Origin of the sequence: Agromyces sp. 3263, assembly GCF_031456545.1 — a bacterium.
Taxonomy (GTDB): Bacteria; Actinomycetota; Actinomycetes; order Actinomycetales; family Microbacteriaceae; genus Agromyces.
This window is the reverse complement of sequence record NZ_JAVDUV010000001.1, coordinates 1,709,649-1,765,192: the sequence shown is the minus strand read 5'-3', so window position 1 is coordinate 1,765,192 and position 55,544 is coordinate 1,709,649. Positions and strand designations below refer to the sequence as shown.

55 protein-coding genes and 1 tRNA gene (2 of these 56 cut by a window edge) are annotated in these 55,544 nt (G+C 71.3%); 18 read left to right on the top strand and 38 right to left on the bottom strand.

From position 1 onward, the window contains the following. The 6 genes in view from J2X63_RS08075 to fdxA are tightly spaced (at most 46 nt apart) and all read left to right on the top strand, a layout consistent with a single transcriptional unit that may run on beyond the window. Positions 1 to 1,066: the 3' portion of an ABC transporter substrate-binding protein gene (locus tag J2X63_RS08075; protein ID WP_309975922.1), read on the top strand. It extends 59 nt beyond the left edge of the window; 1,066 of the gene's 1,125 nt are visible here — the last part of the coding sequence; the start codon falls outside the window, past its left edge; it ends in the stop codon at positions 1,064 to 1,066. Positions 1,067 to 1,075: 9 nt separating this feature from the next. Further along, a complete protein-coding gene (locus J2X63_RS08070; RefSeq protein WP_309975920.1) occupies positions 1,076 to 1,819 on the top strand; it encodes an ABC transporter ATP-binding protein in 744 nt (247 codons plus the stop codon). Then, on the top strand, positions 1,809 to 2,741 hold the full coding sequence (locus J2X63_RS08065; protein ID WP_309975918.1) for an ABC transporter permease: 933 nt from the start codon (positions 1,809 to 1,811) through the stop codon (positions 2,739 to 2,741). Before J2X63_RS08070 ends, J2X63_RS08065 begins: the two co-directional genes overlap by 11 nt. Further along, complete coding sequence (gene cobA, locus J2X63_RS08060) at positions 2,738 to 3,514, top strand: uroporphyrinogen-III C-methyltransferase (protein ID WP_309975915.1); 777 nt, start codon at positions 2,738 to 2,740, stop codon at positions 3,512 to 3,514. Before J2X63_RS08065 ends, cobA begins: the two co-directional genes overlap by 4 nt. A gap of 46 nt (positions 3,515 to 3,560) precedes the next feature. After that, positions 3,561 to 4,994: an FAD-dependent oxidoreductase gene (locus J2X63_RS08055; protein WP_309975913.1), complete on the top strand. Its 1,434-nt coding sequence runs from the start codon at positions 3,561 to 3,563 to the stop codon at positions 4,992 to 4,994. Continuing rightward, positions 4,991 to 5,317: a ferredoxin gene (fdxA, locus tag J2X63_RS08050; RefSeq protein WP_309975911.1), complete on the top strand. Its 327-nt coding sequence runs from the start codon at positions 4,991 to 4,993 to the stop codon at positions 5,315 to 5,317. The genes J2X63_RS08055 and fdxA overlap by 4 nt, the downstream gene beginning before the upstream one ends. A 159-nt stretch (positions 5,318 to 5,476) precedes the next feature. On the opposite strand, the gene dcd is transcribed toward fdxA, so the two are convergent. Continuing rightward, positions 5,477 to 6,082, bottom strand: a complete 606-nt coding sequence (gene dcd, locus J2X63_RS08045; protein ID WP_309975910.1) for a dCTP deaminase — start codon at positions 6,080 to 6,082, stop codon at positions 5,477 to 5,479. A 78-nt stretch (positions 6,083 to 6,160) separates the two neighbouring features. Between dcd and J2X63_RS08040 the strand changes: the two genes are divergently transcribed. Then, positions 6,161 to 6,231 (top strand) — tRNA-Gly (locus J2X63_RS08040). A gap of 93 nt (positions 6,232 to 6,324) precedes the next feature. On the opposite strand, the gene J2X63_RS08035 is transcribed toward J2X63_RS08040, so the two are convergent. Continuing rightward, a complete protein-coding gene (locus tag J2X63_RS08035) occupies positions 6,325 to 6,516 on the bottom strand; it encodes a hypothetical protein (RefSeq protein WP_309975907.1) in 192 nt (63 codons plus the stop codon). Between the two features lie 98 nt (positions 6,517 to 6,614). On the opposite strand from J2X63_RS08035, the gene J2X63_RS08030 reads away from it, so the two are divergent. Next, positions 6,615 to 6,992, top strand: a complete 378-nt coding sequence (locus J2X63_RS08030; RefSeq protein WP_309975905.1) for a PPOX class F420-dependent oxidoreductase — start codon at positions 6,615 to 6,617, stop codon at positions 6,990 to 6,992. Here the strand turns inward: J2X63_RS08030 and J2X63_RS08025 are convergent, their stop codons facing one another. The 4 genes from J2X63_RS08025 to J2X63_RS08010 all read right to left on the bottom strand — a co-directional run bounded on the left by J2X63_RS08025 (position 6,993) and on the right by J2X63_RS08010 (position 11,884). Then, complete coding sequence (locus J2X63_RS08025) at positions 6,993 to 7,802, bottom strand: phosphatase PAP2 family protein (protein ID WP_309975903.1); 810 nt, start codon at positions 7,800 to 7,802, stop codon at positions 6,993 to 6,995. A 5-nt stretch (positions 7,803 to 7,807) separates the two neighbouring features. Then, positions 7,808 to 8,578: a phosphatase PAP2 family protein gene (locus J2X63_RS08020; RefSeq protein WP_309975901.1), complete on the bottom strand. Its 771-nt coding sequence runs from the start codon at positions 8,576 to 8,578 to the stop codon at positions 7,808 to 7,810. A gap of 199 nt (positions 8,579 to 8,777) precedes the next feature. After that, positions 8,778 to 10,415 carry an amino acid permease gene (locus J2X63_RS08015; protein ID WP_309975899.1) on the bottom strand — a complete coding sequence of 546 codons (1,638 nt, stop codon included), beginning with the start codon at positions 10,413 to 10,415 and terminating at the stop codon, positions 8,778 to 8,780. Between the two features lie 11 nt (positions 10,416 to 10,426). Further along, on the bottom strand, positions 10,427 to 11,884 hold the full coding sequence (locus J2X63_RS08010; RefSeq protein ID WP_309975897.1) for a glutamate decarboxylase: 1,458 nt from the start codon (positions 11,882 to 11,884) through the stop codon (positions 10,427 to 10,429). A 219-nt stretch (positions 11,885 to 12,103) separates the two neighbouring features. Here J2X63_RS08010 and J2X63_RS08005 point away from each other — a divergent pair, with 219 nt between their 5' ends. Continuing rightward, on the top strand, positions 12,104 to 13,942 hold the full coding sequence (locus J2X63_RS08005; protein ID WP_309975895.1) for a glycosyltransferase: 1,839 nt from the start codon (positions 12,104 to 12,106) through the stop codon (positions 13,940 to 13,942). On the opposite strand, the gene J2X63_RS08000 is transcribed toward J2X63_RS08005, so the two are convergent. The 4 genes from J2X63_RS08000 to J2X63_RS07985 form a co-directional block, all read right to left on the bottom strand. Then, entirely contained in the window at positions 13,939 to 15,405 is a 1,467-nt protein-coding gene (locus tag J2X63_RS08000) for a DUF2252 domain-containing protein (RefSeq protein ID WP_309975893.1), read from the bottom strand. The genes J2X63_RS08005 and J2X63_RS08000 overlap by 4 nt on opposite strands. Further along, positions 15,402 to 17,039, bottom strand: a complete 1,638-nt coding sequence (locus tag J2X63_RS07995) for an MFS transporter (RefSeq protein ID WP_309975890.1) — start codon at positions 17,037 to 17,039, stop codon at positions 15,402 to 15,404. The genes J2X63_RS08000 and J2X63_RS07995 overlap by 4 nt, the downstream gene beginning before the upstream one ends. A 100-nt stretch (positions 17,040 to 17,139) precedes the next feature. Then, positions 17,140 to 17,706 carry a dihydrofolate reductase family protein gene (locus J2X63_RS07990; RefSeq protein WP_309975888.1) on the bottom strand — a complete coding sequence of 189 codons (567 nt, stop codon included), beginning with the start codon at positions 17,704 to 17,706 and terminating at the stop codon, positions 17,140 to 17,142. A gap of 15 nt (positions 17,707 to 17,721) precedes the next feature. Then, entirely contained in the window at positions 17,722 to 19,008 is a 1,287-nt protein-coding gene (locus tag J2X63_RS07985; RefSeq protein ID WP_309975886.1) for a serine hydrolase domain-containing protein, read from the bottom strand. 194 nt (positions 19,009 to 19,202) lie between these two features. On the opposite strand from J2X63_RS07985, the gene J2X63_RS07980 reads away from it, so the two are divergent. Beyond that, entirely contained in the window at positions 19,203 to 19,610 is a 408-nt protein-coding gene (locus J2X63_RS07980) for a DUF4383 domain-containing protein (RefSeq protein WP_309975884.1), read from the top strand. An 11-nt stretch (positions 19,611 to 19,621) separates the two neighbouring features. Continuing rightward, a complete protein-coding gene (locus tag J2X63_RS07975) occupies positions 19,622 to 20,197 on the top strand; it encodes a hypothetical protein (protein WP_309975882.1) in 576 nt (191 codons plus the stop codon). Positions 20,198 to 20,433: 236 nt separating this feature from the next. Here the strand turns inward: J2X63_RS07975 and J2X63_RS07970 are convergent, their stop codons facing one another. Next, complete coding sequence (locus tag J2X63_RS07970) at positions 20,434 to 21,768, bottom strand: AAA family ATPase (RefSeq protein ID WP_309975880.1); 1,335 nt, start codon at positions 21,766 to 21,768, stop codon at positions 20,434 to 20,436. Positions 21,769 to 21,954: 186 nt separating this feature from the next. On the opposite strand from J2X63_RS07970, the gene J2X63_RS07965 reads away from it, so the two are divergent. Then, positions 21,955 to 23,001 (top strand): hypothetical protein, encoded by a 1,047-nt coding sequence (locus J2X63_RS07965; protein ID WP_309975878.1) that lies wholly within the window; start codon positions 21,955 to 21,957, stop codon positions 22,999 to 23,001. 34 nt (positions 23,002 to 23,035) lie between these two features. On the opposite strand, the gene J2X63_RS07960 is transcribed toward J2X63_RS07965, so the two are convergent. The 5 genes from J2X63_RS07960 to rpmB all read right to left on the bottom strand — a co-directional run bounded on the left by J2X63_RS07960 (position 23,036) and on the right by rpmB (position 26,451). Beyond that, positions 23,036 to 25,012 carry a cytochrome c oxidase assembly protein gene (locus J2X63_RS07960; RefSeq protein ID WP_309975875.1) on the bottom strand — a complete coding sequence of 659 codons (1,977 nt, stop codon included), beginning with the start codon at positions 25,010 to 25,012 and terminating at the stop codon, positions 23,036 to 23,038. A 142-nt stretch (positions 25,013 to 25,154) separates the two neighbouring features. Next, the gene (locus J2X63_RS07955) at positions 25,155 to 25,442 is read right to left on the bottom strand and encodes an HU family DNA-binding protein (protein ID WP_309975872.1); all 288 of its coding nucleotides are present in this window, start codon (positions 25,440 to 25,442) and stop codon (positions 25,155 to 25,157) included. Positions 25,443 to 25,738: 296 nt separating this feature from the next. Beyond that, positions 25,739 to 26,044 carry a 30S ribosomal protein S14 gene (gene rpsN, locus J2X63_RS07950; RefSeq protein ID WP_159601729.1) on the bottom strand — a complete coding sequence of 102 codons (306 nt, stop codon included), beginning with the start codon at positions 26,042 to 26,044 and terminating at the stop codon, positions 25,739 to 25,741. A 3-nt stretch (positions 26,045 to 26,047) separates the two neighbouring features. Next, positions 26,048 to 26,215: a 50S ribosomal protein L33 gene (rpmG, locus tag J2X63_RS07945; RefSeq protein ID WP_021760158.1), complete on the bottom strand. Its 168-nt coding sequence runs from the start codon at positions 26,213 to 26,215 to the stop codon at positions 26,048 to 26,050. After that, complete coding sequence (rpmB, locus tag J2X63_RS07940) at positions 26,215 to 26,451, bottom strand: 50S ribosomal protein L28 (RefSeq protein ID WP_056727420.1); 237 nt, start codon at positions 26,449 to 26,451, stop codon at positions 26,215 to 26,217. Before rpmB ends, rpmG begins: the two co-directional genes overlap by 1 nt. Before the next feature lie 234 nt (positions 26,452 to 26,685). On the opposite strand from rpmB, the gene J2X63_RS07935 reads away from it, so the two are divergent. Next, positions 26,686 to 27,078, top strand: coding sequence for an MmcQ/YjbR family DNA-binding protein (locus J2X63_RS07935; RefSeq protein WP_309975849.1), 393 nt, complete (start codon positions 26,686 to 26,688; stop codon positions 27,076 to 27,078). Between the two features lie 96 nt (positions 27,079 to 27,174). After that, the gene (locus J2X63_RS07930; protein WP_309975847.1) at positions 27,175 to 30,063 is read left to right on the top strand and encodes a hypothetical protein; all 2,889 of its coding nucleotides are present in this window, start codon (positions 27,175 to 27,177) and stop codon (positions 30,061 to 30,063) included. A gap of 42 nt (positions 30,064 to 30,105) precedes the next feature. Here the strand turns inward: J2X63_RS07930 and J2X63_RS07925 are convergent, their stop codons facing one another. Genes J2X63_RS07925 through J2X63_RS07900 form a run of 6 tightly spaced genes read right to left on the bottom strand, consistent with a single transcriptional unit; the run spans position 30,106 to position 34,939 of the window. Further along, positions 30,106 to 30,828 carry a hypothetical protein gene (locus tag J2X63_RS07925; protein WP_309975845.1) on the bottom strand — a complete coding sequence of 241 codons (723 nt, stop codon included), beginning with the start codon at positions 30,826 to 30,828 and terminating at the stop codon, positions 30,106 to 30,108. Positions 30,829 to 30,850: 22 nt separating this feature from the next. Continuing rightward, positions 30,851 to 31,249 (bottom strand): transcriptional repressor, encoded by a 399-nt coding sequence (locus J2X63_RS07920; RefSeq protein WP_309975844.1) that lies wholly within the window; start codon positions 31,247 to 31,249, stop codon positions 30,851 to 30,853. After that, positions 31,246 to 32,088 (bottom strand): metal ABC transporter permease, encoded by an 843-nt coding sequence (locus J2X63_RS07915; protein WP_309975842.1) that lies wholly within the window; start codon positions 32,086 to 32,088, stop codon positions 31,246 to 31,248. The genes J2X63_RS07920 and J2X63_RS07915 overlap by 4 nt, the downstream gene beginning before the upstream one ends. Then, entirely contained in the window at positions 32,088 to 33,014 is a 927-nt protein-coding gene (locus J2X63_RS07910) for a metal ABC transporter permease (protein WP_309975839.1), read from the bottom strand. The genes J2X63_RS07915 and J2X63_RS07910 overlap by 1 nt, the downstream gene beginning before the upstream one ends. A 58-nt stretch (positions 33,015 to 33,072) precedes the next feature. Then, positions 33,073 to 33,840: a metal ABC transporter ATP-binding protein gene (locus J2X63_RS07905; protein ID WP_309975837.1), complete on the bottom strand. Its 768-nt coding sequence runs from the start codon at positions 33,838 to 33,840 to the stop codon at positions 33,073 to 33,075. Positions 33,841 to 33,844: 4 nt separating this feature from the next. After that, positions 33,845 to 34,939, bottom strand: a complete 1,095-nt coding sequence (locus J2X63_RS07900; protein WP_309975833.1) for a metal ABC transporter substrate-binding protein — start codon at positions 34,937 to 34,939, stop codon at positions 33,845 to 33,847. Between the two features lie 151 nt (positions 34,940 to 35,090). Here J2X63_RS07900 and J2X63_RS07895 point away from each other — a divergent pair, with 151 nt between their 5' ends. Further along, the gene (locus J2X63_RS07895; protein ID WP_309975830.1) at positions 35,091 to 35,576 is read left to right on the top strand and encodes a GNAT family N-acetyltransferase; all 486 of its coding nucleotides are present in this window, start codon (positions 35,091 to 35,093) and stop codon (positions 35,574 to 35,576) included. Between the two features lie 6 nt (positions 35,577 to 35,582). On the opposite strand, the gene J2X63_RS07890 is transcribed toward J2X63_RS07895, so the two are convergent. The 4 genes from J2X63_RS07890 to J2X63_RS07875 form a co-directional block, all read right to left on the bottom strand. Next, a complete protein-coding gene (locus J2X63_RS07890; RefSeq protein ID WP_309975829.1) occupies positions 35,583 to 37,022 on the bottom strand; it encodes a dihydrolipoamide acetyltransferase family protein in 1,440 nt (479 codons plus the stop codon). A gap of 54 nt (positions 37,023 to 37,076) precedes the next feature. Next, the gene (locus J2X63_RS07885) at positions 37,077 to 38,060 is read right to left on the bottom strand and encodes an alpha-ketoacid dehydrogenase subunit beta (protein ID WP_309977860.1); all 984 of its coding nucleotides are present in this window, start codon (positions 38,058 to 38,060) and stop codon (positions 37,077 to 37,079) included. A gap of 131 nt (positions 38,061 to 38,191) precedes the next feature. Then, the gene (locus tag J2X63_RS07880; protein ID WP_309975827.1) at positions 38,192 to 39,325 is read right to left on the bottom strand and encodes a thiamine pyrophosphate-dependent dehydrogenase E1 component subunit alpha; all 1,134 of its coding nucleotides are present in this window, start codon (positions 39,323 to 39,325) and stop codon (positions 38,192 to 38,194) included. Between the two features lie 16 nt (positions 39,326 to 39,341). Then, entirely contained in the window at positions 39,342 to 40,433 is a 1,092-nt protein-coding gene (locus tag J2X63_RS07875) for a histidinol-phosphate transaminase (protein ID WP_309977859.1), read from the bottom strand. A 93-nt stretch (positions 40,434 to 40,526) separates the two neighbouring features. Between J2X63_RS07875 and J2X63_RS07870 the strand changes: the two genes are divergently transcribed. Next, positions 40,527 to 40,910, top strand: coding sequence for a phage holin family protein (locus J2X63_RS07870; RefSeq protein ID WP_309975825.1), 384 nt, complete (start codon positions 40,527 to 40,529; stop codon positions 40,908 to 40,910). Here J2X63_RS07870 and J2X63_RS07865 read toward each other — a convergent pair. The 3 genes from J2X63_RS07865 to J2X63_RS07855 form a co-directional block, all read right to left on the bottom strand. Continuing rightward, the gene (locus tag J2X63_RS07865; RefSeq protein WP_309975823.1) at positions 40,885 to 42,390 is read right to left on the bottom strand and encodes a hypothetical protein; all 1,506 of its coding nucleotides are present in this window, start codon (positions 42,388 to 42,390) and stop codon (positions 40,885 to 40,887) included. The genes J2X63_RS07870 and J2X63_RS07865 overlap by 26 nt on opposite strands. A 62-nt stretch (positions 42,391 to 42,452) precedes the next feature. Then, entirely contained in the window at positions 42,453 to 42,770 is a 318-nt protein-coding gene (locus J2X63_RS07860; RefSeq protein ID WP_309975821.1) for a hypothetical protein, read from the bottom strand. Between the two features lie 120 nt (positions 42,771 to 42,890). Further along, positions 42,891 to 43,784, bottom strand: a complete 894-nt coding sequence (locus tag J2X63_RS07855) for an aminoglycoside phosphotransferase family protein (RefSeq protein WP_309975819.1) — start codon at positions 43,782 to 43,784, stop codon at positions 42,891 to 42,893. Positions 43,785 to 43,880: 96 nt separating this feature from the next. Between J2X63_RS07855 and J2X63_RS07850 the strand changes: the two genes are divergently transcribed. Continuing rightward, the gene (locus tag J2X63_RS07850; protein ID WP_309975817.1) at positions 43,881 to 44,408 is read left to right on the top strand and encodes a low molecular weight protein-tyrosine-phosphatase; all 528 of its coding nucleotides are present in this window, start codon (positions 43,881 to 43,883) and stop codon (positions 44,406 to 44,408) included. Further along, positions 44,405 to 45,784: an adenylosuccinate lyase gene (gene purB / locus J2X63_RS07845; RefSeq protein WP_309975815.1), complete on the top strand. Its 1,380-nt coding sequence runs from the start codon at positions 44,405 to 44,407 to the stop codon at positions 45,782 to 45,784. Before J2X63_RS07850 ends, purB begins: the two co-directional genes overlap by 4 nt. A gap of 21 nt (positions 45,785 to 45,805) precedes the next feature. Here the strand turns inward: purB and J2X63_RS07840 are convergent, their stop codons facing one another. From J2X63_RS07840 to J2X63_RS07800, 9 genes are all read right to left on the bottom strand, one after another. After that, the gene (locus J2X63_RS07840) at positions 45,806 to 46,153 is read right to left on the bottom strand and encodes a hypothetical protein (protein ID WP_309975812.1); all 348 of its coding nucleotides are present in this window, start codon (positions 46,151 to 46,153) and stop codon (positions 45,806 to 45,808) included. Beyond that, positions 46,150 to 46,734, bottom strand: a complete 585-nt coding sequence (locus tag J2X63_RS07835; protein WP_309975811.1) for a DUF308 domain-containing protein — start codon at positions 46,732 to 46,734, stop codon at positions 46,150 to 46,152. The genes J2X63_RS07840 and J2X63_RS07835 overlap by 4 nt, the downstream gene beginning before the upstream one ends. A gap of 189 nt (positions 46,735 to 46,923) precedes the next feature. Beyond that, positions 46,924 to 49,299, bottom strand: a complete 2,376-nt coding sequence (locus tag J2X63_RS07830) for a bifunctional UDP-sugar hydrolase/5'-nucleotidase (RefSeq protein WP_309975809.1) — start codon at positions 49,297 to 49,299, stop codon at positions 46,924 to 46,926. A gap of 255 nt (positions 49,300 to 49,554) precedes the next feature. Beyond that, a complete protein-coding gene (locus J2X63_RS07825) occupies positions 49,555 to 50,928 on the bottom strand; it encodes an NAD(P)(+) transhydrogenase (Re/Si-specific) subunit beta (RefSeq protein ID WP_309975807.1) in 1,374 nt (457 codons plus the stop codon). Next, entirely contained in the window at positions 50,925 to 51,215 is a 291-nt protein-coding gene (locus tag J2X63_RS07820) for an NAD(P) transhydrogenase subunit alpha (protein ID WP_159605404.1), read from the bottom strand. The genes J2X63_RS07825 and J2X63_RS07820 overlap by 4 nt, the downstream gene beginning before the upstream one ends. Continuing rightward, the gene (locus tag J2X63_RS07815; protein ID WP_309975803.1) at positions 51,215 to 52,375 is read right to left on the bottom strand and encodes a Re/Si-specific NAD(P)(+) transhydrogenase subunit alpha; all 1,161 of its coding nucleotides are present in this window, start codon (positions 52,373 to 52,375) and stop codon (positions 51,215 to 51,217) included. Before J2X63_RS07815 ends, J2X63_RS07820 begins: the two co-directional genes overlap by 1 nt. A 139-nt stretch (positions 52,376 to 52,514) precedes the next feature. Next, positions 52,515 to 53,225, bottom strand: coding sequence for a hypothetical protein (locus J2X63_RS07810; protein ID WP_309975800.1), 711 nt, complete (start codon positions 53,223 to 53,225; stop codon positions 52,515 to 52,517). 260 nt (positions 53,226 to 53,485) lie between these two features. Beyond that, positions 53,486 to 54,766, bottom strand: a complete 1,281-nt coding sequence (locus tag J2X63_RS07805) for a hypothetical protein (protein WP_309975798.1) — start codon at positions 54,764 to 54,766, stop codon at positions 53,486 to 53,488. Next, positions 54,763 to 55,544: the 3' portion of a sugar ABC transporter substrate-binding protein gene (locus J2X63_RS07800; protein WP_309975796.1), read on the bottom strand. It continues 514 nt past the right edge of the window; the window shows 782 of its 1,296 coding nt (coding positions 515–1,296); its start codon lies off the right edge, out of view — the gene reads right to left on this strand; the stop codon is at positions 54,763 to 54,765. Before J2X63_RS07800 ends, J2X63_RS07805 begins: the two co-directional genes overlap by 4 nt.

The following is a 55,544-nucleotide window of genomic DNA, read 5'->3' as shown; positions in this document are numbered from 1 at the left end:
GGCCGCCATCGTCACCACGGCGGTGCTCGCGCTCAGCGGCTGCGCTCCGCAGTCGGCCGGTGCCGCCGGGCAGACCGCCGCGGCATCCGCCACCACCGAACCCGCCGAGGAGCTGCGCCTCGGCTACTTCGCGAACGTCACCCACGCACCCGCGCTCGTGGGCCTGCAGGAGGGCCTGTTCGCCGACGCGCTCGGCGAGACGAAGCTGACGACGCAGGTGTTCAACGCCGGCCCCGCCGCCATCGAGGCCCTCTCGGCGGGCGCCATCGACGCGACCTACATCGGCCCGAACCCGTCGATCAACACGTTCATCCAATCGGGCGGGGAGTCGGCGCACATCGTCGCCGGCGCGGCCACCGGCGGAGCGGCGCTCGTCGTGCGCGAGGGCATCGACTCGGCGAAGGACCTCGAGGGCACCACCCTCGCGTCGCCGCAGCTCGGCAACACGCAGGACGTGGCACTGCGCTCGTGGCTCGCCGACGAGGGCTACACCACCGACACCACCGGCGGCGGCGACGTGCACATCACGCCCACCGAGAACGCGCAGACCCTGACCCTCTTCCAGCAGGGCGGCCTCGACGGCGCCTGGCTGCCCGAGCCGTGGGTGTCCCGCCTGCTCGCCGACGGCGGCCGTGGCGCGCACGTGCTCGTCGACGAGGCCGACCTCTGGGACGACGGCGCGTTCCCCACGACCGTGCTGCTCGTGCGCGCGGACTTCCTCGAGGAGCACCCCGAGACCGTGAAGGCGCTGCTCGAGGGCCACGTGGCATCCGTCGCCTGGCTCGACGAGCACGCCGACGAGGCGCCCGCGGTGATCAACGCCGCGCTCGAGGCCGACACCGGCAAGACGCTCGACGAGGCGGTCATCACCCGGGCGCTCGAGCACGTGACGTTCGGGGTCGACCCGCACGCAGAGACCTTCGAGACGCTCGTCGAGAACGGCCTCGAGGCGGGAACGCAGAAGGACGGCTCGATCGACGGGCTGTTCGACCTGCGCCTCCTCAACGAGCTGCTCGAAGCCGACGACGCCGAGCCGGTCTCCGCCGGCGGCCTCGGCGAGGAGTAGGAGCCACCCATGAGCGGGCAGACGGCCATCCGCATCGACCGGCTGGGCAAGCGCTTCGGCGCCGGCCCGCTGGTGCTCGACGACGTGAACCTGTCGATCGAGTCGGGCGAGTTCGTCTGTCTGCTCGGCGCCTCGGGCTGCGGCAAGTCCACGCTGCTCAACCTCATCGCGGGGCTGGACGCGCCGACCAGCGGGTCGATCGACGTGCCCGCCGAGGGCGCCGCGGTGATGTTCCAGGATTCGGCGCTCATGCCGTGGCTGACCGCCCGGCAGAACGTCGAGCTCGCGCTGCGCCTCCGTGGCGTGCCGCGCAGCGCCCGCCGGGGCGAGGCACTCGAGCTGCTCGACGTCGTCAACCTCGCGGATGCCGCGGAGAAGCGGCCGCACGAGCTGTCGGGCGGCATGCGCCAGCGTGTGGCCCTCGCCCGCGCGCTCGCGCAGGACCGGCCCGTGCTCCTCATGGACGAGCCGTTCGCCGCCCTCGACGCCATCACGCGCGACCTGCTGCACGAGGAGCTCGAGCGTGTGTGGCGCCGGACCGGCCGCACGATCGTGTTCGTCACGCACAACGTGCGCGAGGCCGCCCGCCTCGGCCAGCGCGTCGTCCTCCTGTCGAGTCGTCCCGGCCGCGTCGCCGGCGAGTGGCGCATCGCCGAGACCGCCGGCCGGCGCATCGAGTCGCCCGAGGTCGCGGCACTCTCGATCGAGATCACCGAGCAGCTCCGGAAGGAGATCCGCCGAAATGCCGCATGACGCCACCCTCCTCGACGAGCGCGCGCCCGAGGCATCCGCTCACGATGCCCGCGACCGCCACGACGACCTGCGCAGCCTCGAGGCCGGCCTCGACCGCCTGCAGACCTCGCCCGAGCGCGCCCAGAGCGGCTGGCGCCGCTTCACCACGAGCGTGCTGCCGCCCATCCTCTTCGTGGTCGCCCTCATCGCCGCCTGGCAGCTCTACGTGGTCATCGCCCAGCCGCGCCCCGACATCGTGCCCGGCCCCGTCGACGTGTTCAACGCGATGCTCGCGGGCTGGGAGTCGGGTCGCCTGCAGCTCGCCGTGATCACGAGCCTCGAGCGCGGCGTCGTCGGCTTCCTCATCGCCGTCATCGTCGGCACGCCCCTCGGGCTGCTCCTCGCCGAGGTGAAGCCGCTGCGCCGCGCGATCGGCCCCATCATCTCGGGCCTGCAGGTGCTGCCGTCGGTCGCGTGGGTGCCGGCCGCGATCCTCTGGTTCGGGCTGACGGATGCCACGGTGTACTTCGTCGTGCTCATGGGCGCGGTGCCCTCCATCGTCAACGGCCTCATCGCGGGCGTGGAGCAGGTGCCGCCCCAGCTCCGCCGCGTGGGCACGGTGCTCGGCGCCAACCGCACGCGGCTCGCCACCCTCGTGGTACTCCCGGCGGCGCTGCCCGGCTACGTCGCCGGCCTCAAGCAGGGCTGGGCGTTCTCGTGGCGGTCGCTCATGGCGGCCGAGATCATCGCCGTCGGCGGCACGATCGGCTTCGGCCTCGGCTCGATGCTGCAGCAGAGTCGCGAGCTCGCCGACATCGGCGGCGTGCTCGCGACGGTGCTCGTGATCCTGTTCATCGGCATCCTCATCGAGCTCGTCTTCTTCGCCCCCCTCGAGCGACGGATGCTGCGGCGCCGGGGCCTGCTCCAGGGAGGCACACGATGACCGCGGACACCGTCACCGGCCACGTCACGCTCGTGGGGGCCGGACCGGGCGACGCGGGACTCCTCACCCTCCGCGGCCTCCGCGCGCTCGAGGCGGCCGACGTGATCGTGGCCGACCGGCTCGGGGCGCGCGGCGTGCTCGACGGCCTGGCCGCCGAGGGCGTCGAGCTTCGCGCCGAGGTCGTCGACGTCGGCAAGCTGCCCGGTCATCACGCCGTGCCGCAGGACGCGATCAACGCGCTGCTCGTCACCCTCGCACGCGACGGCAAGCGCGTCGTGCGGCTCAAGGGCGGCGACCCGTTCATCTTCGGCCGCGGCGGCGAGGAGGTCGCGTTCTGCCGCGACGCCGGCGTCGACGTCGACGTCGTGCCGGGCATCACCAGCGCCATCTCGGTGCCGGCGATCGCGGGCATCCCGCTCACCCATCGCGGCCTCGCAACGACGTTCACCGTCGTCACCGGCCACGACCAGATCCAGTCGCTCGGCGGCGGCCGCGACCACACCGTGGTGCTCCTCATGGGCATCGGCACGCTCGCGAACTCCGCGATCACGCTCGCCCGCGGCGAGCGCGGCGCCGACTGCCCCGTCGCGATCATCGAAGACGGCTACGGGCCGCGCCAGCGGGTCACGGTCGGCACGCTCGGCTCGATCGCACTGCAGGCGGCGCGCCGCGGCATCCGCTCGCCCGCGGTCGTCGTGGTGGGCGACGTCGTGACGTTGAGCCCCTACGCCCCCGCGGCGATCGGTGACCACGCCGGCGTTCGCGCACTCTGACCCTCGACACCGACCTCCCGGTCCCCCACCGAAAGGCCCTACTGCCATGCCCCGTCACCTCCGCGTCGCGATCGTCGGCGCCGGCCCCGCCGGCATCTACGCCGGCAACATCCTGAACCGCCAGGTCACCGAGGCGGGCGGCGAGGTCGCGATCGACCTGTTCGAGTCGCTCCCGGCGCCCTACGGGCTGATCCGCTACGGCGTCGCGCCCGACCACCCGCGCATCAAGGGCATCGTCAACTCGCTGCACGAGATGCTCGACGCGGGCACCATCCGGCTCATCGGCAACGTCGAGGTCGGCCGCGACGTCACGGTCGACGAGCTGCGCGACCACTACGACGCCGTGGTCTTCGCGACCGGCGCCCTGAAGGACGCTCCGCTCGACATCCCGGGCATCGACCTCCCCGGCTCGTACGGCGCCGCCGACGTGGTCGCCTGGTACGATGGCCACCCCGACGTGCCGCGCGAGTGGCCCCTCGACGCTGAGCAGATCGCCGTGATCGGCAACGGCAACGTCGCCCTCGATGTCGCGCGCGTGCTGGCGAAGCATCCGAAGGACCTGCTGTCGACGGATGTCCCCGCGAACGTCGTCGCCGGCCTCGAGGCGTCGCCCGTCACCGACGTGCACGTCTTCGGCCGCCGCGGCCCCACGCACGTGAAGTTCACGCCGATCGAGCTGCGCGAGCTCGGCGAGGTGCCCGACGTCGACGTGATCGTGTACGACGACGACTTCGAGCGCGCCGCCGGCGACCCGCACGCCGACCAGCTGCTCGCGTCGAACAACCAGGTCAAGGTCATGACTCGCACGCTGAACGGCTGGCGCAAGCCCGCCGACTGGGTGCCCACCGCGTCGCGACGGCTGCACCTGCACTTCCTGCACGCGCCCGTCGAGGTGCTCGGCACCGACCGGGTGGAGGGCGTGCGCTTCGAGCGCACCCGCCCGGTGGGCGACGGCTCGGTCGAGGGCACGGGTGAGTTCGTCGACGTGCCCGTGCAGGCGGTGTACCGAGCGGTCGGCTACGCGAGCTCGCCGCTGCCGGGCGTGCCGTTCGACGAGCGCAAGGCCGTCATCCCCAACGACGGCGGCCGGGTGACGGATGCCGCGGGCGAGCCGATCCCCGGCGTCTACGCGACCGGCTGGATCAAGCGCGGCCCCGTGGGACTCATCGGGCACACGAAGGGCGATGCCCTCGAGACCATCACGAACCTGCTGTCGGATGCCGCGGCGGGCGCGCTGCCCGAGCCGGTCGTGTCGGCGGGGCCAGGCGGCGACGAGGTGTTCGAGCTGCTCGAGGCCCGCGGCATCCGATTCACGACCTGGGCCGGATGGCTCGAGCTCGACGCGCACGAGCGCGGCCTCGGCGAGGCGTGGGAGCCGACCGATGCCGCGCATGCCGAGATCGTGCGCGAGCGCGTGAAGGTCGTGCCGCGCGACGAACAGGTGCAGATCTCGCGCGCCGGCGCGCTGGTGGGCTCGTGACCTACGTCATCGCGCTGCCCTGCGTGGATGTGAAGGACCGCGCCTGCATCGACGAGTGCCCCGTCGACTGCATCTACGAGGGTGAACGCTCGCTCTACATCCACCCCGACGAGTGCGTCGACTGCGGCGCCTGCGAACCCGTGTGCCCCGTCGAGGCGATCTACTACGAAGACGACCTCCCCGACGTCTGGGCGGACTACTACAAGGCCAACGTCGAGTTCTTCGACGAGATCGGCTCGCCGGGCGGGGCGGCGAAGGTCGGCGCGCTCGACTTCGATCACCCGCTCGTGGCGGCGCTGCCGCCCCAGGTCGCCGCGCACTGATCCCGACGCGGGCGCGCCGCGGCCGCCGCCGCGCTGGGACCGCGCATCGACTGGTCACGATCGGCTGCTTCGGATCACGCAAGCCGGCTGTTTGCGACCACTCGATGTGATGGGGCGGCGCGGCGCGGCGCGGCCGCGCGGCATCCGGCCGGCGTGCCCTCAGTGGCCGGCGGACCCCGCGTCGGTCGCGCCGACATCCGTGCGGTGGAAGTTCTGGAAGGAGCGCGACGCCGTCGGTCCGCGCTGCCCCTGGTACCGCGAGCTGTACTCGGCCGAGCCATAGGGGCGCTCGCTCGGCGACGACAGCCGGAAGAAGCACATCTGGCCGATCTTCATGCCGGGCCAGAGCTTGATCGGCAGGGTGGCGACGTTCGAGAGCTCGAGGGTGACATGCCCTGTGAACCCGGGGTCGATGAAGCCCGCCGTGGAGTGCGTGAGCAGCCCGAGCCGGCCGAGCGAGCTCTTGCCCTCGAGCCGGGCGGCGATGTCGTCGGGCAGGGTGACGGCCTCGTACGTCGACGCGAGCACGAATTCCCCCGGATGCAGGATGAACGGCTCGTCGGGACGGACCTCGATGAGGTGCGTGAGCTCGGGCTGGTCTTCGGCCGGATCGATGAACGGGTACTTGTGGTTGTCGAACAGCCGGAAGTACCGGTCGAGCCGCACGTCGATCGACGACGGCTGGATCATCGCTGGTTCGTAGGGCTCCAGCCCGATGCGCTCGCGGTCGAGTTCGGCCCTGATGTCACGATCCGAGAGAAGCACGCTGACAGCGTAGCAACGCTTGCTAGGATGGCTTCCGTTGCACCGTCACCCGCGGAAACGGGCGGGCGGATGCCGCACGCGGATGTAGTTCAATGGTAGAACTTCAGCTTCCCAAGCTGATAGCGCGGGTTCGATTCCCGTCATCCGCTCCGTGAAGGTCCGGCACGACGCCCCGCTGCGAATGCCTGGGTCGGTTGGCGTCGCTCAGCGCATCGAACGCCGCCACCGCCGGCAGCCTCGGGTCAGGTGCCGAGCACGTGGAACACGTCGTAGACCATGAACGCCGGCCACACGAGGCCCTGGAAGATCGCGCCCACGTACTCCCAGAAGCCATCGGCCTGCTGCCAGAAGTAGACCCACGCGCCGAAGATCCCGAGACTGTAGAACGCTCCGCCGCCCGCGAGGCAGCCTGCGTTCGTGCTTCTGTCGGTCATCACGCACCCCCTGCCGAGCAGGCTACGCCAATGGCGCCGGATGCCGCTCGCCGAACTCCTCGAGCGCGAGACCGACTCGGTGTGCCTACGATGGCGGCATGGCCGACGAGCTCTCCCGCATCGGCGCGGAGACGTACATGCTGCTCACGACGTTCCGCAAGGACGGCACGCCCGTGTCGACGCCGGTGTGGGTCGCCGATGCCGACGGCGAGCTCCTCGTGTGGACGGAGCGGAAGACCGGCAAGGTCAAGCGCATCCGCCGCGACGGGCGGGTCACCATCGCGCCATGCAGCTTCCGGGGCAAGCCCCGCGGCGCCCCGGTGGACGCGCACGCGCGCCTCCTCACCGACGAGGGCATCGGCCGCACGCAGGCGGCGATCGAGCGCAAGTACGGCTGGCTCGGCCGCGTGCTCACTCGTGGTGCGGCGCGCCTGAACGGCCCCGAGTCGGTGATCGGCATCGCGATCACCCGGTGATCAGCCGCCCCTCGACGCCGAGTCCTCAGGCGAGCGATCGGGCGCGCCCGCGGGTGCCGATGCAGCCTCGGAGGGGTGCCGCGCCCGCACCCAGATAGGCGGGTGCGGCATCCGATGTTCTCGGTAGAGCTTGTTGGCGAACGGCGCCCAGATGATCACCGCGACCCCGACGCCGACGAGCAGGCCGCCGATCGTGTCGGAGATCCAGTGGGCGCCGAGGTAGGTGCGACTGAGCATCATGAGCAGCGTGTAGATCGCGCCGGTCACCCAGACCCAGGTGCGCAGGAAGATGAGGCCCAGGGCGGCCGCCGTCACCGCCGCATTGGCGCTGTGCCCCGACGGGAACGAGCCGAAGTCGGGTTGCACCAGGATCTCCTCGGGGCGCGGCCGGGCCACCATGACCTTGATCACCCGCGTCACGGTCGCGCTCGCGATGGTGGCCGCGAGGTAGTACGCGGCGCCCCACGGCCTGCGGAACAGCAGCAGCCCGCCGATGATCACGGCCGGCACCGCGAACGTCGAGAGGAGCCCGCCCCCGATGGCGTTGAACACGAGCGCGGGCGTCGTCAGCCAGTCGGCGCGGTTCGCGGCGAGCCCCGACATGTACTCGACCTCGAAGCCGAAGGGCTTGTCGCGTTCGCGGTAGAAGATGACGAAGGCGAGCACCACGACGAGCGCGAGCGCCACGCCGCCCGACACCACAGGCCAGAACCGAGCGACCTTCACCGGAGCCGGCGCGGTGGAGGCCGGATCGAGCGCGTGCGGTTCGCGGTCGACCGGGTCGGCGTCCGCCTGCGCGTGCTCGTCCATGGCGCTCACTCCTCCTGGTCCGCCTCCGACGCATCCACCTCGGCCGGAGTGCCGACGCGCACGGTGCGCCAGGTGTCGACGGCGATGACGATGCCGAGCACCACGAGCGACAGCGCGATGGAGGCGAGCGCGTCGGTCGCCCAGTGGTAGCCGAGGTAGATCCGGCAGGCCGCGGTCAGCAGCACGATGACGGATGCCCCGATGAACGCGAGCACCATGATGACGGGCCTGCGGTGCCGCGAGAAGACGAGGTAGGTCGTGATGAAGAGGAAGTCGGCCACGCCCATCACGTGACCCGACGGGAACGAGGAGGTGTGGTCGATCTCGAGCATCATGTCGCCGACGGGCGGACGCTCGCGGGAGATGATCGGCGCGAGCACCTGCACGATGATGACGCCGAGGAGCATGCCGCCGGCGAGCAGCAGCGGCCGCCACGCGTGCTTCGCGAGGATGCCCCAGGCCACCGTCGTGACGAGGATGATGATCGGCATCGCGATCGGCCCGAACACGGTGGCGAGCACGATCATCACCGTCGTGAGCCAGTCGGCGTGGGTGCCGTCGAGCCAGTGCTCGATCGGCTTGTCGACGGTCGAGATGTCGTCGGCCTCGAGCACGGAGTCGAAGATGAAGAGGAACGCGGCGAGTCCGACGACGATCAGCACGATCGCGACGATGTAGAGGTTGCGCTTGGCGGATGCCGGGACGACGCGCTCCTCGACGATGAACCGCTCGTGGAAGCGCCGCAACCGGCCGGGTCGCTCCGTCGTCTCCGTCATCGTGAGGCCTCTCCGCCGACGCCCGCGGGGGAGGTCGGGTTCGGCCTCTCCACAGTAGGGCCAGTCGCCGTCGCCGGGTAGCACGGCCCGGAGCATTGCACGAGCGGTCCGAACCTGCTAGCGGCCGCGTTGTCGCCGCACGCGACAGGGTCGTGGCGCCGATGCACGCGCCACGACCCCTCGTTCGTCGCCGGTCGGACTACCCGGTCGTCGCCGTGGGGCGCCCGCCCGCGGCATCCGTCGCCGCCGCGGTCGTCGACGCGGTCGGCGGGTTCACCAGCACGTCGTCGAAGGTCGCCTTCTCCTCGGCGGTGCGCTGGTCCCACTTCGGCTTGCGCAGCGCGTAGAAGATGAGGGGCGGCACGCCGAGCGCGATCACGACCAGCCCGACGAGCAGCGGATACGCCCACCCGGGCGCTCCCTCGGCGAACCCCTCGGGCGGGATGAACCCAAGGCAGAACGCCGCGAGGCATGCGACGAACCCGACGCCGGCGATGAACGCCATGGCGGGCACGCGGTAGGTGCGCACGACCTCGGGCCGCTTCGACCGCAGCCGGATGGCCGCCGCGAACATCATCATGTACATGATGAGGTAGAGCGCCGCCGCCATGTCGACGAGCAGGATGAACGCCGTGTTGATGTTCGGCACGAAGATGAACAGCGACGCGAGCAGCGTCACGACGATGCCCTGCACGGTGAGGATGCCCACCTGCACGCCGGCCTTGTTGCGCCGCTGCAGGAACGCCGGCAGGTAGCCGCTGCGGGCCGCGGCGAGGAGGCCTCGCGACGGGCCGGCGATCCAGGTGACGACCGAGGCGAACGCGCCCAGGGCGATGAGCAGCGACAGCACCGGCGTGAGCCAGGGCACCCCGAAGGCCTCGAAGTAGGCCTGGAACGCCAGGTTGATGCCCGTGGTCAGCCCGAGCTGGCTCGACGGCACCACGAGGCCGATCGCGATCGTCGGGATGATGAAGATGCCGAGGATCAGGATCGACGCGAGGAGCACCGTCTTGGGGTACTGCTTGCCGGGGTTCTTCAGGTCGTTCGCGTGCACCGCGTTGACCTCCATGCCGGCATAGGCCAGCACGTTCGACACGATGAGCACGATCGACGCGATTCCGGTGAACGGCGGGATGATCGACGAGGCGGTGAGCGGGATCTGGCTCGTCTGGCCGGTCGCCACCCAGCCGATGCCGAAGATGATCAGCAGCAGTCCCGGGAAGATCGTGCCCGCGAGGCCGCTCCACGAACCCACCTTGGCGAAGAGGTTGCCGCCCTTCAGCGTGATCCACGTCGAGAACCAGTACAGCACCAGGATGATGATGGCCGTGTACAGGCCCGAGTTCGCGAGGTTCGGGTCGAGGAACACGAACGCGAGGGATGCGGCGATGAACGCGATCTGGGTCGGATACCAGACGACGTTCTGCACCCACTGGAGCCAGATCGCCTGGAAGCCCCAGCGTTCGCCGAACGCCTCACGCACCCACGTGAACACGCCGCCCTTCCAGCCGGTGGCGAGCTCGGCGGCCACGAGGGCCGTCGGGATGAGGAAGAAGATCGCCGGGATGATGAACAGCGTGATCGACCCGAGCCCGTAACCGGCCATGGCCGGCAGGCTCCGCAGCGAGGCGACCGCGACGACGGTCAGGATCGCCAGCTGCATCAGCGACATGAACTTCTGCGAGGTAACCCCGGGTGCCCCGATCGCCGGCTTGTGCGGCACCTTCTCGAACGGGTGCGGCTTGACGTGGTCGGGTGATGGCGCCGGCGTTCCGTCGGCCCGCTTGGGTGCAGTGGTGCCCGCCGGCGTACTCGCCGGCTCCTTGATCTCGGTCATGGTTCAGCCCCTCAGTGCGTGAAGGAGGACACTTGGCCCTCATGCGGCATGGGTGCGTCGAGGGCGTCGAGGTAGGCGACGGCCTCCTGGATGTCGAGCACGAGCGACTCGGCGAGGTTGCGGCTGAGCCCGTTGCGCACCACGATGCGCTGCACCACCAGGTCCGAGATGTCATCGGGCATGGGGTACGCGGGGATGAGCCACCCCTTGAGGCGAAGGCGCTCCGACAGGTGGTAGAGGTTCCACTTGTCGGTGTGGCCCTTCTTCAGCTGCCACGCGAACACGGGGATGTCGGTGCCGTCGTTCCAGAGTTCGAACGCGTCCATCTTGCCGATCTCGCCCGACAGGTAGACCGCGACATCCTGTGACGCCTGCTGCACCTTGCGGTAGCCGTCCCATCCGAGCCGGAGGAACAGGTAGTACTGCAGCAGCACCTGGGCCCCGGGGCGCGAGAAGTTCAGCGCGAACGTCGGCATGTGCCCGCCGAGGTACGTCACGTCGAACACGAGGTCCTTGGGCAGGTCGTCGACGGTGCGCCAGACCACCCAGCCGAGACCGGGGTACACGAGGCCGTACTTGTGGGCGGACGTGCTGATCGAGACCACCCGGTCGACCCGGAAGTCCCACTCGAGGTCGGGCTGCAGGAACGGCGCGATCATGCCGCCGGATGCCCCGTCGACGTGGATCTTGACGTCGAGCCCGGTGTCGGCCTGGATCTTGTCGAGCGCCGCGGAGATCTGCTTCACCGGCTCGTACATGCCGGTGTAGGTGACACCCATGATCGCGACGACGCCGATCGTGTTCTCGTCGACGTACTTCTCGAGGTCGTGGCCGTCGAGCACCTTGTGCTCGTCGCTGATCGGCACGTACCGGGCCTCGACGTCCCAGTAGTTGCAGAACTTCTCCCAGCAGACCTGCACGGCGCTCGACAGGATGAGGTTCGGCTTCTCGGTCGACTTGCCCGCGGCGCGGCGGGCGACCTGCCAGCGGCGCTTGAGCGCGAGGCCGCCGAGCATGCACGCCTCCGACGAGCCGATGGTCGACGTGCCGATCGCGTTCTCGGGGTCGGGAGCGTTCCAGAGGGAGGCGATCATCTTCCAGCAGCGCGTCTCGATGGCCGCGGTCTGCGGGTACTCGTCCTTGTCGATCATGTTCTTGTCGGCGGACTCGGCGTAGAGCTTCGACGCGTAGGGGTCCATCCAGGTGCCGACGAAGGTCGCGAGGTTGAGGCGCGCGTTGCCATCGAGCATGGCCTCGTCGTGCACGATCTGGTACGCCGTCTCGGGCAGCGACTCGGCGTCGGGCAGCCGGTCCAGCGGGAAGTCCGTGGCCTCGCCCTCCCGCGCGAAGATGGGATTCAGCTGGTTGCGCCCCGTGATCCCCGCGAACGCGTGGGTGGACTGGTCGGGTGTGATGGGTCCCGCTCCGTCACCGGAACCGGAGTGCGAGCGTGGCTTGAGATCGGTCATGTGTTCCCCCTGCATCTGCTTCGTTGCGCATCGATACCGCCGGACCATCGCGAGACGGCAGAGGTAGGGGTGTCGGCTCCCAGGCGATCCATTCGCCAGTTTGAACCCGGCGTATACGGCCGTCAATAGTCCACATCGCATGAAACGCGCGGGCGATCGGGGTACACGCGAGGCGTCGTCAAGGCCTCCAGAAGGTGCTCTCATGGGTAGCGTTGAAGGGTGACGGCCTCCGACGCGATCCCCGCGCGCCCGCGGTCCTTCCCCGCTGGGCGGCTGCTCACCGTCACCTGGGGCGTTCCCGACCAGTTCGGCGGCATGACGTCGGCCCTGCTGCACCGCTCGCGCGCGTTCGCCCGGATCGCCGGCCGGCCCGTCGACATCCTCACGCTCGACGGGCGTCCCGACTATCCGTCCGTGCGGGAACGGCTCGAGTGTTCGGGCGAGCTCCTTCCCGGGATGCGGCTCCGGAACCTCTACGAGGACCTCCGCACCGGCACCCCGCCGGCGGCCGCGCCCGGCGGGGCGGACGTGACCGTTGAGGTCGCCGTGGAGCCGGGAGCGGTCGGCGTGGACCGCACGACGGTCGCCGAGGCATCCGACGGTTCGGCCCTCATCGAGACGCGCCGGGACGGCCGACCGGTCGCGCTCGAGCACCGTCGCCCAGACGGCACGATCGCCGTGCTCGACGAACGGGCGCGCGACTCGGGCCCCCGCCGCCTGATCACGTGGTTCGACGCGTCGGGCTCTCCCGCCCGGCAGTGGACGAGCGCCTGGGCCTGCTACGCCGACTGGCTCGACGGGCTGATCGGCGGCGAGCCGGCGTTCGCGATCGTCGACAGCAAGACCACCGCGCGGTTCATGGCCTCCTACCGGCGCCCGAACGTCACCACGGTCCACGTGGTGCACAACTCGCACCTGCAGGGCTCCGCCCGTCCCGTCGGCGTGCTGCGCCCGTCACGCCGGCCGGTCTTCGCGCACCTCGAGCGGTTCGACGGCGTCGCGTTCCTCACCGAGCGGCAGCGAGCGGATGCCGCGGCGCTGCTGTCCGACCCGGGCAACCTGTTCGTCGTCCCCAACGGCATCGACGCACCGCGGCGTCCGCCGCTCGCCGACCGCGACCGCGATCCCGCCGCGGGCGTCGTCGTCGCGCAGCTGACCCGTCGCAAGCGCGTCGATCACGCCCTCGACATCGTCGCCAGGTGCCGGGCGCGCGGGATGCCCGTCACGCTCGAGGTCTTCGGCGATGGGCCGGATGCCGCGACGGCGAGGGCGAGGGCGAGCGTGGCCGGGCTCGGCGACGCCGTGACCTTCTCCGGCCACCGTCGCGACGCCGCCGAGGCCTTCGGCGCCTCCTCGTGGACGCTGCTCACGAGCACGTCGGAGGGAGCACCGCTCGTGCTCGCCGAGGCGATGTCGCGCGGTTGCATCCCGGTGGCCTACGACATCCCGTACGGCCCCGCCGACGTGATCACCGACGCGGTCGACGGGGCCCTCGTGCCCGACGGCGATCGCGACGCGGCGGCGGCCGCGATCGCCCGCATCGCGTTGCTTCCGTCCGAGGCGCGCGAACGGATGCGCGACGCGGCCCGCGCGTCCGCCGCCCGGTTCGACGACGAGCGCATCGTCGCCGACTGGGCCCGCGTGCTCGAGCATGCGCGTCGCCGCCACGCCCGGCCCGTCCCACTCGTGGACGCGACGGTGGAGCGGCTGCGCGTCCGGTTCCTGCGCGGGCGGCTGCGGGTCTCGGTGCGCCTCGCGGAGCTGCCTCCGGGCGCCTTCGTGGTGATCACGCTCGCCGCGCGCGGCCCCGACGGCGGGCTGGTGCGCACGCGGCGGCGAGCGCACGCTGGTCGGGTCGTCTGGCGCCTCGACGCCGCCCGCACCGCGCTCGTGGGGCCGCGGCATCCGCTCACCTGCACCGTCGCCGTGGAGCTCGAGGGTTCGCACGTCGAGCTCGAGGCGGCCACCGTGTTCCCCGACGCACGCTCGACCGCACGACGCATCGCGCGGCGCGTCGCCCAGCGGGTCCGACGACGCGACGGCGCACCGCCTCGCTAGACCGTGGCCGCCGCCTGGAGCCGCCCCGACGCGACGGCGGCCGCGAACGCCGCGTAGTCGCGCTCGTTCTGGTCGCCGTAGTCTCGGGCGAACTCCGCGATCGCCCGATCGAACCGGTCGCTGTGCCCGAGGTACGAGGCGATCGCGACCCGGTCGCCCGCACGCGAGTGCGCCCGCGCGAGCGTCTCCCCGCAAACCCTGGCGTACACGCGGGCGCCCGACGGCACGAGTGACTCGACGTCGGCCGCGCCCTTCCAGTCGTGGAGCTGCCGGATGTAGAAGTCACGCTCGACCCCGTCGAACCCGGCCTGGCGGTGCCAACCCAGGAAGATGTCGCTCGCCGCCTGCATCAGCCGCTGGCCCCGCACGACGCGTTCGCCGTGATTGTCGTACGCGCTGGGCTGCAGGAACCGCTCGAGCACCGACGCCTCGGCCTGCTTGGCCTGCAGCAGCAGCGGGTCCTGGTCTTCTCGACCCCGCAGCAGCACGATCCACGCCCGGGTGCCCACGCTGCCGACGCCCACGACCTTGCGGGCCAGGTGCACGTAGGAGAACTCCCGCATCGGATGGTTCTCGAGCTGGAGGGTCGACTGGTACGACGCCAGCACCTCCCGCATCCAGTCCTCCTCCTGCTCCCTCGTGCGCCCGACCGGGTCGAGCTGCTCGATCGGCACGATGAGGGGCGGGTCGGCCATGATCCGCACCTGCCCGTCGACCACCTCCGTGAGCTTGGACACGGCGCGCATGCTGTCCTTCGTGCGTGCCTTCGCGAGCGCGGCATCCGCGTTCTTCACCTGCTTGGAGCCGAGCTGCTTGCGCTGCCGCTCCGCTTCGACGAACGCCAGGAAGCGTTCGGTGTCGAGCTGGTCGTACCAGGCGTCCAGTACGCGCGACCCGGCGGCCTGCAGCATCCGCTCCCGGTAGCCGCGCACCGCGGCCAGGTTGATCTCGTGCCGTTCCTCGTCGGTGAAGCCGTTGTTGCGCCCGGCGACCTCGAAGCTCGCCGCGAGCCGCTTCACGTCCCACTCCCACGGTCCGGGCAGGGTCTCGTCGAAGTCGTTCATGTCGAAGACCATCCGGCGCTCGGGCGTGCCGAAGACCCCGAAGTTCGACAGGTGCGCGTCGCCGCAGATCTGCGTCGTGATGCCCGAGACCGGGGTGCCGGCGAGGTCGGCGGCCATGAGCAGCGCGGCGCCGCGGTAGAAGGTGAACGGCGACACGAGCATGCGCGCGTGCCGGATCGGCACGAGCTCGGGCACCCGCGTCGTCGCCTGCTCCTCGAGCAGGGCGACCGGGTCGGCGCGGCCCGCCGGAGGCGTCCAGCCCTCGTGCGACGACCGCGGGGTGCGTCGCCTGGCCTCCTTGCCGTACTCGACCCTGGCTGCGAAGTCGGTCGGTGCCGGCGGGGCGAGGCCCTCGACACCTCGCCCACCGTTCGTCGCCGTCGTCTCGTCGATGCTCATGTCACGACCTCCGCTCCCTCATCCGATCCAGGGCTTTCACTGCGCGGTCGCCCGGGGACGTCGGTCGGGATCCCGCGCGAGAAGAACAGCGACAGCAGGGCGATCACGATCAGGGCCACCAGCGAGACCCGCAGCGCCTCGATCTGCGAGTCGACGTAGACCCGCTCGAGCTCCGCCGCTTCAGCGTCGTCGAGACCCGCCTCCGCCGCGAGATCGGGCACCGACGCTGCGGGCACGATCGCCACGCCGCCGTCGGTGGCCTCCGCCACCACGACCTGCGTGTCTGCCGGCAGTTGGCTCGTCGCGACGCCGGTCGCGAACGACGTGGCGAGCGTGCCGATCAGCACCGAGCCGATGAGCGCCGTGCCGAGCGACGAGCCCAGGTTCTGGAATACGCCCTGGAGGCCGCCGACCTCGCTCGACTGCTCCTCGCCGACGCTCGACATGTTCACGTTGCCGATCTGGGAGGCGAGCAGGCCGAGTGCCGCGCCGGCGACGAACATGCCGATGCCGAAGGCCGGACTCTCGAGCTCGATGTCCACCGCGCCGAGGAGCAGGAAGGACGCCGCGACGAGCAGCACCTGGCCGACCCGGATGATCCGCCGCGGTGACCACACGAGCGCCAGGCGGGTGCCGAGGATCGAGAAGAGGATGAGCGAGATGGAGAGGGGGAAGATGCGGATGCCGGTCTGCAGGGCGTCGAGGCCCAGGGTCATCTGCAGGTAGACGGGCATCATGAAGAAGAGGCCGGCGGTCATCGCGTACTGGGCGAGCAGCACGGTGAGCCCGCTCCGCAGGCGCAGGATGCGGAACAGGGTGACATCCACGAGCGGTGGACGCCCTGCCGAGACGAGGTGCCGCTGGCGCACCACGAACGCCCAGATCAGCGCGGCGCCGGCGAGGATGAACCAGGTGGTCGGCGAGATGCCGAGCGGGGTGATCGCGGCGCCGTTGAGGAGCGGCGGGTGCAGCGGGAGGACCCAGCCCCACGTCTTGCTCTGCAGCATGCCGAACACCACGAACACCAGGCCCGCAGCGGAGAGCAGGACGCTCAGCAGGTCGATGCGCACCGGCCTGGCACCGGCGCGGTCGGTGATGCGGCGGGCGAACAGCACGACGAAGGCCATGATGACGACCTCGGCGACGAACACGTACCGCCAGCTGAAGTACGTGGTGACGAAGCCCCCGATGAGCGGGCCGGCCGCGACGGCGGCCCCGGATGCCGCGCCGATGATCGCGTAGGCCGCCACCCTCGCGTGGCCCTCGTAGTTGTCGGCGATGAGGGCGGCGATCGCGGGGATCACCAGCACGGCGCCGAGGCCTTCGACGACCGACCAGCCGAGGAACAGCACCACCACGTTCGGGCTCAGCGCCGTGGTGAGCGAGCCGATGGCGTACACGATGGAGCCGATCACGAACGCGCGCCGGCGCCCCCACACGTCTCCGAGCTTGGCGCCCAGCAGCATGAACGCCGCCATGGTCAGCGTGTAGAACGTGATGGCGGCCTGCATCGCGTCGACGGTGGTGTCGAGGTCCTCCACCACCGTCGAGATGGACACGTTCATGACGGTGCCGTCGAGCACCATCACGAACTGCGCGCTCCCGAGGATCGCGACGACCGGCCAGTTCTTCACATCGACCTCGTTCCCGCCCGACCCAGGCGACCAGCGGTTCGGCGACCCGCAGCCGCCTACGCCGATCGTGCCACCGATCGACGCAGGCGGAAAGGGCGGCTCACCGTGCGGCGACCACTCCGTACCGGAGGTACACGACGCCGGTCGCGAACCGCCGCTCGTCGCGAAGTTCCAGGTCGAGGCGGATGCCGCGTGGCAGCAGCGGCGTGCCCCCGCCGACGGCGACGGGGTGCACGAACAGGTGGACCTCGTCGACCAGGCCTGCCCGGAACGCGTGCTCGGCGAGGTGCGGACCCGAGATCGAGAGGTCGCGCGCCGCCTCGGACTTCATGCGGCGCACCGCGTCGGCGTCGAACGCCCGCTCGAGGCGGGTGCGGGGCGTTGGCACCTCCGTGAGCGTCGAGGAGTACACGACCTTGTCGGTGTCCTGCCAGATCGCCGCGTACTCCCGCTCGGGGCCGGGAAGCTCGTGCTCGGTGTCGGCGTCCTGCCAGAACCGCATCACCTCGTACATGCGACGGCCGTACAGGTAGGTTCCGATGGGTCGTTCGAGCTCGTTGACGAAGGAGTGCAGCTCGGGGTCCGGCCTGCCCCAGCTGAAGTCGCCCTGCTCATCGGCGATGTACCCGTCGAGCGACGTGATGCCCGCGCAGATCAGTGCACCCATGCGGCGCCTCCTTCGTCAGGCCTTCGGGCAGATGCCGAGCGCCTGCATGTTGGCCGTGGCCTGGTCGACCGACCACGGCAGCTCGGTGAGCGGCCGCTTGCGCCCCTCCGCGGCATCCGCCTTCGACGCGATGGAGGCCAGGGCGAACGCGGTCTCGCGCACGAAATCCGGCCCGGGCGTCGAGTTGTTGAGGGCGACGACGACCGTGAGGCCGTTGTCGGGGTCGGTGAACGCGGCGGTCAGCGCACCCGGCACCTCGCCGGCCGTCCCCCGCATCGGCCCGTACTGCAGCCCACCGATCCCGGCCGATTGCCAGGCAGGCGCGTTGCCGCCGAGCGGGATGGTGGTCCACTGCTGCTTCTCGGCCTTCTCGCTGAGGAGCGCCCCCGTGGCGAAGGCCTCGCTCAGCGTGCGGGTGTCCTCGAGGGTCGAGATCGCGCCGGCCGCCGCTCCACCCATCGAGCTCGACTGCGTCGAGTCGTCCACCAGCACGGCGCAGTCGGGGGCGCCGGTCGGCGTGATGGCCGCCGAGTAGGCCCCGAGCACCCCGGCGTGCTCGGTGACCGACGCCTGCGGCATGCGGGTCTGCTCCAGGTCGAGCGGGTCGTAGACGTACTGCGCGGCGAGGTCGGCCCACGATCGCCCGCTCGCCCGCTCGAGGGCGAAGGCGAGCAGGAGGATGCCGGTGCGGGACTCGCGCACCTGCTCGCCGGGCGGGCCGACGCGGGTGAGGGCGAGGCCGTTGGAGAGGAGCTCGTTCGGAGGCCAGATCCGCTCGGGGTTCGAGATGAACGTGCTTCGCAGCACGGGATAGTAGTCGGCGAGGCCCGACGTGTCCCGGCAGAGCTGCTCGAGCGTGATGCCGTCGAGCGAGGGGATCCAGTCGACGTACTGCTTCACTTCGTCGTCGAGCTGCACGGTGCCGGCGTCGACGAGGCGCAGGAGCACGGTGCACGTGACCTCGGTGGTCAGGGTCGCGAGCCGGAAGCTGTCGTCGACCCTCGCCGCGGGGGCCTTCTCACCGAAGCCGACGGTGCCGGATGCTCCGGTCCACTCCCCCGCCCACGGCGCCCACACCCCGGCGATGCCCCCGCTCGACCCGCTGAGCGCCACGGCCTGGTCGAGCACCGCATCGAGCCGCTCGGCCAGGTCGTCGGCGAAGGGGGCGTCGACCGGGTCGAACTTGGCGACGGGGCTGACGCTGGCGCCGAAGCATCCGCTCAGGCCGAACGCGAGCACCACCGCGGTGGCGACGGCGGGGAATCCCCGTCGACGCCGGGATGGTCCCTGTCGTTCACCCACGCAAGCCCCCCTTGCTGTGTCAGACCTGATTGTAACCCGCAGAGGGAGCACGGCCCGGGTGCCCGCGCGGCAGGATCTGCGGCCACGACCATGCCGCACGGGGCATCCGCCGACGCCGGCCACCAATCCGCGAATGGCGCGGCAGCGAACCACCCGTGCACCCCGACCACCGGGGTCACGAAGGAGGCACACCCATGCGCAATTCGCCCAACCGCATCGTCGCGACCGTGTTCGGCGCGGTCTACGTGCTCGTCGGCCTGCTCGGCTTCGCCGTCACCGGCGGCGTCGGATTCATCGCCACGGAGGGTGGACTCCTCCTGGGCGTCTTCCAGGTCAACCCGCTGCACAACATCGCGCACCTGCTCATCGGGGCCGCCCTGCTCATCGCCGGCTTCGTCGGGGTCACCGCCGCGAAGGCCGTGAACTCGATCGTGGGCGGCGCCTACCTGCTGCTCGGCATCGTCGGGTTCTTCCTGGCGGGCACCTCGGCCAACATCCTGGCGCTCAACACCGCCGACCACTTCCTGCACCTGGCGAGCGCCATCGTGCTGCTGGGCGTCGGGCTCGGAGCCGAGCGCTCCGCACGCGTGGCCGTGGCCTAGGGAGCCGGGCCATGACCGCACTGGCGACGATGGCGCGAACGTGGCCGATGCTGGCGGCGTTCGGCGCCGGCCTCGTGCTGCTCGCCCTCTCCGCCGGTGCAGGGGGAGCAGCGGGAGGCGTCCTCGCGGCCGTCGGCGTCGTCGCACTCGCGTGGGGCGTCCTCTCGCTGCACCGCGGCCGGCCCGTTCTTCCCGGTGCCGCCCTCGGGGTCGGCGTCGCGGTGCTCGTGGGTGCCGCCGTGCTCGTCGGCACCGGCCTGGCCGGGACGGCCGGCGTCCCGGCCGGTCCTCTGCTCGCGGCCTCCGTCTTCGCCGCGGTCGTCGCCGGCGACTCCGCCCTCGTCGTGCGCCGCCGCGCTCGGGCCATCGGCCCGGGTGCCGCGGCGAACGGGGCACCGAATGCCGCCGGCCGCCCGGCGATCGACGGCCGCCGGTCGCTCGTGGGACTCGTGGCGGGGGCGCTGCTCGTCGCCGGGCTGGCGACCCCGGCGCTCGCGGCAACCGAGGCGGGACGCCTCGCGGTGCCGCACGGCGAGCACGGCGGTGCGGGCTCGTCGTCGACGCCCGAACCGGCACACCACCATTGACGGTTTCACCCGACGGCCCACCGGCGGCCCACTGACGGCGGCCGGGAGTGCGTGGCGATGACGCTCCCGGTCGCTCCCCCGGGGGCGGCGCGGGAGCAGGATCCCGGGCCGCCCCTCCCCGGGTTGCGATCGTTCGCGGCCCCTCCCGGGGTTGCGATCCTTCGCGGCGTCGGCGCTCGTCGCCGGCGTCGGCGCTAATCGTCGGCGTCGGCGCTCGTCGTCGGCGTCGGCGCTCGTCAGCCGGCTGCGTCCGCCGCGTCCGTGGCACCGACATCCGCCCCGATCTCGCGGAGCGCGCCGGCCATGAACCGCTCGACGTCGCGGTCGACGATGATGTCGCTCGGGCGCAGCGGCCGGCTGAGGTAGAGACCGTCGAGCGCCGTGAGCCGGCTCAGCGCGACGTAGGTCTGGCCCGGGCTGAACGCGCGCGGCCCGAGGTCGACGATCGCGGTCTCGTAGCTCGCGCCCTGCGACTTGTGGATGGTGACCGCCCACGCCAGCCGCAGCGGGTACTGGGTGAACTCGGCGACGATCTCGCGATGCAGCTTCTTGGCCGTCGCGTCCCACGAGTAGCGGTACTTCTCCCAGGTGACGGGCTCGACCTCGTGCTCCTCGCCGTCGATGTCGACCCGCACCTCGCGCTGCAGCGACGTGACCGTGCCGATCGTGCCGTTCACCCAACGAGGGCCGTCGCCGCGTACCGCGGTGTCATTGCGCAGGAACATGACCTGCGCGCCGAGCTTCAGCTCGAGCCGCTCGTCGGCGGGGAACGTGCGCCCGCCGAAGTCGCCGTTCACCTCGGCCTCGTTCGCGATCGACTGGCCGGGCAGGCGGTGCAACTGCGAGTGGTTGATGCGGTTCACGGTGCCGTTCGTGGTCGCCAGGGTGATCGCGCCCTGCTCGGGCAGCGGGCGGCGGGCGCCGACGTCGTTGAGCACGCCCGCGATCTCGGCCGTGACCGCGCCGTGCCGCACCGCGTTGAGCATGACCTTGAACTCGTCGTCGTGCTGGCGGTGCACCTCGCCGAGCTCGTAGATGCGCAGGTCTGCCTCGTTCCACACCTTCGCGTCGAAGAACCACATCGACCGGTAGGTGTCGGCGAAGTAGCGCCGCTCGTCGCCACTCCCGGGCACCGGCGCGAGCTGGTAGGGGTCGCCGAACAGCACGACCTGTGCACCGCCGAACGGCTCGAACGGCCGCTGCCTGGCCTGGCGCAGCGACCGGTCCATGGCATCCATGAGGTCGGCGTTGACCATCGAGACCTCGTCGATGACGAGCGTGTCCATCGCGTTGAGGATCTTGCGCACCGCGTCGTTCTGGTCGATGTCGTGGTCGGCGATGACCCCGATCGGCAAGCGGAACAGGGAATGGATCGTCTGCCCGCCCACGTTGAGCGCGGCGACCCCGGTGGGCGCGCAGATCACGATCTGCTTCGCCGTGTGCCAGTTCAGGTGGTTCAGCAGGGTCGACTTGCCGGTGCCCGCGCGCCCGGTGACGAACACGTGCTCGCGGGTGCCCTCGATGGCCTGGAACACCGCGGCCTGTTCGCGGGTGAGGGTGACGTTCTGCACTGGTTGCCTTCGGCGAGCGGATGCCGCGCGCGGCTCTCGCGGCGACGACGCCCGAGCGGGCGCGCTCCCACTGTAACCGCGCGGCACGCAGCCGCGTTCGTGCCGGTCCGGATGGTCCCATGCGCACCGTCCGCGGCCCGGCGGTGGAGGACGGGTCGCGCGGCCGGCCCCACATAGACTGTGCGGGTGGGGAGCTCGGTCGTGCGCGAGGGTCGCTTGTCCCTCGCGGCCGTCGCGGGGTGGCTGTGCCTCGCCGTGCTCGTCGTCGGGGCGTTCCTCGCCGCACTCGGCGCCCTGAACCAGACCATCTACGGCGCGTCCAGCTTCGTCGAGCGCTACCTCGAGGCCATCGCCGACGACGACATCGCCGCGGCATCCACGACGCCCGGCGTCGCACTCGACGCCGACGAGCTCGCCGCGCTCGGCCTGCCCGCGAACGTCTCCACCGCGATGTTCCGTTCCGGCGTGGTCGAGGCCGGGCCCGAGGACGTGCGCATCCTCAGCGACGTCGCGGGCGACGACGGCACGCACTCGGTCACGGCGAGCTACCGCCTCGACCTGGCGATCGTGGAGACGACGTTCGACGTCCGCCCCATCGAGCCGCTCTACGGGGTGCTCAACCGGTGGGAGTTCGCGGTCAGCCCGCTGGCCGTCATCGACGTCGCGGCGGCGCACAACCCGCTCTTCACCGTCGGCACGCTGACGCTCGACACGCGCGCCAACAAGACGGGTGACGAGCTCACCGCGTTCACGCAGACCGCGCCCTACCTCGCCATCGCCCCCGCGGTCTACGAGTTCGGCTACACCTCGACGCTCCTCGAGGCGGTGCCCGTGCCGCTCACCGTCGAGCCGTCGAGCCGGCCGGCCGTCACCGTCGACTCCGAGCCCACCGAGACGTTCGTGCAGCGCGTGCAGGTGAAGGTCGACGACTACCTGCAGCAGTGCACGACCCAGGCGGTGCTGCAGCCGGCCGGGTGCCCCTTCGGCGTCGAGATCGACGACCGCGTCATCGGCGACCCCGTGTGGACCATCGTCACCAGTCCGCAGGTCACGCTCACCGCCGGCGAGACCGCGTTCGAGATGCCGCCCACCGAGGGCGTCGCCCACATCTCCGTCGAGGTGCAGTCGCTCTTCGACGGCGACATCTCGCAGTTCGAGGAGGACGAGCCGTTCCTGCTCGCCCTCAGCGCGACGATCCGGCCCGACGGCAGCATCGCGATCCAGCTGAAGTGACGATGAGCGGATGCCGCGGCATCCGCTGACCGCCTCAGCTGCGGTTCGCGTCCTGCCGGGCGATGGCCGCGAGCCGCGCGTTATACGCCTCGAGTTCGGCGTCGCCCGTGCGATCGGCGTGCCGGTCGCTGCGGCGGGACTCCTTCTCGTCGCTGCGCGACCACTGCACCGCGACGGTGATCGCGAGCGCCACGGTCGGGATCTCGCCCACCGACCACGCGATGCCGCCGCCCATCTGCTGGTCGGCGAGCGCATCGGTGCCCCACCCCATCGCGCCGTACCAGTCGGCGAGCAGCAGGCCCGTGCCCGACATGATCGCGAGGCCGAAGAACGCGTGGAAGGCCATGGTGCCGAGCAGCAGCACCAGGCGGAACGGGTAGGGCAGGCGGTAGGGCACCGGGTCGATGCCGATGAGCGACTGCACGAAGAGGTAGCCGGTGATCAGGAAATGCCCCACCATCCACTCGTGGCCGATGTGATCGACCATCGACCACCGGAACAGCGGTGAGTAGTAGAACACCCAGAGCGACCCGGCGAAGAGCGCGGCCGCGACGAGCGGGTTGGCGATGATCGACGCGAACTTCGAGTGCACGGCCAGCAGGATCCACTCGCGGCCGCCGCGCGAGCCGTCCTTCCTCGGGCGGATCGCCCGTGCCGCGAGCGTGACGGGCGCGCCCGGCACGAGCAGTACGGGCACCGCCATGGTCAGCGCCATGTGCGCGCCCATGTGCGCCGAGAAGAGGTATTCCTCGTAGACGCTGACGCCGCCGCTGGTGATGTAGGCGAGCAGCAGCAGGCCGCACACCCACAGCACCGCCCGGTAGATCGGCCAGTGGTCGCCGCGTCGGCGCAGCCGCCACACCCCGGCCAGGTAGAAGAAGATGCCGAAGCCGCACGCGAGCACCCAGATGAGGTCGGGACTCCACTCGGTGAAGTACCGCGTCCACTCGGGCCACGGCGGCAGCGGCTGGCCGGTGAGGATCTCGGCCGGCGTGCGGGCGAGCGAGCCGGCCGCATCCTCCGACACCGGGGTCGCCGTGCGGGCGAGCGCCGCGGCGACACCCGACGCGAGCCCCATGAACGCCAACTCGACGACGACGAGCAGCCAGAAGTCGCGCGCGGGCGAGGCGCCGGGCCGCGACATCCGGCCGATGAGGAAGCGGCGCTGCACCGCGCCGAACAGGCCGAGGGCGACGAGCGCGGCGACCTTGACCAGCACGAGCACGCCGTAGGGGGTGCCGAGCTCGTCCCACGTGCCGATGCGCAGCGCCGCGCCGGCGTAGCCCGAGACGGCCACCACGATGAAGCAGATGAGCGCCACCGTCGAGTACCGCGCGAGCACGACCGGCAGCCGGTCGGCGTCGAGGCGGTTCCGCAGCAGCACGATCGTGAGCAGCCCGCCGACCCACGCGGCGACGAAGGCGAGGTGCAGTCCGAGGGCGGCGATCGCGGCGTTGTGACCCGCGGCGCCGGCGGCGTGCCCCTGCTGCGCCATCGGCACGAGCGCGGTCACCGCGAGCACCGTGACGAAGATCAGCGCCGTGTGGTTGCGCACGGCGAAGCACAGCACCGTGACCGCCGCCGCGACGAGCGTGGTGGTCAGCCACGCCTCGCCGAGCTCGATCGACGTGACGAACTGCCCGAGCTTCTGCCCGAACGCCTCGCCCAGATCGAGGGGCTCCCCGGTCACCACGAGGAATGTGAACAGGCCGGTCGCAGCGCTGGCGACGGTGAGCACGGCAGCGGATGCCGCGGCCACATCGAGCGCGAGGTCGAACTCGGGCCGCTTCGGGCTGAGCGCCCACACCGCCATCACGAGCGCGCCGATCATGCCCGCGGCGCCGAGGTTCACGAAGAGCTTGGCGACCGGGAGTCCGAAGCGGGCGATCGGACCTGGATCCTGGATGGGGTACGGCGCCGCGCCGCCGCCGTACGCGAGGCCCGCGAACGTCGCGAGGAGCGCGACGAGGATGAGCACGGCGGGGCCGAGCACGCGGACGGAGCGGGGCACCGAACCAGCCTAGACGCCGCTTCCCGTGTGCCCGCCCGGAGCGTGCGCTCGCAGCATCCCGGCGCCCGCGGCACCCGCTCGCATCGGAACCACGAAGGGGCATGCGGCGCTCGGCCGCATGCCCCTTCGGGAGTCTCGAATGCTACTTGGCGGCAGCCTTGAGCTTCGAGCCCGCCGAGATCTTGACCGAGTGGCCGGCCGGGATGTCGATGGTCGCGCCCGTCTGCGGGTTGCGGCCGGTGCGAGCGGCACGCGAGGTGCGCTCGACGGCGAGCCAACCCGGGATGGAGACCTTCGTGTCCGAACCGACGGACTCGGCGAGCGCGTCGAAGAGACCGCCGAGCACGGCGTCGACGGTGGCCTGGCTCTGCCCGGTCGACGCAGCGATCTTCGCGACGAGCTCGGTCTTGTTCAGCGACTTGTCAGCCATTGAATGTCCTCCTCGGACTTCCGCTGTTTCGGTACAGCTATCTGTGAATTCTCGGGAACGATCGTTCAACCGCCCCCGTGGCCGATCGGGCCGCCTCGAATGTAGCAGAGATCCCCGGAATGACGCGGATTTCGAGCCCATTGGGGCACCTTCGGCCCGGCGTGTCGCCGAGCGGATGCCGCGGATCGCCCCGTGCGCGGTGCCGGCGCGGACGCGCATCCGTCGCCGGGGACGACGAGAGGGGCGCCCCGGGAAACCCGGGACGCCCCTCTCGGTGAAGCGTGAGGCGCGGTGGCCTACCAGCTCGACTTGGTGATGCCGGGCATCTCGCCACGGTGGGCCATGTCACGGAAGCGGACGCGCGAGACGCCGAACTTCGTGAGCACGCCACGGGGGCGGCCGTCGATGGCGTCACGCGAACGGACGCGAACCGGCGACGCGTTGCGGGGCAGCTTCTGCAGGCCCACGCGAGCGGCCTCGCGGCTCTCGTCGGTGCCGTTCTCGTCGACCAGCGCCTTCTTCAGTTCGAGGCGCTTCGCCGCGTAGCGGTCGACGATCACCTTGCGCTGCTCGTTGCGCGCGATCTTGCTCTTCTTCGCCATGTCTTAGCGCTCCTCTCGGAAGTCGACGTGCTTGCGCACCACGGGGTCGTACTTCTTGAGCACGAGACGGTCGGGGTTGTTGCGACGGTTCTTGCGGGTCACGTAGGTGTACCCGGTGCCGGCCGTCGAACGGAGCTTGATGATGGGACGGATGTCCTGCTGCTTCGCCATTAGAGCTTCACCCCACGAGCCTGGATGTCCTTGATGACGGCCTCGATGCCACGAGCGTCGATCACCTTGATGCCCTTGGCGGACACGTTCAGGGTGACGTTACGACGAAGCGAGGGCACGTAGTACGTCTTCTTCTGCACGTTCGGGTCGAAGCGGCGCTTCGTCCGGCGGTGCGAGTGCGAGATGTTGTGTCCGAAGCCGGGAACGGCTCCGGTCACCTGGCACACTGCTGCCATTGGTCTTTCCTCCAATACCGAGGGGCGGATGCCCCTCCCAAGGTCTCTTGTCTGCTGACGTTCCCCACGCCGAATTCCGCGATTTCTCGCGGTGCTCGTGGTGGGAATGTCGCGGTCTGGGCAGTGGAAGTGCCCAGCCAAACGTCGAGTCTACCAGACCGCCTGATCGCGGGCCGAATCGAGCGGATGCCGCGAGCGCTGCGCCGCGGCACCCGGAGGCGTAGCCTGACGCGCATGGCGACATGGGACGACGTGCGCGAGCTCGCGCTGAGCCTGCCCGAGGCGAGCGAGCACGTCTCGCGCGGGAACCTCGAGTGGAAGGTGCGCGGCAAGGCATTCGTGCTCGAGCGGCCGCTGCGACGCGCCGACCTCGACGCGCTCGGCATCGAGGCACAGGCCGGCCCCGTGCTCGCGGCGAAGACCGAGGACGAGGCGGTGAAGCTCGCGCTCGTCGCGGAGGATCCGACCGTGTTCTTCACCACGCCCCACTTCGACGGCTACGCCACGGTGCTCGTGCACCTCGACCGCATCCCGCGGCGCCGGCTGTCGGAACTCGTCGCCGAGGCCTGGGCGGCCGCCGCGCCCGAGAAGCTCGTGCGCGAGTACCTGCGGCACAACGTCGACTAGGCCACCCGTTCGGGGACTGACGGCCCGGCGAGGCGACCGCTAGGGTACGAGCCGAGTCGGGCCGACCCGAGTGCGCCCGACGCGAAGGAGCGTTCGATGAAGCGCGCTGCATCGATCCTCGCCTGTGCCGCGACGACGACGCTGTTGCTGGGCGGGTCCGGCGCGGTTCCGGCGTTCGCGGCCGACTGGGCACCGAGCACCTTCGCCGAGCTCGAGAGCGCGCTCGCCACGTGCGCCGACGGCGACACGGTCGCGCCCACCGGCGATCTCACCGGTGGGCGGCTGGTCGCAGCCTGCGAGGTCACGCTCGACCTCGCCGGCCATGCGCTCGTCGCCCAGGGCATCGTGATCGCCTCCGGCACCGTCCTCACCATCACGGCCACCGGAGGAGGCTCCCTCGTGTCGAGCGGCTTCGGGTCGGGCGCCGGGATCCAGGTTCCGACGGGGTCGGGCCTCGTCATCGAGGGCGGCACCATCGTGGCGCGGGGCGACAGCGAGCTCGACACCAGCGACGGCATCGCGGCCGCAGGAATCGGCGGGGGCCTCCTGCTGGATGGCGACGGCATCCTCTCCAGCGGAGTCGGCGACATCACCATCGACGACGGAACCGTCACCGCGATCGGCGGGGACGAGGTGACGCTCGGCGGCGGCGCCGCCGGTATCGGCGGGGCCTGGGAGACGGACGTCGCCGGCGGGCTGCTCACGATCAACGGCGGTGACGTCGAGGCGCTCGGCGGCGGCGCCGATCCGGCCGTTCCCGGGCCGCCCGATGCCGATGGCGTCGGGATCGGGGGCACCGCCGGCTTCGACGTCGTCGTCAACGGCGGCACGGTCAGCGCCACCGGCGGCGTGGCCAGCGCCGGTATCGGCGGCCGCCCGTCCCAAGGGGGTGCGGACGTGAGCATCACCGGCGGGGTGGTGACCGCCGTGGGCGGCCACACCGCGGTCGGAGCGGGCGCGTCGGGCACCGCGTTCGGCTCGCTCGTCGTCGGCGCCGGCGGCGTGCTGCGCGTGCCGTCGGGCCCATTCGTCATCTCGGCCGACGCCTCGATCGGCGAGCCCGAGATCGTCATCGAGCAGGGCGGGGCCCTGCTCGGAACCGAGGCCGACCCGACGATCGGCGCGGCACTCACCGGCGACGGCGAGATCGACAACCACGGTGTCATCGCACTCGACGGAACGCTGATCGCCGACACGCTCACGGTGACCGACCACGACTATGAGGTCGGGTTCGACCCGCAGGACGGCGACCCCGTGGCATCCGTGCGGCTCTTCGCGCCCGACTTCGCCACCGGATACCGCGCCATTCCCCCGCCGCCGGCGGGGATGGCCTGGACCACCGCGGCCGACGGGTCGGGTGTGCTCTTCACCGACACCACTCCGGTCACCTCCGACGTGACGCTGTACGCGGTGGATGAGACGTACCCGGAGCTCGCAGCCGCGCTCGCGGAGTGCACCGACGGTTCCACCGTCGTCGTACCCGAAGACCTCTCCGGCCCACCGCTCGTCATCGGCTGCGCGGTCACGCTGGATCTCGCCGGCCACACCCTCGCGCCCGACTTCATCGACGTGCTCGGCGGTGCGCACCTCATCGTCGACGACGCGGTCGGCGGGGGGCGACTGGACGCGCTGCACCCTGCCGATCCCTCCGACGCCGGCATCCACGTTCCGCCCACCGCGGCGCTCACCGTACGTGCGGGCACGATCACCGCGGAGGGCGACCGCGGCGCGGCCGTGGGCGGTGGGACCACGGACTCCCTCGGCGAGGCCGCGGGCACCATCAGGATCGAGGGAGGCACGGTCAACGCGAGCGCGACCAACGGCGGGGCCGGCATCGGCGGCGGACTGGGGTACTCGGGCGGCGGGGGCGGGGGCGACGTGACCATCACCGGGGGTGAGGTCACCGCTCGGAGCCTGTTCGGCGGTTCGGGCATCGGGGGCGGGAGCGGCTATGCCAGTGGCGGCGGCATCTTCCCGGGCGGGCCCGGCGGGTCGGTGACGGTCACGGGTGGCACCGTCGACGCGTACGGGGTCGCGAGCGGCATCGGCGGCGGCATCTACAACGCGGGCGGCACGGTCGTCGTCTCCGCCGGCACCGTCACGGCGAGCGCGGCCTATGGCAGTGCGATCGGGGGCGGCGGGTCCATCGCCGGATTCGGGTCGCTGACGCTGGCGGGCGGCATGCTGCACGTTCCGACGGGGTCGCTGCTCGTCCCAGACTCGGACGCGACGGCAGCCGAGATCACCATCGGGTCCGGCGGTGTGCTGTCGGGTTCGGATGCCACTCCCACCGTCGGCGCGAACATCGCGGGCGACGGCCAAATCGACAACCACGGGGTCATCGCGTTCGACGGCGCGAACGTCGGGGACGCGATCACGGTGAACGACCACGACTATCTCGTCGCGTTCGACCCGCAGGACGGCGGCCCCTTGGCATCCGTGCGCCTCTTCGCCCCCGACTTCCAGAGCGGGTACCGCACGATCCCCGCGATCGGCGCGCCGGATGCCTGGAACACCGCCGCCGACGGCACTGGCGGCTGGTTCGCCGCCGACACGGCCGTCACGGCCGACACCACGCTCTACGCGGTCACTGACGCGACCCTGTCGCTGGTCGCCTCGAGCGACCGGGTCTCGCAGGGTGGCTCGCTGAGCTTCGAGGTCACCGGCCTCGACCACGAGGGCGACCCGGTGGACACGAGCGCGGTCGTGCTGTCGAGTTCGGTCGCGACCGACGTCGTCGACGGGCTCACCGTGACGTTCCCGCACGCGAGCCCGCACGTCATCACCGCGACGCTCGGCGATGCCACGGCGGCGGTGACGGTCGAGGTGATTCCCGCCGCCGCCCAGCCGGCCTCGCTGTCCTCGACCGGGGTCGACCCTGCGCCGGCGCTGTCGGCCGCGGCGCTCCTGCTGTTCACGGGAGCCGCGCTGATGCTCGGTCTGATGCTCGGTCGTCGCCGACGGATGCCTCGGGCCGGCCGCTGACCGACCCGCCCGGGCCTCGGGACCCGCCCGGGTCTCGGACGCCTATGCCGCGTCGCTCTCGAAGACCGGGCCGATGAGCCGCTCGTGCCGCACGAGCGGTCGACGCGACAGGATGGCGGCGGTGAAGAAGCACAGGCCGCCGATGAGGGTGCCGAAGTTCGCCCAGAACAGGCTGACGTAGTCGTCGGTCTCGGGCACCACGTACGCGCCGACCGCCGACACCGCGAAGGCCACCGATCCCACCATGTTCAGCCACGCGCCATGCCAGGTGCGGGCGTGCGGATCCCAGAGGAGCAGGCGGTGTCGCGTGGCCGCCACCGCCAGCGCGCTCGAGACCAGGAAGGCGATCGACCCGAAGGCGTCGGGGCGCCACCCCGCCCCGATCGTGTCGGGCCGGGCGATGGCCGCAGCGAGCGCGACGCCCGTGCTGACGTTGAAGCAGAGGGTGCCGACGAACTGGATCGCGGCCGACCACCAGTCCGCCCGGTCGGCGAGGCTGGAGTCCGCGCGCGGCGGGCGGCGGCCGCTCAGGCTCAGCTGGATGAAGCCCGCGGCGGTGAAGAACAGCGAACCGACGAAGAAGGTGATGCCGACCCACACGGCTCCGACCCACTCGACGTAGGCAGGCAGCGCCCCCGCCACGAAGCAGAGGGACCCGATCGCGAAGCCCCAGGCCTCGCGGCGCAGCCGCAGCGGCTCTCCGTCGGTCGACGGATCGGGTCGGGATGCCGTCGGCGTCTCGTCCCGTGCCGCGTCCTCGTCCATGCCGGCTCCCTTCGGCCTCGCGCTAGCCCGCGCCGAGCAGCTTCGTGCAGTTCGCGCACAATCCGAACACGTCGACGACGTGGGCCGCGCCCGTGAACCCGTGTTCGGCGGCCACCCGCCTCGCCCACGTCTCGACCTCGTCGGCCGCGATCTCCACCGTGAGCCCGCAGTTGCGGCAGATCAGGTGGTGGTGGTGGCCGGTCGTGCTGCAGGCCCGGTAGAGCGCCTCGCCCTCGGGCGACTGCAGCGAGTCGGCCTCGCCGTTCGACGCGAGGTCGCCGAGCGCCCGGTAGACCGTCGCCAGCCCGATCGGCGAACCGTTGGCGTGCAGTGACGAGTGCAGCGCCTGCGCGCTGATGAACCCCTCGGTCTCGTCGAGGGCCTCGCGAACGGCTTCGCGTTGCCAGGTGTTGCGCTTCATGCGATGCGTGCGTCCTCTGCGGTCTCCACGGGTATGGCGACCCGGTTCCACGGTAGTGCGCGCAGCTTGGAGATGCCCAGCGCGAGCACGAAGAAGGCGGTGGCGGCGATCACGATGCTGGGGCCGGCCGCCACCACGAACGCGCGCGATGCGAGCACCCCGATGACGCCGGATGCCGCACCGATGAGCGGTGCCGTCCAGAGGATGCCGCGGTACGTCGGCACCACGAGCCGGGCCGCGGCGGCAGGGGCGGCGATGAGCGCGATCGCCAGGATCGCCCCGACCGCGGGCAGGGCGCTCACCACGGTCGCGGCGGTCAGGCCGAGCACGAGCAGTTCGATGGGCCACTCGCGATAGCCTGCGGCGCGGAATCCCGACGGATCGAACGTCGAGAACGCGATCTCCTTGCCGAATGCCGCCACCGCGATCACGGAGATGAGGGCCACGGATGCCGCGAGCGCGACATCCGCGTCGGTCACCGTCAGGATCGACCCGACCAGCAGCGACTCGGCGCGCACCGGGAGTCCGGGGATCACGGCCTGCAGGATCGCCCCTGCTGCGAACCCGCCCGTCAGGACGATGCCCGCGGCAACCTGCGCGCCCTGGCGCCGCACGCGGGCGATGACGGACATCACGGCCACGAGCACGACGGATGCCGCGGCCGCACCGAGCGGCACGCTCACGCCGAGCGCGGCGGCCGCCACCGCCCCGGGGTAGGTGCCGTGGGTCAGGGCCTGTGCGAAGAAGGTGCGCCGGCGCAGCACGACGAGGGAACCGACGAAGCCCGCACCGGCGCCGATGACGACGGCGGCCACGAGCGCCCGCTCGAAGTAGCCCATCAGCGCCCCTCCCCCGCCGGGGAGGACGCGCCCGTCGCAGGCTCGATCGGCGCCCGGGTCACGGACTGACGGCGGTCGCCCGCCCGATCGGCGATCCACCGCGCGCCGAGCACCACGGCGTAGGCGCCGACGAAGACCGCGACGATGGTGCTGCCGGCCGGCAGGTCCACGCCGCCGCCGACGGAGGCGGCGAATCCCACCGCCAGGCCGAGCCAGGCGCAGACCGCGCCGAACACGGCGGCCGCCGGGAAGAGCCGCCAGAGCCGCCGCGTCATCAGCCGGGCGGCGGCCCCGGGGACGATCAGCAGCGCCAGCACGAGGAGCGTGCCGACCGTGCTCGCGGCCGCCACCACGACGAGTGCCACGGCGCCGTTGAGCAGGAGGTCGAGGCGCAGGGCGGAGTCGCCCGAGGCGAGGCTGCCGCGCGCGTCGAACGCACGGAACAGCTGCTGCTTCATGGTGACGGCGACGGCGAGCAGGGCGACGGCGCAGACGCCGATGAGCGGCAGCACCTCCTCGGGCGGGATCGTGAGCACTCGCCCGAAGAGCAGCGCCTCGAGTTCGCCGGCGTAGTCGTCGCTCCGCGAGACGACGATGACGCCGACGCTGAAGGCTGCGGTCAGCACGATCGCGATGGCGGCATCCGAGGTGACTCCGGCCCGGTCGAGCAGCGTGAGCACCACCGCCGCGACCAGTGCGGCGATCGCCGCGCCGGGGAGGAGCCCGGCGGTGCCTGCCACCGCCAAGCCGATCGCGAGCCCGGGGAACACGGCGTGCGTCAGCCCGTCGCTGATGAACTCGAGACCACGGAGGTTGACGAGCACGCCGACGATGCCCGCGACGACGGCGAGCACGAGCATGACGAGGAGCGCTCGAGCCATGAACGGCACGGTGAAGGCCGTGAACAGCGCCTCCCCGAGGCTCACGCGGGCCCACTCCCCCACCGTGCGCGCACGCCGGCGGGTGCATATGCCGAACGCGGCATCAGTGGCCCTCGTGGCCGGGCACGACCAGCGTGTGCTCGTCGATCTCGACCTCGACGCCCTCGAAGCACTCCTGCACGTTGCCGAGCGTGAGCACGTCGTCGACGGGGCCGAAGGCGAGCTGCGTGCCGTTGACCAGCACCACGCGATCGCAGACGACGCGGGCCAGCTCGAGGTCGTGGGTCGACACGAGGACCGCCACGCCCTGGGCCTTCAGCGTGCGGATGGTGGCGATGAGCGCGTCGCGGTTGGGCTGGTCGAGGCCGTTGAAGGGCTCGTCGAGCAGCAGGAGCCGCGGCTGGGCCGCGAGCGCCCGGGCGAGCAGTCCGCGCTGCCGCTGGCCGCCCGACAACTCGCCGAACGGACGCTTCGCGAGCTCGCCCAGTCCCACGGCGTCCAGGGCGGCCCTCACCGCGGCCCGGTCGGCACGACCGGGCCACCTGAACAACCCGAGCCGTCGATACCGGCCCTGCATCACGACCTGCTCGAGGCTGATCGGGAAGTCGGGGTCGAGCTCGGTGGACTGCGGCAGAAAGCCGATCATTCCGTTCCGGGCATGTTCGCCCGAGCCGGCGATCTGCATGCTCCCCTCGGTGAGCGGAACCAGCCCGAGCACGCCGTTCAGCAGCGTCGACTTGCCCGCGCCGTTCGGACCGATCAGGGCGACCGCGTCGCCGGGGGAGACGTCGAGCTCCAGCCCCGACACCCCCGAGCCGCCCGGATGGGTGAAGGCGGCACCCCTCAGGCGCAGCACGGGCGACTCGGTCATGGGGTCATCCTTGCAGCAGTGCCGGAAGGGGGGAAGGCGTGACGCCCCACGACTCGAGGATGCGGGTCGCGTTGTGCACCTGGCTGCCGAGGTACGTCTCACCGGCCGAGCCCGCGACACCGAGCGAGTCGCCGTAGAGCGCGTCGTCACCGGAGTAGACCGTCACGCCGGCCTCGCGGGCGATGGTGGCCGCGGCCTTCGGCGAGATCGACGCCTCGGAGAACACGGCCTGCACCCCCGTCGCACGGATCTTCTCGACGAGGGCGTCGATCTCGGCCGCGCTGGGTTCGGCGTTGTCGTCGAAGCTCGGGATGACACTGCCGACGAACGTGAGCCCGTACGCGTCGATGAAGTAGGTGAAGGCGTCGTGGTTCGTGACGAGCAGCCGCTCGGCAGGCGGCACCGTCTCGACGTTCTCACGGATCCAGGCGTCGAGCGCGTCGAGCTTCGCCACGTAGGCCTGCTCATTCGCCTCGACCGCTGTCGCGTCGATGCCGGGCACGTCGGCCAAGCCCGCGGCGATGGTCTCCACCATGTGCACGGCGAGCGCCGGATCGGTCCAGATGTGCGGGTTTCCGGCGCCGTGGTCGTGACCTTCATGAGCGGATGCCTCGTCGGCGTGCTCATCGCCGTGCGCGTCGCCCGTGTGCTCGTGGCTCGCGTGCTCGCCGGCGGCATCCGTGGAGTGGTCGTGGTCATCGGTGCCGAACAGCTCGATGCCAGTGCTGGCGTCGATCAGCACGCCGTCGAAGCCCGAGGCGCTCACCGCGTCGTCGAGCCAGCTCTCGAGGCCGGCGCCGTTCACCACGAGGGCATCTGCTTCGCTCAGCGCGAGCAGCTGGGCGGCGGACGGGTCGAAGCTGTGCGCGCTCTGCGCCGGCGCCAGCAGCTGCGTCACCTCGACGTCGTCTCCGACGACCGCGCGCGTGAAGTCCCCCACCTGCGTCGTCGTCGCCACGACCGACGGCCCACCGCTGCCCTCTTCGGATGCCGCGGGGCTGGCGCACGACGCGAGCGCGAGCGCACCCGCGGATGCCATGGCGACCGTCGCGATCGTCGTGCGCAGGCCGTGGCGAGCACCGGAGCGACGGGAGATCATGATGCGAGGCTATCCGCTATTGATAATGATTGTCAAAAGCATGTGACCACGCCATCGGCCCGCCTACCTCGCGTGAACTCTTCGTGACGAACCACCGAGCACCTGTGGACGGATGCGACGAGTGTCACACCGACGTGCAAGCATGAAGCACGTGGATACGACGACGGCCCCGCTCACGTTGCATCCCTTCACCGTCGGCGATGCCGAGCGGCTCCTCTCCGGCAAGGTCGATCCGCACGACGGTTGGGAGGGCGGTTACGCGTTCACCGACGAGCCCGAGCTCCTCCGTGAGTACGTTCGCGCCGTGCGCGAGACCGGCGACCCGGCCCCGTTCGGGCCGCACCTGGTGCGACGCTCGAACGACGGCGCCACCATCGGCGGCGTGAACGTGTTCGGGCCGCCGGCCGCCGACGGCTCGGTCGAGTTCGCCTTCGGGCTCGTCCCGGCGGTGCGCGGGCAAGGGCTCGCGATCCACGCGGTGATCGCCGTGGTCGAACTCGTGCGCACGACGGGCGCGCGGGCCGCCCGCGCCGAGTGCGAGATCGCGAACCTTCCGGCGCGACGCGTGCTCGAGAACGCCGGGCTCGTCGAGGCGGGTCGCAGCGACGACTCGATCATCTACGAGATCCGGTTCTGACCGGCCTCACTCGAGGAGGAGCGCGGGCTCCTCGATGATCGAGGCGACGTCGGCCAGGAAGCGGCTCGCCACGTCGCCGTCGACGACGCGGTGATCGAAGGACGCCCCGATCGTGGTCACGAACCTCGGTCGCACCTCGCCGTCGACCACCCACGGCTTCTGCTTGATGGTGCCGAGCGCCACGATCGCGACCTCGCCGGGATTGAGGATCGGCGTGCCTGTGTCCATCCCGAACACGCCGATGTTCGTGATCGTGATGGTGCCGCCCTGCATCTCGGCCGGCTGGGTCTTGCCCTCGCGCGCCGTGAGCGTCAACTGCTCGAGGGCGGTCGCAAGCTCCACCATCGTCATCGCCTGGGCGTTCTTGACGTTCGGCACGAGCAGGCCTCGGGGCGTGGCCGCCGCGACGCCGAGGTTCACGAAGTGCTTGACGATGATCTCCTCGTCGGTCCACTGCGCATTGACCGACGGGTTCCGGCGTACAGCCCAGATCATGGCCTTCGCCATGATCAACAGCGGCGACACGCGGACGCCGGCATAGTCGGGCGACGCCTTGAGCCGCTTGATGTACTCCATCGTGCGGCTGGCGTCGACGTCGACGAAGACCGATACATGCGGTGCGGAGTATGCACTCTGCACCATCGCGGCGGCGATCGCCTTGCGAACGCCCTTCACGGGGATGCGGGTCTCGCGGCCCGCGGGAGCCTCGGGCGTCTGGATGTTGCGGAACACGCTGGCCTGGCTGGCCTCGCGGATCACGTCGTCGCGGGTGACGTCGCCGATCGGTCCGGTCGGCATGACCCGCGAGAGGTCGACCCCGAGGTCCTTCGCCAGCTTGCGGATGGGCGGCTTCGCGATGACGGGCATGCCCGAGTCGGGTCGCGATGCCGGCGCGGGCGCCGCCCCGCCTGCGGCAGTGCCGATGGCCGGCGCGGACACGGTCTGCGCCGGGGGAGCCGCCGGTGCCGCGAGGTGCTCGTGCGCGCCGCCGGGGGAGGGGTGCCGGGAGCGACGCGTCGCGTGCGGGCCCGACGAGCCGTGCCCGACGAGCACCGCGCCGCCTCCCTCCGACGGCGCCGGTGCGTGCGAGGCGACGGTTGCGCCCGCGGCGGGCGAAGCGGGGGCGGGAGCCGGAGCTGATGTGGCGGCGGCACCGGCGCCCGACGAAGCGGTCGGTGCGGGTGCCCCCGCGGCGGTCACCGAGGCATCCGTCTGGATCACGAGGATGGGGGTGCCGACGTCGACCGTCTTGCCTTCGTCGACGAGCAGTTCGGACACGACGCCCTCGAACGCGCTCGGGAGCTCGACGAGCGACTTCGCCGTCTCGATCTCGACGAAGACCTGATCGAGCGCGATGCGATCGCCGGGGGCGACGCGCCACTGCACGATCTCGGCCTCGGTGAGTCCCTCACCGACATCGGGGAGGGGGAATCGGATCTCGCTCATGCTGTCTACCCTCGCAGTCGATCTATGCCGTCGGCGTCATGTGGTGCGCGGCCGTCAGTACGCCAGGGCGCGGTCGACGGCTTCGAGCACCCGGTCGGGGCTCGGCAGGAACTCGGTCTCCAGTGAGGCGGGCGGGAACGGGGTGTCGAAGCTCGAGACGCGGAGCACGGGCGCCTCGAGCGAGTAGAAGGCCCGCTCGGCCACCGTGGCCGCGATCTCGGACCCGACGCTGACGAAGCCGTACGCCTCCTGCGCGACGACGAGCCGCCCGGTGCGCTGCACCGAGTCGAGCAACGGGCCGTAGTCGATGGGGGAGAGCGACCGCAGGTCGACGACCTCGATGCTCGTGCCCTCGCCGCCCGCGATGTCGGCCGCCTGCAGCAGGGTGGAGACCATTGCGCCGTGTCCGACGACGGTCACATCGGTGCCCTGCCGGATGACGCGGCTCGCGTGCAGTGGCATGCCCGAGTGGTCCTGGTCGACCGGCCCCTTCGGCCAGTAGCGGCTCTTCGGCTCGAAGAACAGCACCGGGTCGTTCGAGGCGATGGCCTCCTGGATCATCCAGTACGCGTCGTGCGGGCTCGACGGGCTCACCACGCGCAGGCCGGGAGTGTGCGCGAAGTACGCCTCGGGGCTCTCCTGGTGGTGCTCGATCGAGCCGATGTGGCCGCCGTAGGGCACGCGGATGACGACGGGCATCGAGACCGTGCCGTCGTGCCGCACCGTCTGCCGCGAGAGCTGCGTGGTGATCTGGTCGAAGGCCGGGAAGATGAATCCGTCGAACTGGATCTCGACCACGGGCCGGTAGCCGCGCATCGCGAGGCCGATCGCCGAGCCGACGATGCCTGACTCGGCGAGGGGAGTGTCGAGCACCCGCTTGTCGCCGAACTCGGCCTGCAGGCCCTCGGTCACCCGGAAGACGCCGCCGAGCGGACCGATGTCCTCGCCCATGAGCAGCACCTTGTCATCGGCGCGCAGCGCCTCGCGAAGGCCGGCGTTGATGGCCTTGGCCATCGAGAGGGTCTGCACTCCGCGCATGCCTGCTTCGGTCTCGCCTTGCACCGCGGGTGCGACGGATGCCGCGGGCGCGGCCTGCTCGCGGGTCGCCCCCACCTCGGCAGAGGTCGCGACCGCCTCGTCCATCAGGCGCTCGTCGTCGGTGCGTGAGCTCATGCCGCTCCTCCCTCGAAGCCGGACTCGTACGCCTCGAGCCACGCGGACTCCTCGGCCATGAGCGGATGCGGCTCGCTGTAGACGTGCCGGAAGATCTTGTCGCGCGCGGGCCCGGCGACGTCGAGCGCACGCCGGCGCATGTCGGACGCGACGTCGGCCGCCTCGGTGTCGGCGTCCTCGAAGAAGGCCGCCGACGCGCCCCGCCCCTCGAGCCAGGTGCGGTACCTCGTGATGGGGTCGCGCTCGGCCCAGAACGCGACCTCTTCGTCGGTGCGGTACTTGGTGGGGTCGTCGGCGGTGGTGTGCGCGCCCATCCGGTAGGTCACCGCCTCGATGAGGCTGGGTCCGTCGCCCGCGCGCGCCTCCTCGAGCGACTGGCGCGTGACGGCGTAGCTGACGAGCACGTCGTTGCCGTCGATGCGTACGCCCGGCATGCCGAAGCCGCCGCCGCGCAGCGAGAGCGGGCTGCGCGACTGGCGGGAGACGGGCACCGAGATCGCCCAGCCGTTGTTCTGCACGAAGAAGACCTGCGGCGTCTGGTAGCTCGAGGCGAAGACGAGCGCCTCGTTGGCGTCGCCCTGCGAGGTGGAGCCGTCGCCGTAGTAGACGAGCACTGCGGCATCCGCCTCGGGATCGCCCGTGCCGACCACGCCGTCGAACTGCATCCCCATGGCGTAGCCGGTCGCGTGCAGCGTCTGGGAGGCGAGCACGAGCGTGTAGAGGTGGAAGTTGCCGTTCTCTGCAGGATTCCACCCGCCGAGCGTGACGCCGCGCAGCAGCGACAGGATGGCGACGGGGTCGAGCCCGCGGATCATGCCGGCGATGTGCTCGCGGTACGACGGGAAGATGTGGTCCTGCGGCCGTGCGGCGCGAGCGGACCCGACCTGGGCGGCCTCCTGCCCGTGACTCGGCACCCAGAGGGCCAGCTGGCCCTGCCGCTGCAGGTTCGCGCCGGCGATGTCGATGCGCCGGGACACGGCCATGTCGCGGTAGAACTGCTCGAGCATCGAGTCGGGCAGCGCCTCGACGAGGGGCAGGTACTCCTCCGCCTCGGGCGTCGGGCGCAGCTCGCCCGACGGGGTCAGGAGCTGGACCGTCGGCGCGGTGAAATCTCTCTCGCGGGCTGCCACCGTTCCACGGTACCCGCTACGAGGTACGCCCTTCTTGTGAAGCCGGTACAAGCTCACCGAGGATGCGGAGGAGGGTTTCGACAGACTCGGGCTCGCCGATCGAGATGCGGATGCCCTCGGGCGGGAACGCCCGGGTGACGAGCCCGGCGGAGAACAGGCGCTCGGCGACCTCGACGGTGGCGTCGCCCGTGGGCAGCCACACGAAGTTGCCGTGCGCCTCGGGCACGGCCCAGCCCTGCTCGAGCAGGGCCGCACGCACCGCGTCTCGGCGCTGGGCGATCGTATCGACGCGGGCGAGCAGTTCGGCCTCGGCGGCGGGCTCGAGCGAGGCGAGTGCCGCGGCGGACGACGCGGCGGTGACGCCAAGGGGGATCGCGGTCGCGCGCGCGGCGTCGAGGATCGCCTCGGGACCGACGGCATAGCCCACCCGCAGGCCGGCGAGCCCGTAGGCCTTGGAGAAGGTGCGGAGGATCACGAGGTTCGGGTGACGGCCGATGAGCGAGCGGCCGTCGACGGATGCCGCGTCGCGGACGAACTCGATGTAGGCCTCGTCGAGCAGCACGAGCAGGTCGCCCGGCACCCTGGCCATGAATGCGTCGAAGTCGGCGGCCGTGACGATGGTGCCCGTGGGGTTGTTCGGCGAGCACACGATGGCGACACGCGTGCGCTCCGTGATGGCGTCGACCATCGCGTCGAGGTCGTGGCCGTGATCGGCGCGGTTCGGCACCCGAACGCTCGCCGCGCCCGACACCGTGACCAGGCCGGGGTAGGCCTCGAACGACCGCCACGAGTAGACGACCTCGTCGCCCGGACCGGCGGCCGCGGCGATGAACTGCGCGAGGAGCGAGACCGACCCGGCGCCGACGATCACCTCGTCAGCCGTGACGCCGAATCGCTCCGCCAGTCGCTCGCGCAGGGGGAGGGCCGTGGCGTCGGGGTAACGGTTGATCTCGACGGCCGTCGCGGCGACGGCATCGGCCACCCCCGGCAGCGGCGCGTGGGGGTTCTCGTTGCTCGAGAGCTTGAAGCCGTCGGCGGGCGCCGGGCGGCCCTGGCGATACGGGGGGAGGGCGGCGATCTCGGGGCGAAGGCGCACGCTGGCCCTCATCGGCTCGGCTGCGGTCACGGATTCCACCGTACCCCTTCGCGCCACGGCGCGATCTGCCGTGACGGGCGACCACCTCTCTGCCAGAGTTGAGGAATGCGCTTCATCGTCAAGGTCATCGTCGTCGCCGTCGCCCTGTGGCTGACGACGCTCATCGTCGCCGGCGTCAAGGTGGTGCCGTACGAGGACACGACGCTCGCGACCGTGCTCACGTACCTGTTGGTCGGCCTGATCTTCGGCTTCGTGAACGCCTTCGTCGGCACCTTCGTGCGGATCATCGCGTTCCCGCTGTACGTGCTCACGCTCGGGCTCATCTCGTTCATCGTGAACGGACTCCTGCTGCTGCTCGTGGCCTGGATCAGCGACCTCATGGGGTTCGGCCTCGTGGTCGACGGCTTCTGGTGGGGCGTGCTCGGCGCGCTCGTGCTCGGCCTCATCAGCTGGCTGATCGGCCTCATCGTGCGCCCGTCGCGCGACTGAGGTCGCGCGTCGCCACCCAGTCGCTGCGCAACCCGGACGTTCCACCGCTCACCTCGCCGACGAGGCTCCGGAATGCGACGAGCCGTTCGTCTTCCGATCGGTCGACGGCCGCGGCGGTCGCGCGGTAGCGCGCCAGCTCGTGCGCCGGCAGCATGCCTGCATACTCCCGGTCGGTATCGAGGACGCTCCTCGATACGGCGATGAACTCGGGAGACGAGTGCCCGGCGCCCCCGGTGGCCGGCACGAGATCCTCCTCGTGCTCGAGCGAGACCACGCCGACGCCGTCGCGGAGGGGCGCCGACGCGACCGGGCCCCCCAGGTTCAGGGCACCGACGACGTTGAGGTCGGCGTCGCCGGCGAGCTTCGCCGCGATGACGCCGCCGCCCGAGTAGCCGACGGCGAGGAGGCGGTCGCCCGGAGCCGCACCCGCTTCATCGAGTGCCGCCCGCACCGCACGCTCGCCGGCCCCCGAGTCGGCGCCCGCGAGCCGCAGGGCGTCGATGGCGGTGTCGTCGGCGATGCCGTGCAGGTTGCTCGTCATGTCGGCGGGCTGTTCTCCGGCGGTCAGCCCGAGGTCGACGGTGCCGCCGACGTAGACGATCCAGCTGGCGTCGTCAGCCGTTCCGTATCGCTCGATCCGGATCTGTGCGCCGCCGTCTTCGGGGCTCGGTACTCGGTCGGCGAGGTCGCCGTATCCGTCGGGCGGCGCCACCACGTCGCCGAGGTGCGCGGGCGCCTCGGCCGGATGCCCGTGCGGTGCCAATGCCGCGGGCGGCGTGTGCTTGCCGACCAGGCGCTTCCCGTCGGCGACGGCCTGGTCGACGCGCGTCACGCGCGAGACCGTGACGGGGCCATCGACGAGCACACGGCTGCCGGCGAGTCCGAAGAGGCCGGCGGCGCCGAGCAGCACGGACGCGCTCTCGGGAGCCCGGACCAGCGGCCCGAGAGCCGAGGACACCGGGCCAGGCCCCATGACGACCTCGTCGGCGTGGTCGGCGGCGACCCGGACGAGCCGCACGAACTCGGGATCGGACAGCAGCCCCCGGTGCTCGGCCAGCCAGGACACGAGCGGGGTCTGCTTCATGCCGACGGCGCGCCCGATGCCCGAGCCGACGGCGTACCCGCCCGCCACGAGCACGCCGTTGGCGACGAGCAGAGGGGCGAAGGCGCCGACCCACGGCGCCGCGATGACGGCGCCGAGCTGCCAGAGCGCTTCGACTCGGCGCTCGACATCCCCGTACCGCTCGGCCGCGTCGAGGAGCGAGGAGGGCAGCCGACGCGCCAGGCGCTCGACGTGCCCCAGGCACTGGCGCGCGAACCCGAGGCTCGCAAACGGAGACCCTGCGGCGCCGAATCCCGACAGGCCGTCGAGGTCGATCGTCTCCAGCCCGCGCGAGATGCGGTCGAGGCGATCGAGCCAGTCCGCGACGATCGCGGCGGTGGCCGCCAACTTGGCCGCGTGCACGAACAGCTCGTCCACCTCAACGGCCGTGGATCCGCCCCCGGAGATGACGAGACCATCAGCTCCCGGTTGCGCCGACGTCATCTCGTGCCACCGCGTTCGAGGCCCGCCAGCTCGAACTCGAGGTTGCGGACGTGCTGTCGGAGGGACGATTCGGCATCGCTCAGCAGCGACGTGGCCTTCGCGAGTCCCGCGCGAAGGTTGTCGAGCCGCTCCATGTACCCGATCGTCGCGTCCGAACGCCAGCCGGTGGGATTCGCCGGGATGAGCCTCGACTGATCGATTCGGACGGCGTCGGAGAGCGACGCCAGCACGAGCAGGTGGCGGCGGGCGGCGTCGAGGCGTTCCGCCGTGGCGGTGCCCGTGACCACGGCGACGTAGGGTGCGGCGGAGTCCATGCCCCGATGCTCGCGCGGCAGAAGCGCGCGCGGCGAGTCGGCGGGGCATCCGTGCATCACTCCCCATCGGCTCGGCCTTGTGGAGGACGAGCCGTTCGACGGCCGAGCGCCATACCGCGCTCAGTCGAGCAGCACCTGCGCCAGCTCCTCGGCCGCGACACTTCCGAACCGGCTGGCCGGACTCGACATCTCGACGACCGCGGAGGCGATCACGAGCGCCCAGCCGCGCGCCCGGTCCCACGTCGCCTCGTCGACCCCACGGCGGACCTCCAGCTCGGAACGGAAGCGGCGCCGCGAGCGGGCGTCGAAGGTGAGCCATGCTGTGGCGAGGTCGGTGGCCGGGTCGCCGGCGGTCAGGTCCCCGAAGTCGACGACCGCGACCAGGAAGCCCGACGGGGCGAGCAGCACGTTGTGCGGGTGCAGGTCACCGTGGAGCCACACGGGCGGGCCGGTCCACTCGGATGCCGCGAGCGCACGCTCCCACACCCTGAGCAGCCGATCTGCGTCGGGGATGCGCCCGCCGGTGAGGCGCGCTCGGATCGCCGCGTCCCGGCGGGCGAGCGGCACGCCGCGGTACGGGTTGGACGGGGCATCCACCGGCGCCGGCGTGGCGCTCAGCTCGGCGACGAACCCGGCCAGTGCGCTCGCCGCGACCCCGCGGGTCTCGAGATCGAAGGAGAGCCCGCTCTGCCCGTCGAACCACGGGACGATGCTCCACGGGACGTCGTAGCCCAGCTCAGGCGCCGGCCGGCCGACGCGCACCGGCGCGGGCACCGGAACCGGCAGCGCGGCCGCGAGCTCGGGCAGCCACCGTTGCTCGTTCCACATGAGCCCGACCCCTTCGTGCCGTCGCGGCATCCGCACGGCGTACCGCTCGCCGAGGCGGAACAGCACGTTGTCCCACCCGCCGGCCGCATGCCGCACCGGTCCGGCGAGGTCGGGATGCTGGGCGGCCACGAGCCGGGCGGCGAGCTCCGGGTCCACGTGGAAGTCGGGCGGCGGGGCATCCGTCATCGTCGCCCCCTTCGGTGTCGGACTCGGAGTCGACCAGCGTATCGTCGGCGCGATTTTCCTGCTGTGCCCGGCGCCGTTCTCGTCCACAATGGGACCATGACGCGAGCGGAACCCGCGGGGGACGCCGCGCAGCCCTTCAGAGTGTCGTTCGTCTGCACCGGCAACATCTGCCGGTCACCGATGGCCGAGGTCGTGCTGCGCTCCCTCGCCGAACGCGCCGGGCTCGGCGAGCACCTCGCCATCGAATCGGCGGCCACCGGTGACTGGCACGTGGGCGAGCGTGCCGACCAGCGCACGATCGACGCGCTCGAGCGGGCGGGGTACGACGGGTCGCAGCATCGCGCGCGCCAGTTCGAGGCCGGCGACTTCCCCGACCTCGACCTCATCGTCGCGTTCGACCGCGGTCAGGCGCGCATCCTGCGCAACTGGGCGCCGTCGTCGCTCGACCAGGACAAGGTGCGGTTGCTGCTCGAATTCGACTCCGACCTGGCGCCGCTGCAGGACGTGCCCGACCCCTACTACTCCGACGAGGCGACCTTCGATCGAGTTCTTGGGATGATAGAGCGGTCGACGTCGGCACTCTTCCGGCAACTCGCGCCCGCACTCAGACAAGGAATCCGATGACTTCGCTGCCTCCCCAGCCGCTCAGCCCGCTCGACGGACGGTATCGCGCCGCCGTCGGCGAACTCGGCGAGCACCTCTCCGAGGCAGGCCTGAACCGGGCGCGCGTGCAGGTCGAGGTCGAGTGGCTCATCGCGCAGACCGATCGCGGATTCTTCGGCTCGTCGCCGCTCACCGCCGAGCAGAAGGCGCAGCTGCGCTCCGTCGTGGCGGAGTTCGGCCAGGCCGACATCGACGAGCTCGCCACGCTCGAGGCCACGACCCGCCACGACGTGAAAGCCGTCGAGTACTACGTGCGGCGGCGGCTCGAGCTGCTCGGACTCGACGCGATCTCCGAGCTCACCCACTTCGCCTGCACGAGCGAGGACATCAACAACCTCTCCTACGCGATCACCGTGCGCGACGCCGTGCGCGAGGTGTGGCTGCCGAAGTACCGCACCGTCATCGACGCGATCGCGGCCCTCGCCGTCGAGCACCGCGACGCGGCGATGCTCTCGCGCACCCACGGCCAGCCGGCGACCCCGTCGACCATGGGCAAGGAGCTCGCGGTCTTCGTGCACCGCCTCGAGCGCATCGCGAAGCAGGTCGAGGCCACCGAGTACCTCGGCAAGTTCTCGGGCGCGACCGGCACGTTCTCGGCGCACGTGGTCGCGGCACCGGATGTCGCGTGGCCCGACGTGTCGCGCGAGTTCGTCGAGTCGCTCGGGCTCACCTGGAACCCCCTCACCACGCAGATCGAGTCGCACGACTGGCAGGCGGAGCTCTACGGCCGCGTGTCACACGCCAACCGGGTGCTGCACAACCTCGCGACCGACATCTGGACCTACATCTCGCTCGGCTACTTCCGGCAGATCCCGCAGGCCGGCGCCACCGGGTCCTCGACCATGCCCCACAAGGTGAACCCCATCCGCTTCGAGAACGCCGAGGCCAACCTCGAGCTCTCGTCGGCGGTGCTCGACTCGCTCGCCGCGACCCTGGTGACGAGCCGCCTGCAGCGCGACCTCACCGACTCGAGCGCGCAGCGCAACATCGGCGTCGGCTTCGGGCACTCGCTGCTCGCGCTCGACAACATCGAGCGCGGCCTCCGTGAGATCGACCTCGACGCTGCGCTGCTCCTCGCCGACCTCGACGGCAACTGGGAGGTGCTCGGCGAGGCCATCCAGACGGTCATCCGCGCCGAGGTCGTGGCCGGGCGCTCGACCATCGCCGACCCGTATGCGTTGCTGAAGGACCTCACGCGCGGCAAGCGCATCGGCGCGGCCGACCTCGCCGCGTTCGTCGAGGGGCTCGAGATCGGCCACGACGCGAAGCAGCGCCTGCTCGCGCTCACCCCCGCGACGTACACGGGCCTCGCCTCGGAGCTCGTCGACCGACTCTGAGCGGCCGCGCGCCGCCGCGGGTCAGTGGCCCCGGGGCGACCCGCGGTCGTCGTCGGGGTCGACACCGGTCTCGCGCGCGTCGGACGCCGGCCCTGCGGCATCCGTCGACGTGCCGGGAGCACGGTCGGCCTCGTGGATCTCGGCCGACTCCATCGCGTCGGGCTTCACCGCCATCGAGAAGAGCGCGAGTCCGACGAGCACGATGATGAACACGCCTCCGGCGGCGATGAGCGCCAGGTTCCACTCACGAGTGGCGACGAGGGTGATGACCCCAGTGAAGATCGCCGCGATCGCGGCGCCGCCGACGTACTCGACCGGGCGGAGCATCTCGCGCTTCGAGGGCTTGTAGTCGCCGTTCGGCTGGGTCACGGGTGCTGCTCCGATCCGGATGCCTCGGCGCCAGGCGCCAGGGCCCACTTCAACGAGAATCCACCGATGACGAGATAGACGCCGAGGATCACGAAGTACCCGCCGAGCAGGCCGACCGCGGTGACGGGGTCGGGCGGCAGCAGCAGGAAGACGAGTGCGAGGATCGCGGTGAAGGCGCCGGCGGCGATCCAGTCGCGCGCGGCGGAGGTGCGGCCGCGAGCACGGAGCCCGGCATAGAGCTCCACGAACCCCGTGACGGCGGCCCAGATGCTCACGAGGTAGAGCAGGAACGGCAGCGCACCGGGCACGGTGACCGCGAGCAGGCCCGCCGCCACAGTGGCGATCGCGGTGACGAGGAAGAGCGAGCGGATGCCGCGATCGTCGATCAGCCGCAGCGTCAGGGCCCCCACGACGAGGCCCGACGCGATGGCCCACGCCCCGAAGATGAGGAGCCCGAGCTCGGGGGAGTGGTTCGGCGAGAACGTGATGACCGCGGCGGGCACGAGGGCGAGGAGTCCGCGGACGACCGGGACGACCCAGTATTGGGTGCGCTCCGGGGCAGTATCGCGGGCGGTGGCCACGGCGACCTCTTTCACATCGGAGGGGGGTACCGATCCATCCTACGTGGGTCCACCTGTGCGCTCGAACGGGCTCCGATCGGTGCGGCCGGTGCTCCGGCGGGACCGGAGTCCACAGCTGACGCGAAACGGGGTGGACGCCGCGTGCGCGACATCCACCCCGTTCGGGACCGGATCAGTCAGGCCTGGGGCCTACTTCCCACCCTTCCCGCTGGCGGTGACCGAGATGCTCACCTCGGTCGTGTCGCCGTCGGTGACCGTGTCACCGAGGTAGCGCACCTCGACGTCGACCATGCCCTTGTTAAAGGGGCCGACCTCGAGCACGGCCTGTCCGGCCACGAGCTGCGCGGAGTCGACGACCTCGCCGTCGATCACGGCCTGCACGGTGCCGGTCGCCTGCGGACCGGTGGAGGAGACGACGACCGCGATCGACGCGGTCTCCTTCTTCTGCTTGATCGTCGAGGGCGCCGTGGCGGTGACCGTGGACACGGCCTTCGCGATCGTGATGGGCACCGCGATCGACGTGCCGGTCGCCGCACCCGTGAGCGTCAGCTCGGTTGCGCCGACCGGAGCGCCGGCGGGCAACTGCACCGACACCGAGGCGGTGCCGTACTCGTCGTACGGTGCCGTGCCGATGGTGTTGTCGACCGGGAAGGTGCCCAGCGGGGTGTCGCCGAGCGACACGACCAGCGACGCATCCTTCACGTCGGCGGCCGTCGACATCGCCCACGACTTCACGTTGAACGCGACCGTGGCACCCGGCAGGTACGTGGCCGGCGCGCCGGCCGGGAACTCGACCTGCACGGCGTGCTGCTCGTAGTCGACCGGAAGCGGCGTCGTTCCGCCGAACGCGGCCATGTAATCGACCATCGCATTGAGGTCGATCTTGCCCGTATCCCGCTTGCCTGTGCCGTTGGCGAACTCGAAGAAGTTGTCACCGCCGGTGCCGAGGAACGAGTTCACCGTTACCGAGTACGACGTCGCCGGGTCGATCGGCACTCCGTTCAGCCACATGCCGGTGACCGTGCCGTACCTCGCCTCGTACGGCGTCACCGATTCGTCGACATCGGGGGTGGCCGGGTTGTCGAGCGGGTACTCGGTCGCGAAGCGCTCGGTGTACGTGTACTCGAAGCCCTGGGAGACTCCCAGGCGGAGGAACGGCCGGGTGAGCAGCCGGTTCAGCGAGTCGCGCGGCTGCCACTGCTGCTCGAGCACCGTCTTGATCTGCGCGCCGGTCAGCTGCATGTTGACGAGCGTGTTCGCGAAGGGCTGCACGACCGCCGCCTGCTTGTAGGTGAGCGTTCGCGGGTACGGGTCGGTACCGGTTCCCACCATGTCCTCGCGCAGACCGCCCGGGTTCATGAACGCGATCTCCGCCGAGCCGGACTCGGGGGTTTCGGTCGCCCAGCGCTGCACCTCGGCGACCAGGTTGCCGAGGGTCGACTCGCCTCCGCGATTCTCTGTGGTGCCGTTCGCGAGCTTCGCACGGTTGAACGCACCGCCGATCTGGCCGAGGGGTTGCGCCCCGAGCACGTCGGCAGCGGCCTTCGCGTCGGCCGCGATCTGCGCGACCGCCGGGTCGGCCGGGTACAGCGCGACGTTCGACGAGTTCTCGAGCGGCAGGATCGCCTGCGTCTTCGCCGACACCACGCCGGTGCCGCCGTCGACGGTGTACACGAGCTGGTTGAGGTTCGTGCCGTACTGGCCGGCGGAGACGACCGGTCGGTCGGTCACCGCGCGTCCGGCCCATGCGGAGACCGGGAACGAGCAGTTGTAGGCCAGGTGCGTGTGACCCGAGACGATCGCGTCGACGTCGGGCGAGATGTTGTTGACGATGTCGCCCCACGTCGTGCCGGGTGCGTTCATCGTGGCGCAGTTCGTCGTCGGCGCACCCTCGTGCACGAGCATGACGACGAGGTCGGCGCCCTCGGCGACCAGGTCGGCCGCCTCGGCGTTCACCGACGTCACGATGCCCTTGACGTCGATGTCGGCGATGCCGCCGGGGCTGACGAGCGAGGGCAGCTCCTCGGTGACGGCGCCGACGAAGCCGACCTGCACGTCGCCGAAGCTCTTGATCCAGGTGGCCGGAACGGCGTCGTCGCCGGTCGCCTTCATCTTCAGGTTCGCGGCGATGTACTGCCACTGCGCGCCACCGTAGGGGTTGGTCGTCGCGTCGTAGGGGGCCATGACGCGGTTGACGAGGTCGTCGTAGCCCTGGTCGAGCTCGTGGTTGCCCACGGCCGACACCTCCAGCCCGGCGGCGTTCAGCGCGTCGATCGTCGGCTTGTCGTGCTGGATGAACGACTCGAACGTCGAGGCGCCGATGAGGTCGCCCGCCGCGGCGAAGACCGTGTTCGGGTTGCTCGCACGCAGCTGCTTCACCGCGCCGGCCAGCACGGCGGCGCCGGCCTCGCCGTTCGTCGCGTTGTTGAGGATGCGACCGTGGAAGTCGTTGGTGGCGAGGATCTGCACCTCGGTGGGTGCGGCGTACGCCGGTGCGGCGGACAACCCCGTGAGGATGAGGCCGAGACCGACGGCCCCGGCGGCGATGCGGCGAGCTGTGGACATGTGCGCCAGTCTTTCGCTTGGACGTTTCGGGAGGATGAACGCAGCGTCCGACCGGAATGAACGCGGGTGAGGATGCTTCGCTCCCGGCCATTGGATCATCCCGCCGTCCACCGGACAAGACCCCTGCTCATATGAGCAAGTCGTCCTTCGCGTTGCGTTCGATGAGCACGCGCCCGAGGCGCACGAGGCCGGGCCCGACGGCGGGCCAGCGACCGCGACGAGCTCGACCGGCAACGCGGCAACCCTACCGACCGGTTACAGCGCCTTGACCGCCCCCAGCACCTTCGCCAGCGAGTCCTTCGCGTCGCCGAACAGCAGCGTGGTCTGGGGCTCGAACAGCAGCTCGTTCTCGATGCCCGCGAAGCCCGGCCGCATCGACCGCTTCAGGAACACCACCTGGCGCGCGTCGGCCACCTCGAGGATGGGCATCCCGTAGATCGGCGAGCCGGGCGTCGACTTCGCGGCGGGATTGACGACGTCGTTCGCCCCGACGACGAGGGCGACATCCGCCGTCTTGAACTCGGGGTTCACCTCGCCCATCTCCTTCAGCGACTCGTACGGCACGTTCGCCTCGGCGAGCAGCACGTTCATGTGCCCGGGCATGCGCCCCGCGACCGGGTGGATCGCGAAGACCACCTCGATGCCGCGGGACTCGAGCTCGGACTGCAGCTCCGCCACGGTGTGCTGGCCCTGCGCCACGGCGAGGCCGTAGCCCGGCACGATGATCACCTTCTGTGCGTAGCCGAGCAGCACGGCCACGTCTTCGGGGCTCGACGAGCGCACGGGCCGGTCTGACGCCTCGGTGGACCCGGCCGTCGACCCGCCGCGGAACGCGCCGAACATGATGCCCGACACGCTGCGTCCCATCGCCGACGCCATGGCCCGGGTGAGGATGGTTCCGGATGCGCCGACGAGCGTGCCGGCCACGACGAGCAGCACGTTGCCGAGCACGAGCCCCGACGCCGCGACCGCGAGGCCGGTGAACGCGTTGAGCAGCGAGATCACGATCGGAACGTCGGCGCCGCCGACGGGCAGCACGAGGAGCACGCCGGTCAGGAGCCCGAGCACCAGCAGCACGACGGCGAGCCAGCCCGCGCCCGTGACGACGACGGCGACGGCCGCCGCGATGGCCGCGACGAGGGCCCCCGTCATGAGCACCGGGAGTCCGGGGAAGACGACCGGTCGCGTCGTCATCAGCTCCTGCAGCTTCGCGAAGGTCACGAGCGACCCCGCGAAGGACACGGCGCCCACGAGCAGCGTGAACACGATGGCGACGCGCACCCACGCGTCATCCGTGTGCGCGAGTTCGAGCAGCGCCACGAGTGCGGCCGCACCGCCGCCCACGCCGTTGAACAGGGCGACGAGCTGCGGCATCTGCGTCATCTGCACGCGACGGGCGACGGGCGCGGCGATGGCCGAACCGACCGCGATCGCCGCGAGGATCCACGGGATGTTGTCGAGCTTCGACGACAGGAACACGGTGATGACCGCGATGAGGGCGCCGGCCGCGCCGATGAGGTTGCCGCGGCGGGCGGTCTTCGGCGAGCTCAGCCCCCTGAGGGCGAGGATGAAGCAGACGGCGGCGACCAGGTAGAGGATCGCGGTCCACGTGGGGGAGAGGAGGATCATCGACCGGCCCCCTTGCGACCGCGGAACATCTCGAGCATGCGGTCGGTGACCACGAACCCGCCGACGAGGTTGGCGGTCGCGAGCACGACGGCCACCAGGGCGATGGCGAGCGTCCAGCCGTCGGAGGCCTGGCCGGCGACGATGATCGCACCGACCAGGATGATGCCGTGGATGGCGTTCGCCCCCGACATCAACGGGGTGTGCAGGGTGCTCGACACCTTCGAGACCACCTCGAAGCCCACGAACACCGACAGCACGGTGATGGTGAGCAGGGCGACGCCGTCCATCAGCGGGCTCCTTCCGCGTCGAGTGCTTCAAGGGCCTCGGCGGTGGCCGGATGCCGCACCATGCCGTCATGCGTGAGGCAGGCGTCGAGCACCACCACGTCGCCGAAGTCGGGCTCGACCGATCCGTCATGCGACATCAGGGCGAGCAGGTTGGCGACGTTCTTGGCGTAGAGGCGCGACGCGTCGGCGGGCATCGTCGAAGCGGCATCCTTCATGCCCACGAGCGTGACCGTGCCGCCGCCGTCGGCGGTCGGCATCGCGACGTCCGACCCGGCCACCGAGCCCTCGACGTTGCCGCCCGACTCGGCGGCGAGGTCGACCACCACCGACCCGGGGCGCATCGCCCGCACCATGTCGGCGGTCACGAGCAGCGGCGCCGGTCGCCCGGGGATCGCCGCCGTCGTGATGAGCACGTCGGAGTCGGCGACGTGCGGGGCGAGCAGCTGCCGCTGCCGCGCCGCGCGATCGGCGCCCAGCTCCTTCGCGTACCCGCCGCCGGCATCGGCCGCGTCGAGGTCGAGGTGGATGAAGGTGCCGCCGAGCGACTTCACCTCGTCGGCGGAGGCCGCGCGCACGTCGTTCGCAGAGACGCGGGCGCCGAGGCGCTTGGCCGTGCCGATCGCCTGCAGGCCGGCCACGCCCGCCCCGAGCACGAGCACCTTCGCGGGAGGGATGGTGCCGGCCGCCGTCATGTAGAGCGGGAAGAACCTCGGCAGGCGCATCGCCGCCTCGAGCACGCAGCGGTAGCCGGCGACCAGCGCCTGGCTCGTCAGGGCGTCCATCGACTGGGCGCGGGAGATGCGCGGCACCAGCTCGAGGGCGAACGCCGTCACGCCGGCGTCGCGGAGCGCCCGCACCGTGGCCAGCTCGGTGGAGGGCGAACCGAGTCCGATCGTCACCGCGCCCCGGCGCAGGCGGCCCGGCGTCTCGGGTTCGAGGGGACGCACGTGCAGCAGCACGTCGAGGTCGCCCAGCCCCAGGGGGTCGACCACCGTCGCCCCGGCCTGCTCGTAGGAGGCATCCGAGTGACCGGATGCCTCGCCCGCACCGTGCTCGATGAGCACCTCGAGCCCGAGGCCGGCCAACTGCTTCACGGTCTCGGGCGTGGCGGCCACCCGCCGCTCGCCTGTTCGTCGCTCTCTCGCGATGCCGACCCTCACGGTCGCTCCTCTCCACACGGGAGTGCAGCGGCGCCGCCGGCACGGAGGAATTCGATGCCGCGGCACTGCTGCACGTGTGGCGAGCGTACCCGCCGACGCGGCATCCGAGCCACGATTCGCCCGTGTCAGGGCCGAAACATCAGCGGTTCTTCACCTGTGCGGAAGTGTCGCGCACGATCGTTGCGCCGGCGGCGGTCCCGGCGACGGTCATCCGTGGAGGCACCGGTGCAGCGGCCGTGCTCGCACCGGAATGCCGGAAGGCGGCGAGGGCGGTCCGCAGCACGAATGCCGACCAGGCGACGAGTCCGAGCAGCTTGGCGCCGTCCTCGACGAGCACGGAGGCCTGCGTCGCCGCCACGAGCAGGTCGGTCGCTGCCGAGACCCCGAACGATCCGACCGCGAGCACGAGGAGCCCGACCTCGAGGTCGCGGACGATCAGGGTACGGAACTCCAAGACGAAGCGGAGGAACGCGAATCCGTACGCTGCCGCGACCACTACGGCCGTCCACGACGCGAACGTCGCGGCCTCGTGCAGCAGGAGGAGGTCGTCGAGGACGAGCACGAGGCTCACGACGGCCATCCACAGCAGCAGCCTGGGCCAGGGTGCGCGGGCCTCGCGCAGGACGAGCCGCGCCGTCACCGCCGCGCCGCTCGAGAGCGCCAGCACGATGATGCCGAGGTTGGACACCAGTCCGTAGGCGGGGCTCGCGGCATGATGCCGCGTGGCGATCACCTGGCTGTCGCGCATCAGGTCGCTCGGTGGAAGCCACGGCTGCACCGCCGCCAAGGCCAGCAACACCACGACGGGCACGACGACGGACGCGTAGACCGGTAGCGGCGTTCGCGCCATCATTCGCGGTATCGACGGGAACGCGCCTTCATCGGTGCGAACTGCATGCATGAGATCTCCACCCGACACATGCCACGCTGCGGTCGGGACTTCCTCTGGGCGGCGACACCGGCGACCGGGCTCTCGGGCAGAGCCGCCGATCGTGCCGCCCATTCGGGTCAGCGGCAGGATCGGGTCATCGGCTGAGGGTCGTCGCAACCATAGGGGCGAGCGCTCGCGTGGTGAAGGGCTTGACAGGCGCGCGCGACGACGCCCGCGCCCTACCGCCAGATGGTGAGGCGACGCACGAGGGCGAGGTGGGATGCCGCGGGTCGGAGGATCCCGATGCCGCCGATGGCACCGGGCGGGAGCGGCATCCGTCTCGAAGCACGCCAGGCGGATGCCGCGTGGCCGGACGACCGCAGCCGCGTCCAGCCGCCCGCACGCTCGATGCGGTTGCGGCCGACGTGAAGCGGCGTCGACGCGAACCACTCGTCGCCGATGCGCACCGCCAGCCGAAGGCAGCGACCACGGCGCACCTCCACGCCGAAGCGGGTGACGTCGTGACCGGCGAGACCGTCGATCGAGTCGAACGCGACCAGCCGTGCACGCGTCGACGCCGGCATCACGAGGCCGCCCCGGGTCATCACGGGGGACGGCCGTCGGGACGCGGTCGCCACTTCCGTCCACCCGAGGGCGCCGAGCGGCCACGCGCCGCCGCCCCCGCCGTTCCCGGCCCCACCCTCGGTCGCGGGCACGGCGGTCGGCCTGAACAGGTCGAGGTCGACGAGCGGTCGAGCGGGTGGGGTCCACGATGCGGCGAGCGCGACGATCTCCGCGGGTCGGAGCGCACGCGCCCAGACGGCCAATCGCGCGATGGCTCCGGCGAGGTGATTGCCCATCCCCGTGGTCAGCCGCACGGCGCCCAGTGTGAACTCGGCGCGCGCGCTGCGGTTCAGCCCGTGGCCGAAGCGGTACGGGTTCTTCGCGTAGACCAGTCCGGCACCGACCGGAGGCCCCACCTCGGTGAAGGCAGGCCGCCGGTCGGCGGTGCCGTCGAGGAACGAGACGGCGTGGCATCCGTCGTACGTGAAGCCGACCACGCGCCACGTGCCTGGCGCCACCATGCGGGCACTCGCGGAGTAGTCGCGGCTGTACGGAAGGCCCGGGCTCGGCCGGCCGTCGTGCGAGACGTGCCCGATGACCTGCTGCGCGCCGCCGTACGTCGGCAGGCTGAGGAAGAGCCCGTACTGGCGGCGTGGATCGCGATCGTCCTCCTGCCACATGCCCGCCACGAAACCGGTCGAGGTGGTGTCCCGTCGAACCAGCGCGAAGACCGACACCTCGTCTCCGAAGCGCGCCGCGTCGAGCGGACCGGATCGCGAGGACTCGATCCGGAGGTGGTCGCGCACGCCGTCGAACACCACCGCCCCGCCGACCAGCGGATCGGGTTCCCAGCGCGGCGGATGCGGGCCGGAGAGGATGAGCCCGTGTCCGGTCCGATCCGACAGGCCGCCGAGGCCGGCGCGGAAGTCCCATTCGACTCCCGCGCCGGCGATCACTGCGATTCCAGGATGGGGTCCGCGACCGCGCAGACGTCCTCGAGCACCGCCTCGACGTCGGCATCCGGCTGCCACAACCCGTCGAACACCGGCTTGGTCGCCGTCTCCAGCTCGGGGAAGGACACCGGATAGTCGACCTGCTGTGCCGAGTCGAGCGTGTCGAGCAGCGACGCCTTCGCCGACTCCGGCGGCACCTGCGGATACAGGCCCGAGACGAACTCCTCGGTCTGCAGCGACGACCGGGGCGCGACGTAGGGCAGCGCCGCCGACCCCTCCTCGCTCGTCAGGTGCGCGAACAGGCGCGTCGCCAGCTCGGGGGCCTGTCCGTCGGCGAAGACCACCATCGAGGCCTGCCCGATGAACGGGCTGTAGTCGACGTCACCCTCGGGCTGCGGCGCCATGTCGTACTCGAACGTCGAGTCCGCGAGCTGCGCCAGCGTGCTCGGCGCACCGAGGTACATGCCGGTGTCGCCGGTCGGGAAGCTCGACGCCGAGCCTGGAGCGGGGTACGAGCCGTCCTCGAAGACCATGTCGTGCACGAACTGGAAGGCATCGACCGACGCGTCGTCGGCGTACCCGCACGATGTCCCGTCGGGGTAGGCCTCGCCACCGAATCCCTTCAGGAACGGCGTGAACAGCGCATAGCTCGTGTATCCCCACTGCGGGATGTCGAACCCATAGGTCACGACACCGGCGTCGACCAGCGCCTTCGCCTGCTCGCGCAGCGCATCCCACGTCCACTCGCCCTTGGCGAGCAGCTCGTTGGGCGTCTCGAGTC

What these genes read in the sequence shown, in the direction of transcription:
- J2X63_RS08070 (WP_309975920.1), top strand. Translation starts at nt 1,076, where the DNA reads ATGAGCGGGCAGACGGCCATCCGCATCGACCGGCTGGGCAAGCGCTTC.
- J2X63_RS08065 (WP_309975918.1), top strand. Translation starts at nt 1,809, where the DNA reads ATGCCGCATGACGCCACCCTCCTCGACGAGCGCGCGCCCGAGGCATCC.
- cobA (WP_309975915.1), top strand. Translation starts at nt 2,738, where the DNA reads ATGACCGCGGACACCGTCACCGGCCACGTCACGCTCGTGGGGGCCGGA.
- J2X63_RS08055 (WP_309975913.1), top strand. Translation starts at nt 3,561, where the DNA reads ATGCCCCGTCACCTCCGCGTCGCGATCGTCGGCGCCGGCCCCGCCGGC.
- J2X63_RS08035 (WP_309975907.1), bottom strand. Translation starts at nt 6,516, where the DNA reads ATGACCGACAGAAGCACGAACGCAGGCTGCCTCGCGGGCGGCGGAGCG.
- J2X63_RS08030 (WP_309975905.1), top strand. Translation starts at nt 6,615, where the DNA reads ATGGCCGACGAGCTCTCCCGCATCGGCGCGGAGACGTACATGCTGCTC.
- J2X63_RS08025 (WP_309975903.1), bottom strand. Translation starts at nt 7,802, where the DNA reads ATGGACGAGCACGCGCAGGCGGACGCCGACCCGGTCGACCGCGAACCG.
- J2X63_RS08020 (WP_309975901.1), bottom strand. Translation starts at nt 8,578, where the DNA reads ATGACGGAGACGACGGAGCGACCCGGCCGGTTGCGGCGCTTCCACGAG.
- J2X63_RS08015 (WP_309975899.1), bottom strand. Translation starts at nt 10,415, where the DNA reads ATGACCGAGATCAAGGAGCCGGCGAGTACGCCGGCGGGCACCACTGCA.
- J2X63_RS08010 (WP_309975897.1), bottom strand. Translation starts at nt 11,884, where the DNA reads ATGACCGATCTCAAGCCACGCTCGCACTCCGGTTCCGGTGACGGAGCG.
- J2X63_RS08000 (WP_309975893.1), bottom strand. Translation starts at nt 15,405, where the DNA reads ATGAGCATCGACGAGACGACGGCGACGAACGGTGGGCGAGGTGTCGAG.
- J2X63_RS07990 (WP_309975888.1), bottom strand. Translation starts at nt 17,706, where the DNA reads ATGGGTGCACTGATCTGCGCGGGCATCACGTCGCTCGACGGGTACATC.
- J2X63_RS07980 (WP_309975884.1), top strand. Translation starts at nt 19,203, where the DNA reads ATGCGCAATTCGCCCAACCGCATCGTCGCGACCGTGTTCGGCGCGGTC.
- J2X63_RS07975 (WP_309975882.1), top strand. Translation starts at nt 19,622, where the DNA reads ATGACCGCACTGGCGACGATGGCGCGAACGTGGCCGATGCTGGCGGCG.
- J2X63_RS07955 (WP_309975872.1), bottom strand. Translation starts at nt 25,442, where the DNA reads ATGGCTGACAAGTCGCTGAACAAGACCGAGCTCGTCGCGAAGATCGCT.
- rpsN (WP_159601729.1), bottom strand. Translation starts at nt 26,044, where the DNA reads ATGGCGAAGAAGAGCAAGATCGCGCGCAACGAGCAGCGCAAGGTGATC.
- rpmG (WP_021760158.1), bottom strand. Translation starts at nt 26,215, where the DNA reads ATGGCGAAGCAGCAGGACATCCGTCCCATCATCAAGCTCCGTTCGACG.
- rpmB (WP_056727420.1), bottom strand. Translation starts at nt 26,451, where the DNA reads ATGGCAGCAGTGTGCCAGGTGACCGGAGCCGTTCCCGGCTTCGGACAC.
- J2X63_RS07935 (WP_309975849.1), top strand. Translation starts at nt 26,686, where the DNA reads ATGGCGACATGGGACGACGTGCGCGAGCTCGCGCTGAGCCTGCCCGAG.
- J2X63_RS07930 (WP_309975847.1), top strand. Translation starts at nt 27,175, where the DNA reads ATGAAGCGCGCTGCATCGATCCTCGCCTGTGCCGCGACGACGACGCTG.
- J2X63_RS07925 (WP_309975845.1), bottom strand. Translation starts at nt 30,828, where the DNA reads ATGGACGAGGACGCGGCACGGGACGAGACGCCGACGGCATCCCGACCC.
- J2X63_RS07920 (WP_309975844.1), bottom strand. Translation starts at nt 31,249, where the DNA reads ATGAAGCGCAACACCTGGCAACGCGAAGCCGTTCGCGAGGCCCTCGAC.
- J2X63_RS07915 (WP_309975842.1), bottom strand. Translation starts at nt 32,088, where the DNA reads ATGGGCTACTTCGAGCGGGCGCTCGTGGCCGCCGTCGTCATCGGCGCC.
- J2X63_RS07905 (WP_309975837.1), bottom strand. Translation starts at nt 33,840, where the DNA reads ATGACCGAGTCGCCCGTGCTGCGCCTGAGGGGTGCCGCCTTCACCCAT.
- J2X63_RS07900 (WP_309975833.1), bottom strand. Translation starts at nt 34,939, where the DNA reads ATGATCTCCCGTCGCTCCGGTGCTCGCCACGGCCTGCGCACGACGATC.
- J2X63_RS07890 (WP_309975829.1), bottom strand. Translation starts at nt 37,022, where the DNA reads ATGAGCGAGATCCGATTCCCCCTCCCCGATGTCGGTGAGGGACTCACC.
- J2X63_RS07885 (WP_309977860.1), bottom strand. Translation starts at nt 38,060, where the DNA reads ATGCGCGGAGTGCAGACCCTCTCGATGGCCAAGGCCATCAACGCCGGC.
- J2X63_RS07875 (WP_309977859.1), bottom strand. Translation starts at nt 40,433, where the DNA reads ATGAGGGCCAGCGTGCGCCTTCGCCCCGAGATCGCCGCCCTCCCCCCG.
- J2X63_RS07870 (WP_309975825.1), top strand. Translation starts at nt 40,527, where the DNA reads ATGCGCTTCATCGTCAAGGTCATCGTCGTCGCCGTCGCCCTGTGGCTG.
- J2X63_RS07860 (WP_309975821.1), bottom strand. Translation starts at nt 42,770, where the DNA reads ATGGACTCCGCCGCACCCTACGTCGCCGTGGTCACGGGCACCGCCACG.
- J2X63_RS07855 (WP_309975819.1), bottom strand. Translation starts at nt 43,784, where the DNA reads ATGACGGATGCCCCGCCGCCCGACTTCCACGTGGACCCGGAGCTCGCC.
- J2X63_RS07850 (WP_309975817.1), top strand. Translation starts at nt 43,881, where the DNA reads ATGACGCGAGCGGAACCCGCGGGGGACGCCGCGCAGCCCTTCAGAGTG.
- purB (WP_309975815.1), top strand. Translation starts at nt 44,405, where the DNA reads ATGACTTCGCTGCCTCCCCAGCCGCTCAGCCCGCTCGACGGACGGTAT.
- J2X63_RS07830 (WP_309975809.1), bottom strand. Translation starts at nt 49,299, where the DNA reads ATGTCCACAGCTCGCCGCATCGCCGCCGGGGCCGTCGGTCTCGGCCTC.
- J2X63_RS07825 (WP_309975807.1), bottom strand. Translation starts at nt 50,928, where the DNA reads ATGATCCTCCTCTCCCCCACGTGGACCGCGATCCTCTACCTGGTCGCC.
- J2X63_RS07820 (WP_159605404.1), bottom strand. Translation starts at nt 51,215, where the DNA reads ATGGACGGCGTCGCCCTGCTCACCATCACCGTGCTGTCGGTGTTCGTG.
- J2X63_RS07810 (WP_309975800.1), bottom strand. Translation starts at nt 53,225, where the DNA reads ATGGCGCGAACGCCGCTACCGGTCTACGCGTCCGTCGTCGTGCCCGTC.